General features: G+C 62.5%; 49 protein-coding genes and 1 pseudogene (2 of these 50 cut by a window edge). 28 read left to right on the forward strand and 22 right to left on the reverse strand.

The window, feature by feature from the left end; genetic code table 11:
• A protein-coding gene (locus F0Q04_RS04865; protein WP_182344769.1) for an FAD-linked oxidase C-terminal domain-containing protein crosses the window boundary here: on the reverse strand, window positions 1-641 show its start. Its footprint begins 865 nt before the window's first position; only the first 641 of its 1,506 coding nucleotides appear in the window; it begins with the start codon at window positions 639-641; its stop codon lies beyond the left edge, outside the window.
• A 76-nt stretch (window positions 642-717) separates the two neighbouring features.
• Entirely contained in the window at window positions 718-1,563 is an 846-nt protein-coding gene (gene purU, locus F0Q04_RS04870) for a formyltetrahydrofolate deformylase (RefSeq protein WP_116926151.1), read from the reverse strand.
• Between the two features lie 634 nt (window positions 1,564-2,197).
• Between purU and F0Q04_RS04875 the strand changes: the two genes are divergently transcribed.
• A complete protein-coding gene (locus tag F0Q04_RS04875; protein WP_116926152.1) occupies window positions 2,198-4,663 on the forward strand; it encodes an adenosylcobalamin-dependent ribonucleoside-diphosphate reductase in 2,466 nt (821 codons plus the stop codon).
• 111 nt (window positions 4,664-4,774) lie between these two features.
• Here the strand turns inward: F0Q04_RS04875 and F0Q04_RS04880 are convergent, their stop codons facing one another.
• Window positions 4,775-5,980: an MFS transporter gene (locus tag F0Q04_RS04880; RefSeq protein ID WP_116926153.1), complete on the reverse strand. Its 1,206-nt coding sequence runs from the start codon at window positions 5,978-5,980 to the stop codon at window positions 4,775-4,777.
• A 105-nt stretch (window positions 5,981-6,085) separates the two neighbouring features.
• On the opposite strand from F0Q04_RS04880, the gene F0Q04_RS04885 reads away from it, so the two are divergent.
• Entirely contained in the window at window positions 6,086-6,859 is a 774-nt protein-coding gene (locus F0Q04_RS04885; protein ID WP_116926211.1) for an AraC family transcriptional regulator, read from the forward strand.
• On the opposite strand, the gene F0Q04_RS04890 is transcribed toward F0Q04_RS04885, so the two are convergent.
• The 5 genes from F0Q04_RS04890 to F0Q04_RS04910 form a co-directional block, all read right to left on the reverse strand.
• The gene (locus F0Q04_RS04890) at window positions 6,860-7,249 is read right to left on the reverse strand and encodes a carboxymuconolactone decarboxylase family protein (protein WP_116926154.1); all 390 of its coding nucleotides are present in this window, start codon (window positions 7,247-7,249) and stop codon (window positions 6,860-6,862) included.
• The gene (locus tag F0Q04_RS04895; protein ID WP_182344771.1) at window positions 7,242-7,664 is read right to left on the reverse strand and encodes a MerR family transcriptional regulator; all 423 of its coding nucleotides are present in this window, start codon (window positions 7,662-7,664) and stop codon (window positions 7,242-7,244) included. Before F0Q04_RS04895 ends, F0Q04_RS04890 begins: the two co-directional genes overlap by 8 nt.
• Window positions 7,665-7,787: 123 nt before the next feature.
• Window positions 7,788-8,093 carry a DUF3567 domain-containing protein gene (locus tag F0Q04_RS04900; RefSeq protein ID WP_021027590.1) on the reverse strand — a complete coding sequence of 102 codons (306 nt, stop codon included), beginning with the start codon at window positions 8,091-8,093 and terminating at the stop codon, window positions 7,788-7,790.
• Window positions 8,094-8,276: 183 nt separating this feature from the next.
• On the reverse strand, window positions 8,277-9,539 hold the full coding sequence (locus F0Q04_RS04905; protein WP_182344773.1) for a DUF3108 domain-containing protein: 1,263 nt from the start codon (window positions 9,537-9,539) through the stop codon (window positions 8,277-8,279).
• A 48-nt stretch (window positions 9,540-9,587) separates the two neighbouring features.
• Window positions 9,588-10,400 (reverse strand): IclR family transcriptional regulator, encoded by an 813-nt coding sequence (locus F0Q04_RS04910; protein ID WP_116926157.1) that lies wholly within the window; start codon window positions 10,398-10,400, stop codon window positions 9,588-9,590.
• A 159-nt stretch (window positions 10,401-10,559) separates the two neighbouring features.
• Between F0Q04_RS04910 and F0Q04_RS04915 the strand changes: the two genes are divergently transcribed.
• Window positions 10,560-11,609, forward strand: a complete 1,050-nt coding sequence (locus F0Q04_RS04915) for a fumarylacetoacetate hydrolase family protein (RefSeq protein WP_182344775.1) — start codon at window positions 10,560-10,562, stop codon at window positions 11,607-11,609.
• Window positions 11,610-11,689: 80 nt separating this feature from the next.
• On the opposite strand, the gene F0Q04_RS04920 is transcribed toward F0Q04_RS04915, so the two are convergent.
• Window positions 11,690-12,136 carry a MarR family winged helix-turn-helix transcriptional regulator gene (locus F0Q04_RS04920; RefSeq protein WP_021025643.1) on the reverse strand — a complete coding sequence of 149 codons (447 nt, stop codon included), beginning with the start codon at window positions 12,134-12,136 and terminating at the stop codon, window positions 11,690-11,692.
• Between the two features lie 194 nt (window positions 12,137-12,330).
• Here F0Q04_RS04920 and hmgA point away from each other — a divergent pair, with 194 nt between their 5' ends.
• The 4 genes from hmgA to F0Q04_RS04940 all read left to right on the forward strand — a co-directional run bounded on the left by hmgA (window position 12,331) and on the right by F0Q04_RS04940 (window position 16,981).
• Window positions 12,331-13,641: a homogentisate 1,2-dioxygenase gene (hmgA, locus tag F0Q04_RS04925; RefSeq protein WP_116926159.1), complete on the forward strand. Its 1,311-nt coding sequence runs from the start codon at window positions 12,331-12,333 to the stop codon at window positions 13,639-13,641.
• Window positions 13,642-13,670: 29 nt separating this feature from the next.
• Window positions 13,671-14,990 carry a fumarylacetoacetase gene (gene fahA / locus F0Q04_RS04930; protein ID WP_182344777.1) on the forward strand — a complete coding sequence of 440 codons (1,320 nt, stop codon included), beginning with the start codon at window positions 13,671-13,673 and terminating at the stop codon, window positions 14,988-14,990.
• A gap of 107 nt (window positions 14,991-15,097) precedes the next feature.
• Window positions 15,098-16,069 carry a Bug family tripartite tricarboxylate transporter substrate binding protein gene (locus F0Q04_RS04935; RefSeq protein WP_182344779.1) on the forward strand — a complete coding sequence of 324 codons (972 nt, stop codon included), beginning with the start codon at window positions 15,098-15,100 and terminating at the stop codon, window positions 16,067-16,069.
• A gap of 210 nt (window positions 16,070-16,279) precedes the next feature.
• Window positions 16,280-16,981 carry a haloacid dehalogenase type II gene (locus F0Q04_RS04940; RefSeq protein WP_116926162.1) on the forward strand — a complete coding sequence of 234 codons (702 nt, stop codon included), beginning with the start codon at window positions 16,280-16,282 and terminating at the stop codon, window positions 16,979-16,981.
• A 516-nt stretch (window positions 16,982-17,497) separates the two neighbouring features.
• Here the strand turns inward: F0Q04_RS04940 and F0Q04_RS04945 are convergent.
• A complete protein-coding gene (locus tag F0Q04_RS04945; RefSeq protein ID WP_021028679.1) occupies window positions 17,498-18,703 on the reverse strand; it encodes a M20 aminoacylase family protein in 1,206 nt (401 codons plus the stop codon).
• A gap of 264 nt (window positions 18,704-18,967) precedes the next feature.
• Between F0Q04_RS04945 and F0Q04_RS04950 the strand changes: the two genes are divergently transcribed.
• Both F0Q04_RS04950 and F0Q04_RS04955 read left to right on the forward strand, forming a co-directional pair.
• Window positions 18,968-21,061 (forward strand): molybdopterin-containing oxidoreductase family protein, encoded by a 2,094-nt coding sequence (locus tag F0Q04_RS04950; RefSeq protein WP_182344782.1) that lies wholly within the window; start codon window positions 18,968-18,970, stop codon window positions 21,059-21,061.
• Entirely contained in the window at window positions 21,058-22,167 is a 1,110-nt protein-coding gene (locus tag F0Q04_RS04955) for a M14 family metallopeptidase (RefSeq protein ID WP_182344784.1), read from the forward strand. Before F0Q04_RS04950 ends, F0Q04_RS04955 begins: the two co-directional genes overlap by 4 nt.
• Here F0Q04_RS04955 and F0Q04_RS04960 read toward each other — a convergent pair.
• Window positions 22,148-22,732: a hypothetical protein gene (locus F0Q04_RS04960; RefSeq protein ID WP_182344785.1), complete on the reverse strand. Its 585-nt coding sequence runs from the start codon at window positions 22,730-22,732 to the stop codon at window positions 22,148-22,150. The two genes, F0Q04_RS04955 and F0Q04_RS04960, sit on opposite strands and share 20 nt — an antisense overlap.
• 126 nt (window positions 22,733-22,858) lie before the next feature.
• On the opposite strand from F0Q04_RS04960, the gene F0Q04_RS04965 reads away from it, so the two are divergent.
• Together F0Q04_RS04965 and F0Q04_RS04970 are read left to right on the forward strand one after the other, a co-directional pair.
• Window positions 22,859-24,124: a class I SAM-dependent methyltransferase gene (locus tag F0Q04_RS04965; RefSeq protein ID WP_182344786.1), complete on the forward strand. Its 1,266-nt coding sequence runs from the start codon at window positions 22,859-22,861 to the stop codon at window positions 24,122-24,124.
• A gap of 10 nt (window positions 24,125-24,134) precedes the next feature.
• Window positions 24,135-24,470 (forward strand): DUF1840 domain-containing protein, encoded by a 336-nt coding sequence (locus tag F0Q04_RS04970; RefSeq protein WP_116926167.1) that lies wholly within the window; start codon window positions 24,135-24,137, stop codon window positions 24,468-24,470.
• 75 nt (window positions 24,471-24,545) lie between these two features.
• On the opposite strand, the gene F0Q04_RS04975 is transcribed toward F0Q04_RS04970, so the two are convergent.
• The 3 genes from F0Q04_RS04975 to F0Q04_RS04985 form a co-directional block, all read right to left on the reverse strand.
• Window positions 24,546-25,523 carry a tripartite tricarboxylate transporter substrate-binding protein gene (locus F0Q04_RS04975; protein ID WP_409935211.1) on the reverse strand — a complete coding sequence of 326 codons (978 nt, stop codon included), beginning with the start codon at window positions 25,521-25,523 and terminating at the stop codon, window positions 24,546-24,548.
• Between the two features lie 344 nt (window positions 25,524-25,867).
• Window positions 25,868-26,752, reverse strand: coding sequence for a response regulator (locus tag F0Q04_RS04980; protein ID WP_116926169.1), 885 nt, complete (start codon window positions 26,750-26,752; stop codon window positions 25,868-25,870).
• A 2-nt stretch (window positions 26,753-26,754) separates the two neighbouring features.
• Window positions 26,755-30,165, reverse strand: coding sequence for an ATP-binding protein (locus tag F0Q04_RS04985; RefSeq protein ID WP_182344787.1), 3,411 nt, complete (start codon window positions 30,163-30,165; stop codon window positions 26,755-26,757).
• 315 nt (window positions 30,166-30,480) lie between these two features.
• Here F0Q04_RS04985 and urtA point away from each other — a divergent pair, with 315 nt between their 5' ends.
• From urtA to F0Q04_RS05065, 16 genes and pseudogenes are all read left to right on the forward strand, one after another.
• Window positions 30,481-31,728: an urea ABC transporter substrate-binding protein gene (gene urtA / locus F0Q04_RS04990; protein WP_021028658.1), complete on the forward strand. Its 1,248-nt coding sequence runs from the start codon at window positions 30,481-30,483 to the stop codon at window positions 31,726-31,728.
• Between the two features lie 80 nt (window positions 31,729-31,808).
• Entirely contained in the window at window positions 31,809-32,723 is a 915-nt protein-coding gene (gene urtB, locus F0Q04_RS04995) for an urea ABC transporter permease subunit UrtB (protein WP_182344788.1), read from the forward strand.
• 23 nt (window positions 32,724-32,746) lie between these two features.
• On the forward strand, window positions 32,747-33,940 hold the full coding sequence (urtC, locus tag F0Q04_RS05000) for an urea ABC transporter permease subunit UrtC (protein ID WP_027011320.1): 1,194 nt from the start codon (window positions 32,747-32,749) through the stop codon (window positions 33,938-33,940).
• Window positions 33,941-33,954: 14 nt separating this feature from the next.
• Window positions 33,955-34,698 carry an urea ABC transporter ATP-binding protein UrtD gene (gene urtD / locus F0Q04_RS05005; RefSeq protein ID WP_021028661.1) on the forward strand — a complete coding sequence of 248 codons (744 nt, stop codon included), beginning with the start codon at window positions 33,955-33,957 and terminating at the stop codon, window positions 34,696-34,698.
• A 10-nt stretch (window positions 34,699-34,708) separates the two neighbouring features.
• Window positions 34,709-35,398 (forward strand): urea ABC transporter ATP-binding subunit UrtE, encoded by a 690-nt coding sequence (gene urtE, locus F0Q04_RS05010; protein WP_116926172.1) that lies wholly within the window; start codon window positions 34,709-34,711, stop codon window positions 35,396-35,398.
• 62 nt (window positions 35,399-35,460) lie between these two features.
• The gene (gene fmdA / locus F0Q04_RS05015) at window positions 35,461-36,684 is read left to right on the forward strand and encodes a formamidase (protein ID WP_182344789.1); all 1,224 of its coding nucleotides are present in this window, start codon (window positions 35,461-35,463) and stop codon (window positions 36,682-36,684) included.
• A 62-nt stretch (window positions 36,685-36,746) separates the two neighbouring features.
• Window positions 36,747-37,115: an FmdB family zinc ribbon protein gene (locus tag F0Q04_RS05020; protein WP_182344791.1), complete on the forward strand. Its 369-nt coding sequence runs from the start codon at window positions 36,747-36,749 to the stop codon at window positions 37,113-37,115.
• Window positions 37,116-37,206: 91 nt separating this feature from the next.
• Entirely contained in the window at window positions 37,207-38,325 is a 1,119-nt protein-coding gene (locus tag F0Q04_RS05025; protein WP_182344793.1) for a Fic family protein, read from the forward strand.
• Window positions 38,326-38,335: 10 nt separating this feature from the next.
• Window positions 38,336-38,419 (forward strand): annotated as a pseudogene (locus tag F0Q04_RS05030) (ABC transporter ATP-binding protein); the annotation flags it as partial.
• A gap of 1,068 nt (window positions 38,420-39,487) precedes the next feature.
• Window positions 39,488-43,096: a DUF6531 domain-containing protein gene (locus F0Q04_RS05035; protein WP_182344795.1), complete on the forward strand. Its 3,609-nt coding sequence runs from the start codon at window positions 39,488-39,490 to the stop codon at window positions 43,094-43,096.
• A gap of 19 nt (window positions 43,097-43,115) precedes the next feature.
• The gene (locus tag F0Q04_RS05040) at window positions 43,116-43,550 is read left to right on the forward strand and encodes a hypothetical protein (RefSeq protein WP_182344797.1); all 435 of its coding nucleotides are present in this window, start codon (window positions 43,116-43,118) and stop codon (window positions 43,548-43,550) included.
• Window positions 43,551-43,563: 13 nt separating this feature from the next.
• Window positions 43,564-44,550 (forward strand): RHS repeat-associated core domain-containing protein, encoded by a 987-nt coding sequence (locus F0Q04_RS05045; protein WP_182344799.1) that lies wholly within the window; start codon window positions 43,564-43,566, stop codon window positions 44,548-44,550.
• Window positions 44,550-44,948 carry a hypothetical protein gene (locus F0Q04_RS05050; RefSeq protein WP_182344801.1) on the forward strand — a complete coding sequence of 133 codons (399 nt, stop codon included), beginning with the start codon at window positions 44,550-44,552 and terminating at the stop codon, window positions 44,946-44,948. Before F0Q04_RS05045 ends, F0Q04_RS05050 begins: the two co-directional genes overlap by 1 nt.
• A gap of 15 nt (window positions 44,949-44,963) precedes the next feature.
• Complete coding sequence (locus tag F0Q04_RS05055) at window positions 44,964-45,278, forward strand: DUF2750 domain-containing protein (RefSeq protein WP_232539503.1); 315 nt, start codon at window positions 44,964-44,966, stop codon at window positions 45,276-45,278.
• Window positions 45,279-45,400: 122 nt separating this feature from the next.
• Window positions 45,401-45,757: a hypothetical protein gene (locus tag F0Q04_RS05060; RefSeq protein WP_133248154.1), complete on the forward strand. Its 357-nt coding sequence runs from the start codon at window positions 45,401-45,403 to the stop codon at window positions 45,755-45,757.
• 104 nt (window positions 45,758-45,861) lie between these two features.
• Window positions 45,862-46,221 carry a hypothetical protein gene (locus F0Q04_RS05065; protein WP_182344803.1) on the forward strand — a complete coding sequence of 120 codons (360 nt, stop codon included), beginning with the start codon at window positions 45,862-45,864 and terminating at the stop codon, window positions 46,219-46,221.
• Window positions 46,222-46,821: 600 nt separating this feature from the next.
• Here the strand turns inward: F0Q04_RS05065 and F0Q04_RS05070 are convergent.
• From F0Q04_RS05070 to F0Q04_RS05100, 8 genes are all read right to left on the reverse strand, one after another.
• The gene (locus tag F0Q04_RS05070; RefSeq protein WP_182344804.1) at window positions 46,822-48,081 is read right to left on the reverse strand and encodes a phenylacetate--CoA ligase family protein; all 1,260 of its coding nucleotides are present in this window, start codon (window positions 48,079-48,081) and stop codon (window positions 46,822-46,824) included.
• Window positions 48,082-48,185: 104 nt separating this feature from the next.
• Complete coding sequence (locus tag F0Q04_RS05075; protein ID WP_021028666.1) at window positions 48,186-49,025, reverse strand: ABC transporter ATP-binding protein; 840 nt, start codon at window positions 49,023-49,025, stop codon at window positions 48,186-48,188.
• Between the two features lie 130 nt (window positions 49,026-49,155).
• Entirely contained in the window at window positions 49,156-50,469 is a 1,314-nt protein-coding gene (locus F0Q04_RS05080) for an ABC transporter substrate-binding protein (RefSeq protein ID WP_021028667.1), read from the reverse strand.
• Window positions 50,470-50,546: 77 nt separating this feature from the next.
• A complete protein-coding gene (locus F0Q04_RS05085; protein ID WP_116926183.1) occupies window positions 50,547-51,611 on the reverse strand; it encodes a branched-chain amino acid ABC transporter permease in 1,065 nt (354 codons plus the stop codon).
• A gap of 15 nt (window positions 51,612-51,626) precedes the next feature.
• Window positions 51,627-51,758, reverse strand: coding sequence for a hypothetical protein (locus F0Q04_RS24160; RefSeq protein WP_260718758.1), 132 nt, complete (start codon window positions 51,756-51,758; stop codon window positions 51,627-51,629).
• Window positions 51,755-52,684 (reverse strand): branched-chain amino acid ABC transporter permease, encoded by a 930-nt coding sequence (locus F0Q04_RS05090; protein WP_021028670.1) that lies wholly within the window; start codon window positions 52,682-52,684, stop codon window positions 51,755-51,757. Before F0Q04_RS05090 ends, F0Q04_RS24160 begins: the two co-directional genes overlap by 4 nt.
• 22 nt (window positions 52,685-52,706) lie before the next feature.
• Window positions 52,707-53,489 carry an ABC transporter ATP-binding protein gene (locus F0Q04_RS05095; protein ID WP_021028671.1) on the reverse strand — a complete coding sequence of 261 codons (783 nt, stop codon included), beginning with the start codon at window positions 53,487-53,489 and terminating at the stop codon, window positions 52,707-52,709.
• A 25-nt stretch (window positions 53,490-53,514) separates the two neighbouring features.
• A complete protein-coding gene (locus F0Q04_RS05100; RefSeq protein WP_116926184.1) occupies window positions 53,515-55,461 on the reverse strand; it encodes an AMP-dependent synthetase/ligase in 1,947 nt (648 codons plus the stop codon).
• 186 nt (window positions 55,462-55,647) lie between these two features.
• Here F0Q04_RS05100 and F0Q04_RS05105 point away from each other — a divergent pair, with 186 nt between their 5' ends.
• Window positions 55,648-56,262: the 5' portion of an alpha/beta hydrolase family protein gene (locus F0Q04_RS05105; protein WP_182344807.1), read on the forward strand. Its footprint extends 354 nt past the window's final position; only the first 615 of its 969 coding nucleotides appear in the window; the start codon lies at window positions 55,648-55,650; its stop codon lies beyond the right edge, outside the window.

The following is a 56,262-nucleotide window of genomic DNA, read 5'->3' on the forward strand; positions in this document are numbered from 1 at the left end:
CCGATCACCGCGGCCAGCAGGTCGTAACCCGGCACATCCAGCGCCTGGCTGCCAAACTCGATGGGCTCGCCCTCGACGGTGAAGCCCTTGATCTGCAGCACGTTGTGCACCGTGAGCCCGTATTTGAGGCAGTGCACACCGCCGGAGTTCTCGGCAATATTGCCGCCAATGGTGCAGGCAATCTGGCTCGATGGATCAGGCGCGTAATAGAGGCCGTAGGGTGCCGCAGCATCGCTGATGGCCAGGTTGCGCACGCCGCATTGCACCACCGCCGTGCAGGCGGCCGGGTCGATGTGCAGGATCTGGTTGAAGCGCGCCATCGACAGGGTCACGCCCAGCGCAATCGGCAGTGCACTGCCGGACAGGCCGGTGCCTGCGCCGCGCGCCACCACGGGCACCTGCAGCGCATGGCAGGCGTGCAGCACCGCCTGCACCTGGGCATAGGTCTCGGGCAGCGCTACTACCAGCGGGCGCTGGCGGTAGGCCGTCAGGCCATCGCATTCATAGGGTGTGGTGTCCTCGTCGTGCCACAGCAGGCAGTCGTCGGGCAGCAGCTTGCGCAGGGCGGCCACGACTTCGCGCTGGCGTTCTGCGCGCTCGGTCAAGGCCGCTGGGGGGGTGGAGAGGTCAACCTGGCTCATGCCCACACTGTAGCAAGTTGCGGGCAGCGTGCCGGTCACCGGGGCAACCGCCTGCCGGCAGCGCCCCGGGGGGGCATCAGCGAAAGATGACCGTCTTGTGGCCGTTCATCAGCACGCGGTACTCGCTGTGCCACTTCACTGCGCGGGCCAGCACCTGGCTCTCGGTGTCCTGGCCGCGGGCGGTCAGGTCTTCGACGGTGTCGGTGTGGTAGGCGCGGGCCACATCCTGCTCGATGATCGGGCCTTCGTCGAGGTCGGCCGTCACATAGTGGGCGGTGGCGCCAATCAGCTTCACGCCCCGGTCATGGGCCTGGTAGTAGGGCTTGGCACCCTTGAAGCTGGGCAGGAAGCTGTGGTGGATATTGATCGCACGGCCCGACAGCTTGCTGCACAGGTCGTTGGAGAGCACCTGCATGTAGCGCGCCAGCACGACCAGCTCGGCGCCTTCGGCCTCGATGATCTCGAACTGCTTGGCCTCGGCCTGGGCCTTGGTCGCCGCCGTCACCGGGATGTGGTGGAAGGGGATGTTGTAGCTGGCCGCCAGCTGGTAGAAATCGCGGTGGTTGCTGACGATGGCGCGGATGTCGATCGGCAGCAGGCCTTCCTTCCAGCGGAACAGCAGGTCGTTCAAGCAATGGCCCTGGCGGCTGACCATGATGACGGTCTTGATTTTTTCATCGGCCGCATGCAGGCGCCAGTGCATCTCAAAAGGCTTTGCAAAGGCATCCAGGTCTTCGCGCAGCTGGCTGGCAGCGCCGGTGCTGGCAAAGCGCACGCGCATGAAAAACAGGCCAGTGGCCGGGTCGTTGAACTGGGCGGCTTCTTCAATATTGCTGCCGTGCTCCAGCAGGAATCCGGATACCGCGTGGACCAGCCCCCGGCGATCAGGGCACGAGAGAGTGAGGATGTAAGCGTTGGTCATAACCTGCCATTGTCGCAGCGTTGGCCCGGGATTCTCGGTAAAACCCTCGCCCAATGGGATGGATGCGGATCGCCCGAGCCCGCATTCAGACCATGGCAGGGATTTTTGCCGAGGATCCCTTGGGGAGTTCCCCAGTCGGGATTTGGTTTTATACCCTGGTAAAACGAGGTTCCGACTTTGTAAATAAACGTCAAGATTATAAATTTATTGTTCTGTCATCCTGTGGTCATCTGGGCAAGCAGCTGACCCGGAAAACTGCAGAAAATCAAAGACATCGACCAGAACCCGTGCGGCTTTGAAGAGGATGGTGGATAAGCGCTTCCTCGCTTTCCAGGCGTTGGCAGCACGGCATTTCCGCAATCAGTCCAAGCGGGTATGCAGCCACACCACAAGGGTGGTTTCGTGGTTTTCATGTTCGGCAATTGGGGGTAGATTGGCAGTTGGTCTCCAACCCCAAGTGAGTTTGGATTGGCCTATCGATTTCACCAAACTGCCGCCCTGACCGTGGGCATGCCCGAGCGCCATGTCCCGCTGCATGGGGCCGGGGTGCGGGTCGTCTGGCGCCAGTGCTGCCCCAGGGGCGGCCATCGCCGTGATCTGCGGGCACACGACCGATTTTTTGAGGATTTAACAGATGAAACGCGACACCATCACCCCGTCTCCCCAGGCCCTGGCTGCCCAGGCACCCCAGGCCATCAGCCTGGATGTGCTCAAGGAGAAGTACTTCAAGGGTGATGAGTCCAGCATCGAAGACCTGTACAGCCGCGTCGCACGCGCGCTCGCGGCGGTGGAAAAGCCCGAGCTGCAGGCCGAATGGGAAGCCAGGTTCTACGCCAACCTGCATGCCGGCGCCATTGGCGCGGGCCGCATCATGTCGGCCGCCGGTACCGACATCCAGGCCACCTTGATCAACTGCTTTGTGCAGCCGGTGGGCGACTGTATCCAGGGCTTTGACGACGAAGGCTACCCCGGCATTTACGAGGCGCTGCGCGAAGCGGCGGAGACCATGCGGCGCGGCGGCGGTGTGGGCTATGACTTCTCGCGCATCCGCCCCCGGGGCGCCGAGGTCAAGGGTACGGCCTCGATGGCCTCGGGCCCTTGCAGCTATATCAATGTGTTTGACCAGAGCTGCTCGACGGTGGAATCGGCCGGCGCACGCCGGGGCGCGCAAATGGGCGTGCTGCGCATCGACCACCCCGATGTGATGGAGTTCATCACCGCCAAGCGCACGCCGGGCCGCTGGAACAACTTCAATGTGTCGGTGGGTGTGCCCGATGCCTTCATGCAGGCGGTGGTGGACGATGCCGACTGGCAGCTGGTGCACAGCGGCAAGCCCAATGCCAAGCTGCGCGCCGAAGGCGCGGTGCTGCGGGATGACGGCCAGTGGGTCTACAAGACGGTGCGTGCCCGGGCGATGTGGGACACGATCATGACCTCGACCTATGATTTTGCCGAGCCGGGCATTTTGTTCCTCGACCACATCAACGACGACAACAACCTGCGCTACTGCGAGCGCATTGCCGCCACCAACCCCTGCGGCGAGCAGCCGCTGCCGTCCTACGGCTGCTGCGACCTGGGCCCCATCATCCTGACCCGCTTTGTGCGCAACCCCTTTGGCTTTGGCGGCCTGCCGAGCTTTGATTTCGACAGCTTCGAGCAGGTCGTGGCCACCCAGGTGCGTGCGCTGGACAATGTGCTGGATGCCACCTTCTGGCCGCTTGAGCAGCAGCGCGAGGAGTCGGCCGCCAAGCGCCGCATTGGTGTGGGCTTTACCGGTATGGGCAATACCTTGACGATGCTGACCCTGCGCTACTCCGACCAGGAAGGCCGTGACATGGCCAAACGCATTGCCGAATGCATGCGCGATGCCTCCTACCGCGCCTCGGTCGGCCTGGCCAAAGAGAAGGGTGCCTTCCCCAAGTTCGATGCCAAGGGCTATCTGGCCAAGGGCACCTTTGCCAGCCGCCTGCCCCAGGACATCCAGGACGACATCCAAAAACACGGCATCCGCAACAGCCACCTGCTGTCGATTGCGCCCACCGGCACCGTCTCGCTGGCCTTTGCCGACAATGCCTCCAATGGCATCGAGCCAGCCTTCTCCTGGACCTACACGCGCAACAAGCGCGAGGCCGATGGAAGCAAGAGCCAGTACCAGGTCGAGGACCACAGCTGGCGCCTGTACCGCGAGCTGGGCGGTGATGTGGAGCAGCTGCCTGCCTACTTTGTCTCGGCGCTGGAGATGTCGGCCACCGAGCACCTGGCGATGATGGAAACCGTGCAGCCCTATGTGGATACCGCCATCTCCAAGACGGTGAACATCCCTGCCGACTATCCCTACGAGGACTTCAAGAACCTGTACCTGCAGGCCTGGCGCGCCAATCTGAAGGGCCTGGCCACCTACCGCCCCAACAGCATTCTGGGTGCGGTGCTGGAGACCACGCCGGCCGCCAAGCCCGAGGCCCCAGCCGCCGAGAAGGCCCCGGCAGCGGCGGTCGTGGACCCGATGAAGCTGGTGATCGAGCGCCGCCCCGAGGGCGAGCTCAGCGCCGTGGCCGACAAGGTCGAGTACTGGACGCAGGAAGGCCAGCAGCGCCTCTACATCATCGTCTCCTTCCTGCCGGTGCCCAGCGCCGACGGCAAGAGCATGGTGGACCGCGCGGTGGAGTTCTTCATGCCGGTGGGCCAGAGCGGCGAGTCGCAGCAGTGGATTACCTCCAGCATGCGCCTGCTGTCGCTGGCCGCGCGCGGTGGTTTCCTCGAGCGTGCGTTGGCCGACATGCGCAAGGTCGCCTGGGACCGGGGCCCCGTGCGCCTGGGTACCTACCAGCGCGCCGATGGCACCCATGTGCCGATGTGGCATGACTCGGAAGTGTCCGCCATCGCCTACGCGGTGCAGCAAATCCTGGAGCGCCGCCGCCAGCAGAACCTGCCAGGTATCAGCCACTCCACCCTGACCCCGGCCGTGCCCGCCCCCGTGGTGAGCCAGGCGATGCAGACCATGGCTGGGAAAAAGTGCAACGAATGCGGCGCCCATGCGGTGATCCGCAAAGATGGCTGCGAGTACTGCACCTCCTGTGGTGCAGTGGGTGCCTGCGGCTAAGCCTGAAGCAGGGGCTGAACCTGGCGCCTTGCCCCCTAACGAAGAACGCCCGTGTCGCAAGACCGGGCGTTGGTGTTTTCAGGCTGCTTTGAACAGGTTCTCAGACGGGCATCAGCGCTGCGGCACCTTGGGCAGGAAGATGGCGACCATGCCCAAGAGCGGCAGGTAGGCGGCCATCGCGTAGACCTGTTCGATACCGCTGCGGTCGGCGATAACGCCCAGCACGGCGGCGCCCAGGCCGCCCATGCCAAAGGCCAGGCCAAAGAACAGGCCCGAGACCATGCCGATCTTGCCGGGAATCAGCTCCTGCGCGTAGACCAGGATGGCCGAGAACGCGGAAGACAGCACCAGGCCGATGATGATGGTGAGCACCACCGTCCAGGCCAGGCTGGCGTGAGGCAGGATCAGCGCGAACGGCGCCACACCCAGGATCGAGGCCCAGATCACGGGCTTGCGGCCGATGCGGTCGCCAATCGGGCCGCCCACCACCGTGCCCACGGCGGAGGCCAGCAAAAAGACAAACAGCAGCAGCTGCGCGTTTTGCACGCCCACGCCAAAGTGCGCCATCAGGTAGAAGGTGTAGTAGCTCGAGAGGCTGGCGATGTAGAAGTATTTGGAGAAGATCAGTACCAGCAGTACGCCCACGGCGCCCAGCACCTGCGAGCGCGGCAGGCCATTGGCCACCGGGGTGCGCGCGCCTTTGGCCGCGCGGTGCTGCACGGCGTACCAGCGGCTCACCCAGGCCAGCAGCGCAATGCCGCCGAGCGCCGCCAGGCCAAACCAGGCAATGCTGCGCTGGCCAAAAGGCACGATCACCGCTGCGGCCAGCAGCGGGCCTAGCGCCGTGCCGGTGTTGCCACCCACCTGGAACAGCGACTGCGCCATGCCATGCTTGCCGCCCGAAGCCATGCGGGCCACGCGCGAGGATTCGGGGTGGAAGATCGACGAGCCCGTGCCTACCAGGGCGGCGGCTACCAGCACCGTGCTGTAGTTGGGCGCAAAGGCCAGCAGCAGCAGACCGCCCAAGGTAAAGCACATGCCCAGCGGCAGCGAATAGGGCGTGCTGCGCTTGTCGGTGTAGAGGCCCACCAGCGGCTGCAGCAGCGAGGCGGTGACCTGGTAGACCAGGGTGATAAAGCCGATCTGGCTGAAGCTGAGCTGGAAGTTGCCTTGCAAGATGGGGTAGAGCGCCAGGATCAGCGACTGCATCATGTCGTTGACCATGTGGGCGGTGCTGATGGCACCTAGCACGCCAAAGGCGGTGCGGGGCGGGGCAGCTTGGCGCTGGGCGGGATGGGCGGCGAGGGAGGAGTTCATGGCGGCATGGGCCTGTGCGGTTCAAGACAAAGCCGCCATGCTAGGGCCGGGCCATTTGCCTGTCTTGCGCATTTTGGGCTAAAGTCTTCGCAAAACGGACATTTGATGCCTTACTACTTCCAGACGCTGGAGGAGATGGAGCGCAGCCCTGTGCCCATCGCCTGCCATGCCACCGATTACGCGCCGGGCAGCAGCACCGGCACGCACCGCCACCCTTTCCACCACCAGCTCATCCATGCGGTGCATGGCGTGATGCTGGTCGCCTCCGACGGCGGCCAGTGGATCGTGCCGCCCACGCGTGGCATCTGGATGCCGGCGGGTACCGAGCACCAGGTGCGCCATATCGGCGAGGTGCGCATGCGCAGCCTGTTTGTGCGCCCCCATGCCGCGCCCGGTCTGGCCGAACAGGCGCAGGTCGTGGGCATCTCGCCGCTGCTGCGCGAGCTGATTCGCGCGGCGATGCAGATCGACATCCCTTACGCGCCCGATTCACGCGATGGCCGCTTGATGCGGCTGCTGCTCGACGAGCTGCAGGCGCTGCCGGTGCTGCCGATGCACCTGCCCAGCCCGGCCGACCCGCGGCTGCAGCGCATCTGCGGGCATATCCAGCGCAAGCCCGACGATCAGGCCACCTTGGCTGATTGGGCGCGTTTTTTCGAGGTGGACCCCAAGACCTTGCAGCGCCTCTTTCTGCGCGACACCGGCATGGGCTTTGCCCGCTGGCGCCAGCAGGCGCGGCTGCTGCAGGCGCTGGAGCGGCTGGCACAGGGCCAGAAGGTGATCGATGTGGCGCTGGCGCTGGGCTATGACAGCCCGGGCGCCTTTGCCACCATGTTCAAGCGCCAGTTCGGCCAGACGCCGTCGGGGTTCTTCCGCTGATCAGGCGCCAGGTGCAGGATGCTGCGCAAACACCTCCTTGGCCACAAACAGGCCATTGAGCGCGGCCGGAAACCCGGCATAGACGGCCATCTGCATGATGATCTCCACCACCTCCTGCTGGCTGCAACCCACATTCAGTGCCGCCTGGATATGCACCTTCAGCTGCGGTGCCGCATGGCCCATCGCGGTGAGGGCGGCCACCGTGGCTATCTCGCGGCTTTTGAGGTCCAGCCCCGGGCGGCTGTAGATGTCGCCAAAGGGGAATTCGATCAGGTAATCCGCAAAGTCAGGCGCGATACCGGCCAGGCTGGCCACCACCTGTTCGCCGGCATGGCCATCTATCTCGCGCAGCTTGTCCAGGCCACGTTGGTAGCGGGAGGTTTCAGCCATGGTTCGGGTCCTTCTTTGGAGCGGCGTTTTTGCGGGGCGGCGCAGAGTCCGCGCTTTCCAGCGCCTGGTAGTGGGCAATCTTGTCTTGCAGCGCCTGGGCGGCTTGCTGCATCGCGGTGATTTCGGCCTGCACCTCGGCCAGGTGCGTTTGCAGCATGGCGCGCCGCGCTGGCACGGTGGCATCGCCGGTGCTGCGCAACTGGGCGAACAGGCGCATCTTCTGGATGGGCATGCGGGTGGTGCGCAGGCGGGTCAGAAAGGCGAGCCAGGCCAGGTCTGCTGCGGCATAGCGGCGTTGGCCGCCGGCTGCACGCGCTACGGCGGCAATCAGGCCAATGCGTTCGTAATAGCGCAAGGTGTGGGCGCTCAGCCCGGTGCGTTGCGATGCTTCTTCAATGCTGAGGGGTGGTTCCATGCAGGCATTGTCGAAGTTAGAGCGCACTCTAAGTCAAGCGTCGCCGCCGCTTTTGGGCAAAAAAAACTGTTTGCGCCTGGAGGGTACGCAAACAGCGGGGATGGGGGGCGAGAGGTGCGGCGTTTAGTGCACGATCACCGGTTGCTGGGCCAGGCCGGTATAGCGGTCCAGTGTGGCCTCGACTTCTTCTTCCGTCGGCGCATTGGCTTGCCAGGCCTGGATTTGCTGGTGGAACATTTCTGCCCAGGCACCATCGAGGTACAGCTCCTTGCCGCTGCGCTTGTCCACAATCTCAAAACCCTGACGCTGCAGATGGCGCAGCGGCTCGGTAACGGTGGGGTTGGTGACGGAAGCACCATCGTTGGACAGGGGCAGCTCTGGCGTCAGGTGCAACACCACAAAAGAGTCCGAGTCGTAAATCATTTGCATGATGTTCCTCCTTGTGAAGTGCAGGTGGTGGCAGTTTGCGGATTTGCAAGTCTGCGTCCACATGTCCGTTGTAGCAGGTTTTGATGGCATTCCTGGCAATTGGCGCCCTTTTTACGGCCAAACGTCGCAAATCAGGGACGTATCGCGCAGGCTTTGTCGTACAAAGCCGCGCAGCGCGGCGGTTCAAGGCGGGCTGTCCACCGTTGCCGCCTGCAGTTGCAGATCGGCAAAATCGCCATTGGACTGGGACAGGCGGATGCGCACCGGCAGGTACTGCAGCGACGGGGCCAGCCACAGGTGGGCCGTTTGGTCCTGGCCCTTGCGCGGCTGGCGCGTCAGGCGCAAGCTGGGGGTGGGCCCGGCGGGCAGATCCAGCGTTTCGGGGCCGTCGACGACAAAGGTCCAGACCTCGGCGCTGCGCGCGCTGGTCACGTTGATCGCCACCGTGCTGCCCGGCGCATAGCGCTCGGGGTTGGCCGCCACCATGCTCGAGAGCTGCAAAAAGATCGACAGCCGGTCTTGTACGCCAGCGCTCACGGCCTGGGGCTCGTCGCCGTCGCTGTAGCGGATACGGGCTGCCGGGGCATCGAGCTCGGCGCTGCGCTCTTTGCGCGCCTTGTCGACAAAACGCTGGGGCGCCAGGCCATGGGGCGTAATCAGCCCGCTGCTGGTCTGGCTGCGGCTGCCCATCAAAAAGGCCGACACCTCCTGCTCGGCCTGGTAGCGCTGGCCATCGGACTTGAACGTCAGCTGCGCCTTGGCCGAATACTGGAAGCCCTTGGCCGAGCCCTTGGCCTGGAACTGTAGCCGCGCCGAGGGCGGCAGCTTGATCGCTGGCAGCGGGCCGGCATAGCCGGGGCTGCCAATGCCTATCGCGGGCGCGGGTTCGCTGGCGCTAGCACTGGGCGCCTCCGTCTCGGCCTTGGCCTCCGAGGTGGATGGGCTGGCATCGCCCTGGTCTGCAACGGCATGGAGCGGCTGCAGATCGGCCGCAGAGCCGGGGATGGGCTCCGGCATGGGCGCGGGGCTCGCTTCGCCGGATGCGAGCAGTTGGTCCAGAGCCGAAGGGGCAGCGGGTGCCGCGTCGGCTTCTGTGGTGGGCGCTGCCTCCGAGGTGGCTGGTTTTTCGGTGGACGCTTCCCGGAACTTGGGGCCCACACTCGCGCGGCTGGCGGGCGCCTGTTCTGGCGGCGCTTTTTGGACCTGGGGCCGGGGGGCGGCAGGCGCCGCTTGCGCCACGCTGGGCCTGGAGGCCGGCGTGGGTGCAGGCGGCACGGCAGCCGGGGGCGGTGGGGCTATTTGGCGCACCTCAAAGCGCAGCTCCTTGGGGGTGCTGCCGGTGATGCGCGCCTTTCTCAGCGCCTCCTGCACCCCGGGCCAGGCCAGCAGCAGCCCATGGGCGGCCAGCACGGCAAAAGTCAGCAGGATGAGGGGGCGTTGGCGCATGAGACGCCCAGTGTAGTGCCTGCTGCGCAGGCCCACAGGGCAGCTGGATTAGGTTGGCTGCAGGGCCTGACCGCCTGGTTCAGTGCCGCTGTAACCCAGCGCGTGCGAGAGCTGGGCGGCGATGGTCTGCAGGCCCTGGGCGATCGCGCCTTGGGGGGCGGGGTCGAATGTGGCCTGCGTGCCCAGGCTGGTGATGCCCAGCACCAACTGGCCGCGCGCATCGAAGACAGGCGCACACAGTGCGACCACGCTGGGCAGCAGGGTGTCGACCACGCAGGCGGTGCCCTGGCTGCGCACCTGGGCGAACAGCTGGTGCGCGGCGGCGGCGGTCTGGGGCAGGTCGCTGCGCCCGGCCAGGCGCGCCTGGGCCAGCTCGCGCTCCAGGGCGGCTTCGGTCCGTGCGGCGGGCAGCCAGGCGCCAAAGCAGCGCCCGGTAGCCGATGAGAGCAGCGGCATCACATCGCCCAGGCGCAGGTGGCCGGTGGTGCCGTGGGGCGGCTCCTCCCAGTGCACGATGGTGGCGCCATGGTTGCCCCAGACGGCCAGCGCCACCGTGTGGCCCAGGCGGTCGAGCCAATCGGGCATGCGCTCGCGCGCCAGCCGCACCGCATCGCTGCGGCGCAGTGCCGCCAGCCCCAGCTGCAAGGCCATCGGGCCCAGGTCGTAGCGCGAGGTGGCCGCCTCCTGCTTGACCAGGCCGCTGCGCTGGTAGCTCACCAGATAACGGTGGGCCTTGGCTGCCGGCATCGCAGCGGCCTGCGCCAGGTCTTTGAGTGCCAGCGGCCCACGGGCCTCCACCAGCGCCTGCAACAGCGCAAATCCCACCTCGACTGACTGAATGCCTGCACGATCCTTGTCCATGGCGGTAGTTTAAGGTATTCTAAAAAAAAGGAATGCATTTTACTAATCGTAATTTGGCGGCATAAAGCATGGCCATCGGCATGTGCAAGGGCTGCGCCAAGCACCCAGCCCGGGGGCAATCTGGCACGATAGAGGCATGTTTGACTGTGAGACACCGGTATGAAGCTTGCAAGCTATAAAGACGGATCGCGCGACGGCCAGCTGGTCGTCGTCTCGCGCGACCTGCGCACGGCCCATTACGCCTCCGGAATTGCGCACCGCCTCCAGCAGGTGCTCGACGACTGGTATTTCTACGCCCCCCAGCTGCAGGATCTGTACGACACGCTCAATGCTGACCGCGCGCGCCACAGTTTTGATTTCAACCCCGCCCAGTGCATGGCACCGCTGCCGCGCGCCTACCAGTGGCTCTGCGGCGCCGCCTACCTGAGCCATGTGGCCTTGCTGCGCCAGGCGCCGGGCGAGGATTTGCCCGCTGCGCTGAAGACCGATCCCTTGGTCCACCAAGGCGCGGGCGACGCCTTCATCGGCCCCTGCGACGACATCGTCGTGGCCAGCGAGGCCATGGGCATTGATTTCTCGGCCGAGCTGGCCGTCATCACCGGCGATGTGAAGCAAGACAGCAGCCCCGAAGATGCGCTCGACAGCGTGCGCCTGCTGATGCTGGCCAACCCGGTGAGCCTGCGCCAGCTGCAGGCGGCCGAGCAGGACAAGGGCGCGGGCCTGGTGCAGAGCAAGCCAGTGACGGCCTTCAGCCCGGTGGCCATCACCCCCGATGAACTGGGCGACGCCTGGCGCGGCGGCAAGGTGCACCTGGCCTTGCAGACCAGCTGGAACGGCCGCAAGGTCGGCATGTGCGATGCGGGCCCGGAGATGGATTTTCACTTTGGCCAGCTGATCGCCCATGCCGCCAAGACGCGCCACCTGCGCGCCGGCACCGTGCTGGGCAGCGGCACCGTCAGCAACAGCGGCGCCGAAAAGCACGGCCGCATGGACTGGCCCAAGGGCTACGGCTGCATTGCCGAAAAGCGCAGCATGGAAGTGCTGCAAAAAAGCAAGAGCACCACCGGCTTCATGCAGTTTGGCGACACGGTGCGCATCGAGATGAAGGGCAAGGACGGCCACAGCCTGTTTGGCGCGATTGACCAGAACGTGGCCTCGCTCTACCAGACGCAGGCCGATGCCGTGGCCGAGCCGGAGGCCGCTGCATGACGGCCAGGCTGCATGCATGCCTGCGGCGGACGCAGCCGCTGCGGCGCCGTGCATGCAGCCCTGCGGGCCGCAGGGCGGCGCTACTCGGGCAGGCTGGTCTGGCGCGCGTGCTGCAGCAGGCGGTCGAGCAGCACACTGAGCTGCTCGCGCTCGTCGATCGTCAGCGCCGAGAGAATCTCTTCATTGCGGCGGGCGATGACCACCATCACTTTTTCCCAGCATTCGCAGCCCTTGGGCGTGAGGCTGAGCACCACGCCGCGTCCATCGACTTCGCTGGCTTGCTTGAGCACCAGGCCCTGCTCGACCAGTGCCTGGGTGGAGCGGCTGGCCTGGGCCTTGTTCAGGTTGGCGCGCATCGCCAGGTCATTGACCGACAGGGGATGGAACGCGCCAATGGCTGCCAGGCAGCGGGCCTCGCTGATAGGAATGCCCACCTCTTCCTCGTACACCATCTGGGTGGTGCGGTCGGTGACTTTGGCCAGTGCATGCAGGCGGTGGGTATAGGTACGGTCCAGCGGCGTGTTCAACGCGTCTCCTTGGTTTTGTATCAATGCTGGCTGGGAAAACAGCTACCGCGACTATGTCACGGAGCCCCGCTTTGCGGAAGCGCCCAGGGCACGCCCACGTCCAGTATTTTCCCTAGGGATTCCTAGTGATCGCTTCACCGCCAGGTCTGCACGGCCGGCACACCCGCCCCAACAACGACTGAAAGGAGACATGCATGCGCAGTTTGAACGCCGAGCCCCGGCACTATATGACAGGTTTTGCCAACGAATGGGCGACCGAGGCCGAGCCGGGCGCGCTGCCTGTGGGGCGCAATTCGCCACAGGTCGCGCCGCTGGGCCTGTATGCCGAGCAGCTGTCGGGCACGGCCTTTACTGCGCCGCGCCACAGCAACCGCCGCAGCTGGCTCTACCGCATCCGCCCCGGCGCCATGCATGAGCCCTTTGCGCCGCTGGCCCTGCCGCGCTGGCAAAGCCATGTCACTGGCGGCTTTGACGAGGTGCCCACGCCGCCCAACCAGCTGCGTTGGGATCCGCTGCCACTGCCCGATGCGCCCTGCGATTTTCTGCAGGGCATCGTCAGCATGGCCGGCAATGCCGCCTGCGGCATCCATCTGTATGCGGCCAACCGCAGCATGGAGGGGCGCTACTTCTACAACGCCGATGGCGAGCTGCTGATCGTGCCCCAGCAAGGGCGGCTGCAGATTGCCACCGAGCTGGGAACCTTGGAGGTGGAGCCGCAAGAGATCTGCGTGGTTCCCCGGGGGGTGCGTTTTGCCGTCACCCTGCTCGACGGTACGGCGCGCGGCTATATCTGCGAGAACTACGGCGAGCTGCTCAAGCTGCCCGACCTGGGCGTGATCGGCTCCAACGGCCTGGCCAACCCGCGTGATTTCCAGACGCCGGTCGCCGCCTACGAGGACAAGGAGGGCGACTTCGAGCTGGTGGCCAAGCTGCGCGGCCACTTCTGGTCGGCGCACATCGGCCACTCGCCCCTCGATGTGGTGGCCTGGCATGGCAACTACGCGCCCTACAAATACGATTTGCGCCGCTTCAACACGATCGGCTCGATCAGCTACGACCACCCCGATCCGTCGATCTTTCTGGTGCTGCAATCGCCCACCGCGCTGCCCGGCGTGGATGCGCTGGACTTTGTCATCTTCCCGCCGCGCGTGCTGGTGGCGCAGGACACCTTCCGTCCGCCCTGGTTCCACCGCAATTTCGCCAGCGAGTTCATGGGCCTGATCGAGGGCGCCTACGACGCCAAGGCCGAGGGCTTTGTGCCCGGCGGCGCCTCCTTGCACAACTGCATGAGCGGCCACGGGCCCGATGCCGATACCTTCGACAAAGCCAGCCAGGCCGACACGCACAAGCCGCACTACATCGACAACACGATGGCCTTTATGTTCGAGACCCCGGCCGTTATCCAGCCCACCGCCTACGCGCTGGAGACGGTGCAGCTGCAGCATGAGTACTACCGCTGCTGGCAAGGGCTGCAAAAGCATTTCAAGCCCCAGCGCAAAGCCTGAGGCGATTCCCCCACTTGGAGACATCAAGCATGACCCTGCTCAACGAAACCCATGACCCCGCGCTGCAAAGCTGGGTTCCTAGCGCCCAGGCCGCTGGCAGCGATTTTCCGCTGCAGAACCTGCCCTTTGCCAGCTTTCGCCGCCAAGGCAGCCAAGAGGCCTGGCGCGGCGGCGTCGCCATTGGCGACCAGATTGTCGACCTGCAGGCGCTGGCCGCCAGCGGCAGTCTGACGGGTGATGCGCAGCGCGCCGCCGAGGCGGGTGCGCAGGCTTCGCTCAACGCCTTGATGGCGCTGGGCCCCCAGGCCTGGAGCGCACTGCGCCTGGCGCTGTCGCGCGGCCTGCGCGTGGGCGCGGCCGAGCAGGCGCAGTGGCAGGGCTTCCTGGTGCCGCAAGCGCAGGCCGAGTACAACCTGCCCGCGCGGATTGGCGACTACACCGACTTCTACACCTCCATCCACCACGCGACCAATATCGGCAAGCAGTTCCGCCCGGACAACCCCTTGCTGCCCAACTACCAGTGGGTGCCCATTGGCTACCATGGCCGCTCGTCGAGCATCGTGGTCTCGGGCACGCCGTTCAAGCGCCCGGTGGGCCAGACCAAGGCGCCCGATGCCGCGGTGCCGACGGTCAAGGCCAGCGCGCGCATGGACATCGAGCTGGAAATGGGCATCTTCATGGGCCAAGCCAATGCGCTGGGCGAGCCCGTCAGCATCGGCGAGGCCGAGGACCATGTGTTTGGCCTGTGCCTGCTCAATGACTGGTCGGCGCGCGACATCCAGCCCTGGGAATACCAACCGCTGGGCCCGTTTCTGTCGAAGAACTTTGCCTCGACCCTCTCGCCCTGGGTGGTGACCCTGGAGGCGCTGGCCCCCTACCGCGTCGCCTTTGCGCGCCCCGAAGGCGATCCGCAGCCGCTGCCCTATATGGACAGCGCCCACAACCGCGATGCCGGCGCTTTCGACATCGCGCTGGCCGTGGACCTGCAGACGTCCAAGATGCGCGCCGCCGGCCAGCCAGCGGTGCAGATCACCCAGTCCAACTACCGCCATGCCTACTGGACCGTGGCGCAGCTGGTCGCCCACCACACCGTCAACGGCTGCAACCTGCAGCCCGGTGACCTGCTGGGCACCGGCACCTTGTCCGGCCCGAGCCTGGACCAGGCCGCCGCGCTGATCGAGCTGACCGTGGGCGGCAAGCAGCCGCTGACCCTCCCCAATGGCGAGACCCGCACCTGGCTGGAAGACGGCGACGCCGTGATGCTGCGCGGCTGGTGCGAACGGCCCGGTGCTGCCCGCATCGGATTTGGCCCTTGCGAAGGCCAGATGCTGCCGGCGCGTACGCTGTAAGCGACAGGTGAGGGGCTGGGGGCAGGTGGACAATGCCATCAGGCCCCGGCGGCGCCCGTAGCCCCGCGCAGCTGAGACAACAAAGATTACTGACAGGAGACAACACCATGCCCACCCCTTTTTCCCTGCGCCAGCTACTGGCTGCCGCCGCGCTGGCCTTGCCCGCTCTTGGCCATGCCGCCTACCCCGAGCGTCCCATTGAATGGGTCGTGCCCTATGCGGCAGGCGGCGGCTCCGATGTGGTCGCCCGCGTGGTGGCCGAGCCAATGGCCAAGGCCCTGGGCCAGTCGATCATCATCCTCAATAAGCCTGGCGCGGCCACCAACATTGGTGCCGATTACGCCGCCCGTGCCAAGCCCGATGGTTACACCTTGCTGACGGGCGACACCGGCACCTTGGCGGCCAATGCCTACCTGTACCAAAAGCTCAGTTACAGCGCTGAGAAGGACTTTGCGGCGGTGGGCATGCTGGTGCGCTTTCCGCTGATCCTCGTCGTCAACCCCAAGCTGCCGATCAAGAACCTGGCCGAATTCACTGCCTGGGCCAAGGCGCAGCAGGGTGGCGTCAGCTATGCAACGCCCGGCGCCGGCTCGCCCCACCACCTGGCGACCGAGATTTTCAAGGAGCAGGTCAAGCTGAGCCTGGTGCATGTGCCTTACAAGGGCGCGGCGCCTGCGGTGCAGGATGTCCTGGGCGGCCAGGTGCCCTTCATGTTTGTCGACTCGGTCGCCGGCTTCCAGAACATCCAGGCGGGCAAGCTGCGCGCCATCGGCATTGCGACGCCGCAGCGCTCCAAGGTGTTTCCGGACGTGCCTACCCTCGACGAGCAGGGTGTCAAGGGCTTTGAGGCCTATGCCTGGCAGGGCCTGGTCGTCCCCAAGGCTACGCCTGAGGACCGGGTGAACCGCTTGAGCGAGCAGCTTCAGGCCACGTTGAAGGACCCGGCCGTCGTCAAGCGCCTCGAAGACATGGGACTGGAAGTGACGCCGACGAGCCGCAGCGAGATGGACAAATTCCTCGTGTCCGAGCGTAACAAACTCGGCCCCGTGATAAAAACCAACAATATTCAATTAGATTAGTTAAAAATTGTCGAATTGCGTTAAAATCGAAGCGCCAGTTGGTTAACCATTCGGGTTAAAAAAGTTAAGTCACCAAGCGCGATGTCCTAGACATCGCGCTTTTTTTGTGCCTGCGCTCTCAAAGAACCCTCGGCTGACACCTTCGCGATAGGGCGCCTGCCCGTGCTGGCGCATGTTCGGCCGTGTTTTTTCTTTGTTGGAAACCCACCCATGGCTGTAGCGCACCCCCAGATTCTGGCGTTTGACGTATTTGGCACCGTGGTGGACTGGCACGGCAGCATCGCGCGCGAAATGGCCGCCCGCTACCCCCAGGTGGATGGCGATGCCTTTGCACTGGCCTGGCGCAAGGGCTACCAGCCCGCGATGGACCTGGTGCGCCAGGGCCAGCTGGGCTGGACGCGCATGGATGCGCTGCACCGCCGCATTCTGGACGGCATCCTGCCGCAGTTTGGGCTGGGCGACATGCCCGAGGCCGAGCGTGCCGACCTGAACCGGGTCTGGCACCGGCTGGCGCCCTGGCCGGATGCCGTTGCCGGCCTGCAGCGGCTCAAAAGCCGCTTTGTCATTACGCCGCTGTCCAACGGCAATATTGCCTTGCTCACCCACATGGCCAAAAACGCCGGGCTGCCTTGGGATTGCGTGTTGTCGGCCGAAGTGTTTCAGGCTTACAAGCCCGATCCCCGGGCTTATCTGGGTGTGGCGGATGTTTTTGGGGTGGAGGCTGCTTCCGTGATGCTGGTCGCTGCGCATCACAGTGATTTGGCGGCGGCGCGTCAGTGTGGGTTGCAGACGGCTTATGTTGAACGGCCGCTGGAGTATGGAGCCAACCAGCCCAAAGATGTGACCCCCCAACCCGACAACACCTACCACTGTCGTGATTTGTTGGATCTGGCGGATCAGTTGGGGTGTTGAGTTCTTGTGCTGTTTTGGAGTTTGGACTGTTAATCGTGCGGGGGCGCCGATATAGGGCCTGATCCTTCGTTGCGCAGGCTTGCCGTACAGACGTACTGTCTGCGCCTGCGACGCCTCGTCTCAAGCCCTATCTCGGCGTTGGGGTGGTGGGGTTGGGCGTTGCGCTTGCTTCTTGAGCCCGCTCCGGCGGACTGTTTCATTTCATCTGATGCTTGGGCTGGCGCTGTTCTGAGTTTTTGAGTTTTGGGCTGTTAGTCCTGCGGAGGCGCCGATATAGGGCCTGATCCTTCGTTGCGCAGGCTTGCCGTACAGGCGTACTGTCTGCGCCTGCGACGCCTCGTCTCAAGCCCTATCTCGGCGTTGGGGTGGTGGCGTGGGCGCTGCGCTTGCTTCTTGGGCCCGCTCCGGCATACCGGGGCGGGTGTGCAGATTTTGGAGTTGGCTGTTGCACATGGGGTGTCGAATGCAAAAAGCGCCCGGGGTGTCCTCGGGCGCTTTTTGCTTGCTTTGCTTCGCTTATTTCTTCGCTTGGGCCAGCCACTTGGTGGCCAGCTCTACCCAGTAGGTGGCGCCCAGGGGGATCAGGTCGTCGTTGAAGTCGTAGCTGGGGTTGTGCAGGGTGCAGGGGCCGCCGCCGTGGCCGATGGCGCGGTGGTCGCCTTCGCCGTTGGCGATAAAGCAGTAGGCGCCGGGCTTGGCTTGCAGCATGAAGGAGAAGTCTTCGGCGCCCATCGTGGGCTCTTGCGCTTTCACCTTATCGGCGCCGATGATGTCGACCATCACCTGGCGGGCGAACTCGGCTTCGGGAGCGCTGTTGACGGTGGCGGGGTAGTTGCGGTTGAAGTGGAACTCGCACTGGGCGTTGTTCATCGCGCAGCAGCCTTCGGCCACCTGGCGCATGCGTGACTCGATCAGGTCCAGCACTTCGGTGCGGAAGGTGCGCACCGTGCCTTGCAGCTCCACGCGGTCGGGGATGACGTTGTTGGCTTCACCGCCGTGGATCATGGTCACGGAGATCACGCCGGTATCGAGCGGCTTCTTGTTGCGGGTGATGATGGTCTGGAAGGCGGTCACAATCTGGCAGGCGATGGGCACGGGGTCGTTGCCCATGTGCGGCATCGCGCCGTGGCCGCCCTTGCCGGTGATGGTGATCTTGAAGTCGTTGCTGGAGGCCATCACCGGGCCGGGGCTCACGGCCATATTGCCGGCAGCCATGCCGGGCCAGTTGTGCATGCCAAACACCGCCTGCATCGGGAATTTCTCGAACAGGCCGTCCTTGATCATCTCGCGCGCGCCGCCACCGCCTTCTTCGGCGGGCTGGAAGATCAGGTAGACCGTGCCGTCAAAATCGCGGAACTTGGAGAAATGCTTGGCAGCGGCCAGCAGCATGGCGGTGTGGCCGTCATGGCCGCAGGCGTGCATCTTGCCGGCATGGCGGCTGGCGTGGTCAAAGGTGTTGGACTCCTGCATCGGCAGCGCATCGATATCGGCGCGCAGGCCCACGGCCTGGCCGCTGGCGCCGCCGTCCTTGCCGTGCACGATGCCGACCACGCCGGTGGTTCCCAGGCCGCGGTGGATCGGAATGCCCCATTCCGTCAGCTTGGCTGCCACCAGATCGGCCGTGCGCACCTCTTCAAAGCACAGCTCCGGGTGGGCGTGGATGTCTTTGCGGATCTGGGCGATGCTGGCCGCTTCGGCCACGATGGAATCAATCAGCTTCATGGAAAATCCTGTTGGCTACATGGGGGTGTATCTGTCTGGCGGCGCCTGGGGGGCCAAGGTGTTGGCGGGCGGCGTGCCAAGCCCTCTATGGTGCAGCAAAGCCGGGCGCCCCTGCGCTGAAATGTCTTGGGAATAACCCTGGGCCTGGGCCTGGGCCCCGCTCAAAAACGTGCTGCACGCGACCCCAGCCCCTGCCATCTGGCGCTACCATGTGCAGCACAACTCTCCCCCCGATTTTGCGCCCTTCTGGGCGCCGCCACTGCCATGACCACTTCCGCTGCCACCACTACCGTTTTGGGGGCCTGCCCCCATGACTGCCCCGACACCTGCTCGCTGGTCACCACGGTGGTCGATGGCGTGGCCACCAAGGTCAGCGGCAACCCCGCGCATGGGCATACCGGCGGCGTGCTCTGCGCCAAGGTGAGCAAATACACCGAGCGCAGCTACCATGCCGACCGGGTGCTGCAGCCGATGAAGCGGGTGGGGCCCAAGGGCAGCGGCCAGTTCCAGCCGGTGGGCTGGGACGAGGCGCTGGCCGATATCAGCGAACGGCTGCACCGCATTGCGCAAACCGATCCGCAGGCCATCCTGCCCTACAGCTATGCCGGCACCATGGGCCTGGTGCAGGGCGAGAGCATGGACCGGCGCTTTTTCCACCAGCTGGGCGCCTCGCTGCTGGACCGCACCATCTGCGCCAGCGCGGGGTCCGAGGCCTTGCTGCACACCTATGGCGGCAAGCTGGGCATGCGGGTGCAGTTCTTTGCCGAGAGCCGGCTGATCCTGATTTGGGGCAGCAACAGCATTGGCAGCAACCTGCATTTCTGGCGCTATGCGATGGAGGCCAAGCGCCATGGCGCCAAGCTGGTCTGCATCGATCCGCGCAAGAGCGAGACCGCCGACAAATGCCATGAGCACCTGCAGCTGCTGCCCGGCACCGACGCGGCGCTGGCGCTGGCACTGATGCATGAGCTGATCACCCACGACTGGCTGGACCACGACTACATCGCCCAGCACACGCTGGGCTGGGATGCGCTGAAGGAGCGTGCCTTGCAGTGGCCACCCGAGCGTGCCGCCCAGGTCTGCGGCATTGATGCCGCGCAGATCCGCAGCCTGGCGCGCGACTACGGCACGACCGAGCTGGCGGCCATTCGCCTCAACTACGGCATGCAGCGCACGCGCGGCGGCGGCAATGCCGTGCGCGCGGTCGCCTGCCTGCCAGCGCTCGTGGGCGCCTGGCGCCACCGCGCAGGCGGCCTGCTGCTGTCGAGCTCCTCGTCAGCCCCGGCACGCCGGGGGGCGCTGCAGATGCCGGCGCTCTTGGGCGCGCGCCAGCCCCGCACCATCAACATGAGCACGATTGGCGATGCGTTGCTCAAGCCCGCCAGTGCTGAGTTCGGCCCGCAGATTGCAGCGCTCCTCTGCTACAACAGCAACCCGGTAGCCGTCGCCCCCGATTCGGCCAAGGTGGTCCAGGGCTTTGCGCGTGAGGACCTGTTCACCGTGGTGCTGGAGCACTTCATGACCGACACGGCCGACTATGCCGACTATGTGCTGCCCGCCACCAGCCAGCTCGAGCACTGGGACATCCACACCAGCTACGGCCACACCGATGTGCTGCTCAACCGCCCGGCCATTGCGCCGCTGGGCCAGGCGCGCAGCAATGCCCAGATCTTCCGCGACCTGGCAGCCCAAATGGCGCGCTACGACAGCGCCTTTGCCGCGCCGCATTTTGCCGACAGCGACGAGGAGCTGTGCCGCCAGGCGGTCGATCCCACGCGCATCCCGTTCGAGCAGCTGCTGGACCAGGGCTTTGTCGCGCAGGACCTGCCCGACGCCCCTTTTGCCGAGGGCGGCTTTGCGACGCCCTCGGGCAAGTGCGAGTTCCACAGCGCGGCGCTGGAGGCCATGGGCATCAACCCCTTGCCCGACTACCTGCCCAACCATGAGCTGCCCACGGCCAGCCACCCGCTGGCGATGATCTCGCCGCCGGCGCGCAATTTTCTCAACTCCACCTTCGTCAACGTGCGCCAGCTGCGCAGTGCCGAAGTGCGCCCGATGCTGGAGATGCACCCCAGCGATGCGCAAAGCCGAGAGATTGCCGATAGCGATCTGGTGCGCGTGTTTAACAACCGGGGCGAGCATGTCTGCCATGCCAACATCAACGGCCGCGCCCGGCCCGGCGTCGTGGTGGGGCTGGGCATCTGGTGGCGCAAGGATGGGCCCAATGGCACCAACGTCAATGAGCTGACCCACCAGCAACTGACCGATATCGGACGCGCACCGTCCTTTTATGACTGTGCGGTGCAGGTCGAGCGCATGGTCAATGCCGACATCAGCCATGAAGGAATCGCCGCATGAGCGCCGTAGAACAAGCCTTTTCAGCCAGCTATGCTGCAGCACGCCAGCAGTTTCTCGAGGCTGCCGCCTCGGCCGGAATGGCGCTGCAGTCTCAGTCCCATCCGTTGACCGGGGTAGAGGGCGAAGCGCTGGCCATGGATGTGGCCCGCGATGGCCCGGCCGATGCCGACCAGCTGCTGATCCTCAGCAGTGCCTGCCATGGCATCGAAGGCTATTGCGGCAGCGGCGTGCAGGTCTATGCGCTGCGCGATGCCGAGTGGCTGGACAAGGCGCGCAGTGCCGGCGTGGCCGTGCTCTATGTGCATGCGCTCAATCCCCATGGCTTTTCCTACGGCCGGCGTGTGACGCAGGAGAACGTCGACCTGAACCGCAACTTTGTCGATTTCTCCCAGCCGCTGCCGGGCAACCCGGCCTATGACCAGCTGCACGACGTGATCGTGCCGGCCCAGTGGCCGCCCACGGCCCAGGTGCAGCAGGCGATGCAGGACTTTATCGACGCACATGGCCTCAAGGCCTGGCAGGCCGCTGTGGCCCAGGGCCAGTACCGCCATCCGCAGGGCGTGTTCTTTGGCGGCCAGGCCCCCACCTGGAGCAACCAGACCCTGCGCCAGGTGCTGCGCCAGCACGGCCAAGCGGCACGCCAGATTGCCTGGATCGATGTGCACACCGGCCTGGGCCCTAATGGCTATGGCGAGCGTATCTTTACCGGCCCGCCCGGCGATGCGGTCATGCTGGCGCGGGCGCGCCGCTGGTGGGATGGCGCCGGCGCCACGCCAGTTACCTCGATCGATGACGGCAGCTCCTCGTCGCCGCCGCTGACCGGCTTGCTGTGGAACAGCGTGGCGCAGGAATGCCCGCAGGCGGCCTTTACCGGCATGGCCCTGGAGTACGGCGTGCTGCCGGTGCATGCCACCTTGGATGCCTTGCGTGCCGACCACTGGCTGCACCAGCACCCCGAGGCGCCGGCAGACCAGCAAGCCGCTATCCACCAGCAGATGCGCGAAGCGTTCTACGACGAGAGCGTGGCCTGGAAGGGGCAGATCATCAGCCAGGCGCGGCAGGCGCTGTTCCAGACCGTCGATGGGCTCAGCCGCGAGGCGCGCTGATCTCCAGCTGAGCGTCCTGCACCGCGACCTGCTGGCAGCCCCAGTGGTGCAGGCATTCGCGCAGCAAGACCAACAGCGCCGCCTGCGCCGGCGCCAGCTGCAGGCCGCTGCGGCTGCCGCCCATCATCTGGTGGGCATAGCGGTTGAACAGCTGCTCGATGGCGTCGGTCGTCTGCAGGGCAGCTTGCGGCTCGGGCAGCTGCGCCGCGAGGGCTGCCATGTCCGGCGCGCGGCACAGCAAAGCCAGCTGGGGCCCCGGCGCTGGCCAGCTGCGGGTCAGCGGCATGATCTGGTCCTCGACCAGCTCAATCACCTGCTCCACCTGGCCGGCGCCCACGGGTGGGCGGCTCAGGTACTGTGTTGCCAATTGGCCATAGCCCAGTGGCAGATCGTGTCGGATAGGTGACGCGTTTTGCGGCGCCAGGCGCCAGACATGGCAGGCATCCGGGTCGGCTTGCAGCACCACCCATTCCTGGTCTGGAAAGCGCGCTTGCAGCGCGGCCAAACCCTGCAAAATCGCGGGGTTTGAAGGGATGGTCGGGTCGGAGGGCAGGGATGTGGACATGGTCGCTGGGCAATGCTAAGCGCGCTTGATCGGCGCTGCTCGCTGTATCTTTTATACATATGCTGTCAGTAGGTGTGTCAGACAAATGCCATTGACGGCGCGAAGCGGCGCCACACAATAAGTGCCATGAATATCCTGCAGTCCAAGCTCGAAGAGAAGCTGGCGGGTTTGCCAGTGTCGGTTGCCATCTCCATGCCCCAGGGCGGATGGATCGGTCCACCGGACCAGGCGCAAGTGCGTATCCGCTGCCACAATGCGGCGGCGCTGGCCTCGCTGGCGGCGGGCGATGTGGGGGTGGTCGGCGCGGCCATCGTCGAGGGCCATGTCGAGATCGAAGGCACGATGCGCGATGCCATGGCCGCAGCGGTGGCCTTGATGCCCGCCGACCCGGTGGCCGCGCGCTCGACCTGGTGGAGCCGGCTGCTGGCGCGCTCCCGCTCGGCAGCGCTCCATACCTTGACCAAGGATTCCGAGCAGATCCAGTTCCACTACGACGTCTCGGACGACTTCTACGGCCTGTGGCTGGACCCGCGCCGCGTCTACTCCTGCGCCTACTATGCCGAGCCCGGCTACAGCCTGGCGCAGGCGCAGGAGGCCAAGCTCGATCTGATCTGCCGCAAGCTGCGGCTGCAGCCCGGCGAACGTTTTCTGGATGTGGGCGCCGGCTGGGGCGGTCTGCTCTTGTGGGCAGCCGAGCACTACGGCATCGAGGGCACGGGCATCACCTTGTCGAAGAACCAGCATGCCTATGTCAACCGGCTGATCGAACAAAAAGGCCTGCAGGGCCGGGTCCGGATGCTGCTGACCGACTACCGCCAACTGCAGGTGGACCAGCCCTTTGACAAGATCGCTTCGGTGGGCATGTTCGAGCATGTGGGCCGCGCGCATATGCAGGAGTACTTCAGCGTGCTCAAGCGCCTGATCAAGCCCGGCGGTTTGCTGATGAACCACGGCATCACCGCTGGCGGCACCGACAACGAACAGCTGGGCGCGGGCATGGGCGATTTCATCGAGAAATACATCTTCCCTGGCGGCGAGCTGATCCATGTCAGCGCCGTGCTCGAAGAGATGGCCCATGCCGGCTGGGAGATGGTGGACACCGACAACCTGCGCCCCCATTACGCCAAGACCTTGTGGGCCTGGTCCGATGCGCTGGAGGCGCAGCTCGATGAGGCGCTGGCCATCCTCTCGCACAAGGGCAACCCCGCGCAGGCGGCCAAGACCTTGCGCGCCTACCGCCTCTACCTGGCCGGTTGCGCCACCGGTTTTGAGCACAGCTGGGTGGCGCTGCACCAGATGCTGGCTGTCATGCCCGATAGATCGATGACGACAGGGACCATGCCTGGTGCACAATCACAATACCCGTTCACCCGGGACTATATGTATCGATAAGGAGCGCACCGTGCTATTCAAATTCAAATCGCAGGCCACTGCAGACATGATCATGCTCGAGCCCGATGCCCGCAAGGTGCTGCAGATCATCGGCAAGGACGCCTCGCCACGCGGCATCATCACCACCGACCAGATTCCGCAGGCCATTGCGGCGCTGCAGGCCGCCGTGGCGGCTGAAGACGAGCGCGCGCAGGCGGCCAAAACCCAGGATCTGGACCAGGACCCCGAAGACGCCGATGGCCAGGATGTGAAGGCAAGCGTCGGCCTCAAGCAGCGGGCGGTGCCCTTTATCGAGATGCTGCGCCGCAGCGCGGCTGAGCAGGCCGATGTGGTCTGGGGCGGTTGATACGCACAGTAGCAACGCGCCGCGTCCAACGAAAAAAAGACTGCCGAGGCAGTCTTTTTGCATGGAGGCTGAAGATCAGTCGGCGAAGGTGCCAGCAGCCTTGATGATAGGCGTCCACTTGGCGATCTCGGCCTGCACAAAGGCCTTGTGGCCTTCGGGTGTGATGCGCTGGTCGGTAGCGACCACGGCGCTCAGGTTCTCGGACTTCTTGATGAACTCGGGGTCCTTCAGGGCCACCTTCAGCGCGTCGTTGACCTTCTTCAGGATGTCGGCCGGCGTGCCCTTGGGCGCGTACAGGCCGTGCCAGATCGTCACTTCAAAGCCCTTGAGGCCTTCTTCCTGCAAGGTCGGCAGGTCCTTGAGCGATGGCGTGGTCAGGCGCTTGGAAGTCGTCACCGCATAGGCCTTGACCTTCTTGCCCTCGATCTGGCCGGTGGTGTTGGTGGTCTGGTCGCACAGCACATCGACCTGGTTTCCCATCAGGTCGGCAATGGCCGGTGCGGCGCCCTTGTACGGCACGGCGGTCAGCGGGATCTTCAAGGTGCTTTGCAGCAGCAGGCCGCACAGGTGCGAGGCAGAACCGATACCGGCATTGGCCAGGTTGACCTTGTCCTTTTCCTTGTTCAGGTAGGCGGCCAGTTCCTTGTAGTTGTTCGGCGCCAGGGTGGGCTTGCCGATCAGCGTCATCGGCACGTCGTTGATGATGCCCAGGTATTCGAAGTCCTTGGTCACATCGAAGGACAGCTTGCGGTAGAGGATGGGGGCCGTGGCCACGCCGATGTGGTTGAGCAGCAGGGTGTAGCCGTCTGGTTTGGCACGTGCGGCCTTGGCCATGCCGATGGTGCTGCCTGCGCCGTCGGCATTGTCGATGACCACGGTCACGCCATTGAGGGGCTTGCGCAGCGCCTCGGCCAGGTCGCGTGCCACGCGGTCGGTCGGGCCGCCAGCGGTGAACGGCACGACGATGGTGATGGGCTTGTTGGGGTAGGAGGCGTCAGCATAGGCGCCGGTGGCGGTAGCGGCCGCCAGGGCCAGTGCAGTCCATTGCATCATCTTGTTCATAACGGCTTGTCTCTCTTGAGGGGAAAAAGACTGCCATCCTAACGAGAACAGACTGGGGTTTTTTCTAAGGTAAACCCTTGTTTTTCCTGAGTGTTTCGAGTTTTTGACAAAGGTTTTTTTTGCGAACTTAAAGCCAAATGGCCGCCCGGCTCAACCACGGTTTGTGATAGATGCTATCAATATTGATAGTTGAAATGTCGTAAGCCTTGGGCGAAATGTCGTGCGACCAGAGGCAGTGATGGACATTTATTTGCGCTGGCGCAAGCCGTTTGGCCCGCAACCAGGGGCTTCCAAGCCAAGCAATATCCGTAGCCTTCCTATGGCTTTCACCCCGCTTACGCGCTCAGCGACCCGCTGACGATGGCTGCCGCCGCCGCGCGGGTCTCCACGCCCAGCTTTTCAAACACATGCTCCAGGTGCTTGTTGACGGTGCGCGGGCTCATGCCCAGGATCTGCGCAATGTCGCGGTTGGTCTTGCCCTTGGCCAGCCAGCCCAGTACCTCCGTCTCGCGCGGCGTCAGCGCTGCATCCTGCAGGCGCTGGGTGCTGGCGCGCAGGCCCTCATGGCCCAGGCGCAGCACCAGCATGCGCTCGCCAATGCCCACCTCGCCCACCGACTGGGCCAGCAGGCTGCCGCTGCCCAGCGGGTGCTGGGCGGCGGTTTCCCAGGCTGACTGCAACCAGGCCGTTGCCGCTGCCGCGCTGGCGCCAAAGGCCTGTTCCAGCCACAGCGCTGCTTGCGGCGAGCGCCAGGCCAGGCGCCCCTGGCGGTCGAGCACCACCACGCCCATGCCGGCCACATCGACCGCGGCCTGGGCCATGCGGCCCACATGGGCGTTGTGCATATGGCGGGCCAGGCGCGCGAGCACCTCGGGCAGCTTTAGCGGTTTGACGACATAGTCCACGCCGCCGCAGGCAAAGCCTTCGACGATATGGTCGGTCTCCGACAGCCCGGTCATGAAAATGACCGGCACATGGGCCCAGGCCGGGTGGGCCTTGATCTTGCGGCACAGCGAAAAGCCGCTCTCGCCGGGCATCACGCAGTCGAGCAGTACGGCGTCCGGCGTGGCGATCTCCAGGCGCTCCAGCGCCTCGGCTGCATTGCGGGCGACCAGCACGGTGTAGTCCTGCTGACTGAGCGCGTCGCAGAGAAATCCCAGGGTCTCGACGGCATCGTCCACGACGAGAACAACACCGGCATGGGGCGTGAAAGTGGGCATGGTCAGTGGTCCGCAGGCCCTGCAGGCCCGAGGCTCTCCAGAATGAGGGGAAAGTCAAAACGCTGGGCAGCGGCATCGAGGGCCTGCAGCGTGCCGCGCGATTGGGGGTGGCTGGCCTGGGCGTCCGCCAGCAGTTTGCGCAGGCCGGCGCCATCGCCAAAGCGCGCCAGGCGCGTGATGTCCGACTGCAGATCCGGCGGCAGGGGCGGCTCCTGCGGCGCCGGTGGCGGCGCTGCGGGGGCCGTGGTCGCAGAGCCAGCCGAGCCAGCCGAGCCAGCGGCCATGTCTTCTATCCATTCGAGCTTCAGCAGCCAGGCCAGCGTGTCCATCAGCTCGGACTCCAACACCGGTTTGCCGACAAAGGCCTGGCAGCCGGCGCGCTCGAGCTGCTCGGGCTGGTTCTCGAACAGGTCGGCCGAGACAATGACGATGGGCAGGTGCATGGCGCTGTACTGCTGGCGCACCAGCGCAGCGGTCTGCCAGCCGCTCAGGTCGTCCATGCTCAGGTCCAGCAACAGGGCGTCGGGTGGCGTGTCGCGGATGACCTCCAGGCATTCCTGGCCGCTGGCCGCCTCCAGCACGGTAAAGCCCAGCGGGATCAGCACGCCGGCGATCAGCTGGCGGTGGATGGGCTGGTCATCGACCAGCAGCAGGGTTCTGCGCGGGCCCAGGTAGCCGCCGATAAAGGGGCGGGCCTGGGGCTGGCCGGCCAGTGCGCGCGGCGGGTTGTGCACCTCGCTCAGGTACAGGCGCACCGAGAACGTGCTGCCCTGGCCGGGCGTGCTTTGCAGGCTCAGCTCCCCGCCCATCAGCAAGGTCAGCATGCGGGTGATGGTCAGGCCCAGGCCGGTGCCGGTGCTGGCGGCGCGGCGCCCGGCACTGCCCCGCTCAAAGGGCATGAAGATGCGCTCATGGTCCTGCGGCGCGATGCCGATGCCCGTGTCGCGGATGTCAAAGCGCACCACATCGCTGTGGCAGTCCACCTGCAGGCGGATGCTGCCACTGTCGGTAAAGCGGATGGCATTGCCCAGCAGGTTGATCAGAATCTGGCGCAGGCGCTTGGCATCCGCCCGCACCCAGGCGGGAATGCGGCCTTGCGTCTGCAGCTCGAACTGCAGGCCCTTGGCCTGGGCCTGCGGCCGCACCATGCGGTTGACCGCTTCGAGAAACTCGGGGAACTGCAGCGGCGCCGGGTCCAGCCGCAGGCGCCCGGCCTCGATGCGTGCCAGGTCCAGCAACTCGTCGATCAGCGAATGCATGTGCTGGCCGCTGTGCAGCATGGTGCTGATGTTTTCGTGCGCGGGGCCGGGCAGGTCGCTGCGCCGCAGCAGCAGCTGGGCATAGCCCAGGATGCTGGTCAGCGGCGTGCGCAGCTCATGGGCCATGCCGGCCACATAGCGTGACTTGGCCTGGTTGGCCGCCTCGGCATGCTCCTTGGCGGCCTGCAGCTGGGCATCGGTGCGCTGGTGGGCCTCGATCTCCTGCATCAGCATCTGCGTCTGGCGCTCGGACTCCTCGCGCGCCATGCGCCGGCTGTCCTTGGCCAGCACCAGCCACCAGGCGTAGAGCGCGCACAGCAGCGCCAGCAGCGAGAACGCGCGCACAAAGGCCCAGCGCAAATCCGTCTGCCCGGGCGAGAGGCTTTGCTGCATATAGACCACGAACAAGGCCAGCGCCATGGGGCTGGTCAGCAGCAGCACCGTGCCCGCATAGGACGCGAGCCGAAAGTTGATGCTGCGCTGGATGCGCTGGGGCAGCAGGCTCTCGTAGAGGCTGCGCCACTGCACCTGGGCCCGCGCCGTGCTGGGCTTGCAGCGGTCGTGGCAGCGCGAATCGAGCGAGCAGCACAGCGAGCAGATCGGCGCGCCATAGGCGGGGCAGCCGGCCATGTCGGCGCGCTCGAACTGGTTCTGGCAGACAGCGCACTGCAGCTGCGCAGCCTCGAACTGCTCGGGCTGGCGGGCGATATACCAGCGCCCGCCGGTGGCCCAGGCCAGCAGCGGCGATACCAAAAGCGCAATGGCCAGCGCAATATAGGGCGCAAAGGCGCTGGCCAGCTCGCCCAGCAGGCCACTATAGGCAATGCCGGCGGCCAGCGCGGCAATGCCCATGGCGCCCAGGCCGACCGGGTTGAGGTCGTGCAGGTAGGCGCGGCGGAACTCGGTGCCCGTCGGGCTCAGGCCCAGCGGCTTGTTGATGACCAGATCGGCCACCAGCGCGCCAACCCAGGCGACTGCGATATTGCTGTAGATGCCCAGCACCTTCTCCAGCGCACTGAACACGCCCAGGGTCATGATCAGCATCGCAATCATCACGTTGAAGACCAGCCACACGACGCGGCCGGGGTGGCTGCGGGTGAGGCGCGAGAACACATTCGACCAGGCGAGCGACCCGGCATAGGCATTGGTCACATTGATCTTGATCTGCGCCATGATGACGAAGACCAGCGTAATCCAGAGGGCGACGCCCGGGTCCTGCACGATCTTGCCAAAGGCGGTGAGGTAGAGGTGGGTGGGGTCCGAGGCCTCGGCCACGGTCGAGCCAAACTGCAGCGCCACATAGGCCAGGTAGGCGCCGCCCAACATGCGCGCCGCACCCAGCAGAATCCAGCCGGGCCCGCCCATCAGCACACAAAACCACCAGCGGCCCCGGTTGGAGGCCGTCTTGCGCGGCATGAAGCGCAGGTAATCGACCTGCTCGCCCACCTGCACGATCAGCGCGAAGATCACCGTGCTGGCCGAGCCGAAATACAGCCAGTTGAAATCGGCGCTGCCCGAGGTCAGGCCCGACAGGCCCGGCAGCTCCTGCACAAACTGCGGCTGCTGGAAGGCCAGCCACAGGTAGGGGGTCAGCAGCATCACGGCCCACAGCGGCTGGGTCCAGGCCTGCAGCTTGGAGATGAAGGTGACGCCATAGAGCACCATCGGGATCACCACCAGCGCGCACAGCACATAGCAGACCACCAGCGGCCAGCCCAGCGCCATCTGCACCGCCAGCGCCATGATGGCCGCCTCCAGCGCAAAGAAGATAAAGGTGAAGGTGGCGTAGACCAGCGAGGTGATGGTCGAGCCCAGGTAGCCAAAGCCGGCGCCCCGGGTGAGCAGGTCCATGTCCAGCCCATAGCGCGCCGCGCAGACCGAGATGGGCCAGGCTGTCAGAAAAATGACGATGCCCATCACCGCAATGGCCCAGGCGGCGCTGCTAAAGCCATAGGCCAAGGTGATGGTCGCGCCAATGGCCTCCAGCGCCAGAAAGGACAGCCCGCCCATCGCCGTGTTCAGCAGCTGCCACTCGCTCCAGCGCCGGGCCTTTTGCGGCGTATAGCGCAGTGCGTAGTCCTCCATGGTCTCGTCGGCCACCCAGGCGTTGTATTCGCGGCGGATCGGGAAGATCTTTTGGGACGGTTTGGTCATCACAGGCAGCGCACAGGCGCTGGGGGCAAGGGATCCGCAGACCAAGCAATATTCAGGCCACGGCAAGGCTGGTGCGGCCGGCGAGGTGTGGCCGGCCAAGTGCAGCCGGCCAGGTGTGGTCGCCGAGACGTGGCCGGTGAGGTGCGGCCGGTGAGGTGCACCCCAAGGTGTGTTGGGCGAGCAAGCTTAGCCTGCGGTGGCTACGCAGGGGCTACGTCAAATGACGTATGGGTGTTTGGCGGCCGCACTTTTAGAGTGGCTACAGGTTTCAACCCGTTACCAGTTCAGCCCGCTGAACCACTTGAGGAGAAAAGCATGTCTCAGGATTTCCATCAGTCGCTTCGCCGCCGCCGTCTCTTGCAAGGCCTGGGTGCCATCAGTGTGGCGGGTCTGCCCATGCTGGCCCGCGCCCAGACCCCGCCGACCGCCCAGGTCAACACCACCAAGCTGGCGGTGACCGACACCGAGGTGGTGGTCGGGCAGCTGCACTCGTCGACCGGCACGATGGCGATCTCCGAGACCGGCTCCATCCAGGCCGAGCAACTGGCCATTGACCAGATCAACGCGATGGGCGGTGTGCTGGGCCGCAAGATCCGCGTGATCAAGGAAGACGGCGCCTCCGACTGGCCCACCTTTGCTGAAAAGGCCAAGAAGCTGCTCATCAGCGACCATGTGGCCACCGTGTTTGGCTGCTGGACCTCGGCCTCGCGCAAGGCCGTGCTGCCGGTCTTCGAGAAGGAAAACGGCCTGCTCTACTACCCCACCTTCTACGAAGGCCTGGAGCAGAGCAAGAACGTCATCTACACCGGCCAGGAAGCGACCCAGCAGATTCTGTACAGCCTCGACTGGGCCAAGAAGGAAAAGAACGCCTCCAAGGTGTTCCTGGTGGGCTCGGACTACATCTGGCCACGTACCTCGATGAAGATTGCGCGCAAGCACATCGAGACCTTCCAGAAAGGCAAGGTCGTCGGCGAGGAGTACTACCCGCTCAGCAACACCAACTTCAACTCGCTGATCAACAAGATCAAGGTGGCCAAGCCCGATCTGATCTTTGCCGCTGTCGTGGGCGGCTCCAACGTGGCCTTCTACAAGCAGCTCAAGGCCGCAGGCATCACCGGTGACAAGCAGTTCCTGGTGACCCTGTCGGTGACCGAGGACGAAATGCTGGGCATTGGCGGCGAGAACTTTGCCGGCTTCTACTCGAGCATGAAGTACTTCCAGACGCTGGACAACCCCAACAACAAGAAGTTTGTCGAGGCCTTCAAGGCCAAGTACGGCCCCAAGTCGGTCATCGGCGATGTGACCCAGGCCGGTTACCTGGGCCCCTGGTTGTGGAAGGCCGCTGTCGAGAAGGCCGGCAGCTTCGATGTCGACAAGGTCGTGGCCGCCTCGCCGGGCATCGAGCTCAACACTGCCCCGGAAGGCTACGTGAAGATCGACGCCAACCACCACCTCTGGAGCAAGTCGCGCATTGCGCAGGGCCTGCCGGACGGGACCTTCAAGGTGGTGTCCGAGTCGCCCGAGTTGATCAAACCTGATCCGTTCCCTAAAGGCTACCAATAACGCTGCCCCTCCGGCGCGGGCCATAGGCAAACACCCTCTGGCCCGCGCTGCCGCCGACCACCACCCGACAAGAGAGCGCCATGACTTTTTCTGAAATGATGAATATCGGGCTGATGCAGGGCTTTGCAGGCCTCAGCCTGTTTGCGGTACTGCTGCTGATGGGCCTGGGCCTGGCGATTATTTTTGGCCAGATGGGTGTCATCAACATGGCGCATGGCGAGTTCATGACCATCGGTGCCTACACCGTGTTCATGGCCTCCACCTTGGTGGAAGCCCATGCCCCGGCCTGGATGCCCTACTACTTTCCCTTGTCGATCGTGGCGGCCTTTGTGTTTGCGTTTGTGCTGGGCTGGCTGGCCGAGTGGGCGTTGATACGGCATCTGTACAAGCGCCCGCTCGATACCCTGCTGGCCACCTGGGGCCTGAGCCTGGGGCTGCAGCAGGTGTTCCGCACGGTGATCGGCCCCAAAGAGGTGAGCCCCACCTTGCCTGACTGGCTGATGGGTTCCTGGTCGCCCAGTGAGGGGCTGGACATTCCGATCAACGGCATGTTTGTGCTGGCGCTGGCGCTGCTGGTCACAGCCGGCGTGCTGATCGCGCTCTACCGCAGCCGCTGGGGCCTGCGGGTGCGCGCCACGGTCAGCAACCGCGTGATGGCCAACGCCATCGGCATCAATACCAAGAAGACCGACCGCCTCACCTTTGCCATTGGCTGCGGGGTGGCGGGCATTGCCGGGGCGGCCTTCACCACCATCGGCTCGACCGGGCCCACCTCCGGCTCGCTCTACATCGTGGATTCGTTCCTGGTCGTCACCTTTGGCGGCGCCGCCAGCCTGCTGGGCACTGTGGCATCGGCCTTTGGCATTGCCCAGGTGCAGTCGATCACGGAGTTCTTCCTGAGTGGCTCCATGGCCAAGGTGCTGACCTTGTCCTTCATCGTCGTGGTCTTGATGCTGCGGCCCCAAGGTCTGTTTGCCAGCAAGGTGCGCCGCTAAAGCCGGTGCAAAGGATGACAACCATGAAAGATATGCGTGTGTGGCTGGAGCGAACCGGCCTGGGCCATGTGGCCATCCTGGCCGTCGTGCTGCTGGCGCTGCTGCCGCTGGGGCTGGACATCTTCCGCCTGAACCTGGTGGGCAAGTACCTGTGCTACGCCTTTGTGGCCGTGGGCCTGGTGATGCTCTGGGGCTGGGGCGGTGTGCTGAGCCTGGGGCAGGGCGTGTTCTTTGGCTTGGGCGGCTACGCGATGGCCATGTTCCTCAAGCTCGAAGCCTCGGACAAGGTCAGCACCGCGATCCAGTCCACGCCGGGCATCCCCGACTTCATGGACTGGAACCAGCTCACCGCGCTGCCGCTGTGGTGGACGCCGTTCGAGTACCTGCCGTTTGCGTTGTTTGCGGTGGTGGCAGTGCCCGCACTGCTGGCCTTCATCATCGGCTTTGCGATGTTCCGCCGCCGCGTGGGCGATGTCTACTTTGCCATCATCACCCAGGCGGTGGCGCTGATCCTGACGGTGCTGATCATCGGCCAGCAGGGCTACACCGGCGGCGTCAACGGCATGACCGATCTGCGCACCATGCTGGGCTGGGACATCCGCACCGACAGCGCCAAGTACATCCTCTACTACGTCTGCTGCGGCCTGCTGCTGCTGTCGGTGGTGGCCTGCCTCTGGATCCAGAAAAGCAAGCTGGGCACCTTGCTGCTGGCGATGCGCGACAAGGAAGACCGCGTGCGCTTCTCGGGCTACGACGTGTCGATGTTCAAGGTCTTTGTGTTCTGCCTGGCCGCTGCGATATCGGGCATTGGTGGCGCGATGTTTGCGCTGCAGGTGGGCTTTATGTCGCCATCGATCGTGGGCATTGTGCCTTCCATCGAGATGGTGATTTTTGCCGCCGTCGGTGGCCGCATGAGCCTGGTGGGGGCCGTCTACGGCGCGCTGCTGGTCAACTTTGGCAAGACCTATTTCTCCGAGACCTTCCCCGATCTCTGGATGTTCTGCATGGCAGGCCTGTTCATCGTCGTGACCATGTTCTTCCCCAATGGTCTGGCGGGCCTGTATGCCAGCAAGGTCAAGCCGCTGCTGGCCCGGCGCGCAGCCAAACCCGCCAGTACACCGAGCCACGGCGCAGGCCCTGCCAGCACCAAGCCCGCAACCACCAGCAGCAAGGCGCAGGAGCCCGTCGCCGGCAAGCCTGCGGCCGAAGGCGTCTGAACCAGGAGCACGCAATGAGCAATACCGATTTCGCACTGGCGGTGGAGGGCTTGACGGTCTCCTTTGACGGCTTCAAGGCCATCGAGGACCTGACCCTCTATGTCGACAAGAACGAGCTGCGCGTGATCATCGGCCCCAACGGCGCGGGCAAGACCACCTTGCTCGACCTGATCTGCGGCAAGACCAAGGCCAGCAGCGGCAGCATCAAGTTCCAGAACCAGGAGCTGACGGGCATGGACGAGTACCTGCGTGTGCGCAAGGGCATAGGCCGCAAGTTCCAGACGCCCTCGATCTACGAGAACCTCTCGGTCTTCAAGAACCTGGAGGTGTCCTACCCTGAGGGACGCTCGGTGTTTGGCGCGCTGCGCTTTCAGTGCACGCCCGCTGTGCAGCAGCGCGTGCAGGCGGTGGCCCAGGAGATTGGCCTGGACCATGTGCTGGAGATGGAATCGGGCCTGCTGTCGCACGGGCAAAAGCAGTGGCTGGAGATTGGCATGCTGCTGATGCAGGAGCCCGAGCTGCTGATGCTGGACGAACCGATTGCCGGCATGAGCGCGCGCGAGCGCGAGTTGACGGCCGATCTGCTCAAGCGCATCTGCGTGGGCCGCTCGGTGATCGTGATCGAGCACGACATGGAGTTTGTGGCCCGCATTGCGCACAAGGTCACCGTCATGCACCAGGGCAAGATTCTGGCCGAGGGCTCGATGGAGGCCGTGCAGTCCGACCCCAAAGTCATCGATGTCTACCTGGGCCACTGAGGAGCCGCATATGCTGAAAGTCAACGATATCCACGTGGCCTACGGACAGAGCGAGGCGCTGCACGGCATCTCCTTCGAAGGCCGGCCCAACGAAACCCTGGCCATCATGGGCCGCAACGGCATGGGCAAGACCACCTTGTTCAAGGCGCTGATGGGTGTGCTGCCGCTCAAGAGCGGGGCGGTGCAGGTGGCGGGGCAGGATGTGTCGCGCGACGAGAGCTATCTGCGCGTGGCCAAGGGCATTGCCTATGTGCCCCAGGGCCGCATGATTTTCCCGACCCTGAGCGTCGAGGAGAACATCGAGACCGGTCTGGAAAATTCCCGCGACCGCAAGATCCCCGACGAGATCTATGCACTCTTCCCGGTGCTGTGGGATATGCGCCGGCGCAAGGGCGGCAACCTCTCGGGCGGGCAGCAGCAGCAGCTGGCCATTGCGCGTGCGCTGGTCACCAACCCCAAGGTGCTGCTGCTCGACGAGCCCACCGAGGGCATCCAGCCGTCCATCATCAAGGACATCGCCAAGGCGCTCAATGAGATCCGCAAGATGCGCGAGATCACCATCGTGGTCTCCGAGCAGGTGCTGCATTTTGCGATGGATGTGGCCGACCGTCTGTTCGTGATCGAGGGCGGCCGCATCGTGCACGAGACCGACCGCGCCAACACCAACGAGGCCCACATCAAGTCGTACCTGTCGGTTTGACACCGCTTGCGCGGGCCGCCCGCGCGTTTCTTGTTCCATTGACTGCATCACAGGAGTTGCACATGCCCGAAACCCTGATCAAGGTTGATCTGTCCCAACCGGCCCCTTCCAACGAGAAGGTGCACAACCGCTGGCACCCCGATATTCCGATGGCCTGCTGGGTCAACCCCGGCGATGACTTTGTGCTGGAGACCTACGACTGGACGGGGGGCTTCATTAAGAACAACGACAGCGCCGACGATGTGCGCGATGTGGACCTGACCACGGTGCACTACCTCTCGGGCCCGGTCGGTGTCAAAGGCGCCGAGCCCGGTGACCTCTTGGTCGTGGACCTGCTCGACATCGGTGCCAAGGACGAGAGCCAGTGGGGCTTCAACGGCTTTTTCTCGCAGAAGAACGGCGGCGGGTTCCTGACCGACCACTTCCCGTCGGCGCAGAAGTCGATCTGGGATTTCCAGGGCATGTTCACCACCTCGCGCCATATCCCTGGCGTGCGCTATGCCGGTTTGATCCACCCGGGCCTGATCGGCACCTTGCCCGACCCCAAGATGCTCGAGACCTGGAATGCGCGCGAGCAGGCGCTGATCGACACCAACCCGGACGGCAACCTGGCCAACCCGCCCTTCATGGCGACGGCGCACATGGGCCAGCTCAAGGGCGAGGCGCGCGACAAGGCCGCTGCCACCGGTGCGCGCACCGTGCCCCCGCGCGAGCATGGCGGCAACTGCGATATCAAGGACCTCTCGCGCGGCTCCAAGATCTTCTTCCCGGTCTATGTCGATGGCGCCGGCCTGTCGGTGGGCGATCTGCACTTCAGCCAGGGCGATGGCGAAATCACCTTCTGCGGCGCCATCGAGATGGCCGGCTGGGTGCACATGAAGGTCTCCATCATCAAGGGCGGCATGGCCAAGTACGGCATCAAGAACCCCATCTTCAAGCCCAGCCCCATCGTGCCGACCTACAACGACTATGTGATCTTTGAAGGCATCAGCGTCGACGAATCGGGCAAGCAGTACTACCTGGATGTGAACGTGGCCTACAAGCAGGCCTGTCTCAACGCCATCGAGTACCTGAAGAAGTTTGGTTACTCGGGCGCGCAGGCCTATTCCATCCTCGGCACCGCCCCCGTGCAGGGCCATATCAGCGGCGTGGTGGACGTGCCCAATGCCTGCGCCACCCTGTGGCTGCCCACGCAGATCTTTGAGTTCGACATCAACCCCAATGCCGCCGGCCCGGTCAAGTACCTGGATGGCAGCATCGATATGCCGATCTCGTACGACAAGTAAGACGCTGGCTTGCGCGGGCCGCTGTGCCGGCCCGCTTTTATCTTTGAGTGCAGGAGACTTTGATGCCAACTTATGACTACGTCTGCCAGCGCTGCGGCCAATTCGACGCGCTGCGCCGCCTGTCCGACCGCAACCTGGCCTGCGTCTGCCCGCAATGTGGCGCGGCCTCCGAGCGCGTCATCACCCAGGCCCCGCGCCTGGCCTGCACCTCCCCCCAGCAGCGCCGCGCCGCCGAGGTCAACGAACGCGCCCGTCATGCGCCGCGCATGTCGCGTGATAATGACCCTGCTGCGGGCAACTATGGGCGGCTGCGGCATCCCAGTGGGTGTGGTTGCTGCAGTGGGGGCACTAAAACTGGCGCGGCTGCTGCAGCGGCGCAGCCGGCGCTCAAAAGCCAGGTGGGGAATCGGCCTTGGATGATCAGCCACTGAGGGGCTGGGATCAGAGATGCGTCAGCGCACAGCCAGGCCAGTTTTGGAGACGCCATAGACATTTGCGGCGTTTAGGCCTATTATTCACCGCATGTTTAGCGGTGAATATATCTGGAAATCCCCGCACTGGCCTCAGTGGCAGTTCGATAGCGATGCCCTGGCTGCTCCGCTGGCGCAGGTCAGCCAGGCACAAGGCATGCTGCTGGGCCGCTTGGCGGATGTCGGCATGGGCCTGCGGGACCAGGCGAGCCTGGCTGCGCTGACGCAGGATGTGCTCAAGACCTCCGAGATCGAAGGGGAGTTGCTCAATGTGGCATCCGTGCGCTCTTCCATCGCCCGGCGGTTGGGGCTGGATATTGGGGCGCTTGCACCGGTAGACCGCCATGTGGAAGGGGTGGTGGAGATGGTGCTCGACGCGACGGCAAACCACCAGCAAGCCGTCACCGAGCAGCGCATCTATGGCTGGCATGCCGCCTTGTTCCCGACCGGCTATTCGGGCATGAGCAAGATAGCGGTGGGCACGTGGCGCGATGACGCAGCGGGCCCTATGCAGGTAGTATCCGGCCCGATCGGCCGCCAGAAAGTGCATTACGAAGCGCCTCCGGCGCCCCAAGTACCAGCGGAGATGGCCAAGCTGCTGGCCTGGATCAATGACCCGGCGCCTTCCACCCTTCCGGCATTGCTCAAATCCGGTTTGGGCCATCTGTGGTTTGTGACCATCCACCCATTTGATGACGGCAATGGTCGTATGGCGCGGGCCATTGGTGATCTGCTGTTGGCGCGTGCGGATGGCAGTGCGCAACGCTTTTACAGCCTGTCTGCCCAGATACAGCGGGAGCGCAAGGCCTATTACGAGGTGTTGCAGCGCACGCAAAAAGGCGGCATGGATGTGACGCCATGGCTGCTGTGGTTTTTGCAGACCTTGCACCAGGCGGTCCTGCAAGCGAACGAGGGCTTGGAGGTCGTCCTGTACAAGGCGCAGTTTTGGCGCCATTGGGCGATGACGCCGATGAATGAGCGCCATATCAAGGTGCTGAACCGCTTGCTCGATGGCTTTGACGGAAAGCTCACCACCGGAAAATGGGCGGCCATTGCCAAGTGTTCCAGCGACACGGCACTGCGGGATATCAACGAGCTGTTGGCGCTGGGGGTATTGGACAAAGAGGCGGCTGGTGGGCGTAGCACAAGCTATTTGCTGAGCGCGGTGTAGCGCCATCACGCTGCTCCCGGTGCTGTGGGACATGCGCCGACGCAAGGGCGGCAGTCTCTCGGGCGGGCAGCAGCAGCTGGCGATTGCCCGCGCCGCAGCGCCAGCCCGCTTTTATCTGCAGGAGAGACCCATCTATGCCCACCTATGACTATGCCTGCCAGCAATGCGGTGAGTTCGACTAGCTGCGTCGCCTGTCTGACCGCAACCTAGCCTGCGCCTGCCCGCACTGCGGCGCCGCCGCCGAGCGCGTCATCACCCAGGCCCCGCGCCTGGCCTGCACATCGCCGCAGCAGCGTCGCACCGCCGAGGTCAACGAACGCGGCCGCGATGCGCCGCGCATGTCGCGTGACAACGACCCTGCTGCGGGCAACTATGGGCGGCCGCGGCATCCCAGTGGGTGTGGTTGTTGCAGTGGGGGGCGCTAAAGGCAGTAGCGCTGCGGCTGCGGCGCAGCCGGAGCTCAAAAGCCAGGTGGGGAACCGGCATTGGATGATCAGCCATTGAACACTTTTACTGGGCTAATCGCAAACAGGGGGCGATATACGCGGAGCGATACATCAACGAATCAAGTTTTTTGTAACCCATTTTTTCTGGAGGCAGAACTGAGCTACTGAGGTGCCCAATGCCACTTAGCAATGCACTTACAGCTGCAAACCAATTTGTAACTTTATTCTGATAGTTTATCTGAATAACTATATTGAATATTGCGCAATATGGTTGCTGTCACAGGGCGCTGCGGGGCGCATTGCGTGGTGAGCAAGATGACTTATTGTTAATATGAAGTTATCAAGTTGGATAAAAAAATTCTATATTATTTTGATTAATTGATGTGGCACCTAAATTTGCATTGAGTTGCAGTTTTTCTAATTCATTCGTGCGGTGAAATAAATGAAAATTCAAGAAATGTTTGTTTGCGTTTACTTCGATGCGTGTCGCGTGGGAGCGCACTCCCGCTTGCAACTTAAGTCCATAGCTGTCTCGTAGACGGACATCAATCTGACACTTCTCCTAAGTAAATAGTGGTTAACGATTGCTAGAGACTGATAGTTTTTGGCAAAAATCGAACTGCTTCTTTACACCAAACACGAGTGCGCCAACCGTATATCCCACTCCCAAGCGAGTGGGAGTGGTTATGGTCTTGGCTGCCTCAAGAGGAGAAACTATGTCAGGGATATTTGATCGGGGCTCTCAAAGGATAATTAAAAAAACACCTGGGTATCGCCAAAAAAAAGTTGGTCACTCAGTCATTTATGCTGTAGCATTAATGGTTGTTCAGGGCGCCTATGCCCAATCGGACGAATCAAGCCTTCCTAGTATTCCTGATTTTTTCGAAGAAAAAGCTGCATCATTAGGTGGGTCTGTATCGCACTCTCCCAATGAGATGATAAGTACTTTTACCGGGAAATTAAGTTATACAGTTACCGACTTGGTAATTCCTGGAAATGGTGGAATGGATCTTGCCATCCAACGTAGCTATAATAGTATCGATGATCCCTTCGCCACTACTTCCACATGGGCTGACTTTGAATACAGCCCTGTTGGGCTGGGATGGACCATGCATATGGGGCGCGTGCTGCGAGGGTCCAATAAAGCTTTGTGTTCTTCTTCATGGACAGTCGCTTCGGCCAATCCCGTATTCGAAAAGTCAGATGGAAGCCGGCAAATATTCTACGAGCAAGCGTTTGATGGCGATTTAACTTGGATGACCAAAGATTTTTGGCGTGCCAAGTGTATTGACGGCGTTTTTATTGTCCAGTCTCCTGATGATCATAGCTTTCGGATGACTAAAAAAGGGAATTCATTTGGGGCAGTGAGCAGCAAGCAAACGGCTTACTATCCTGAAAGAATCACCGATAGAAATGGCAACTGGTTCAACATCAGTTATCAATTTCTGGACAATGGCGTCATGGCAATGACCAAGGTCGCAACAAGTGACGGGCGTGGCTTGGATTTTAATTATGTCGATTCCAAGCTTTCAAAGGTGGTTGATGCGGGCAACTCGCGTGAGTGGGAATACACCGTCACTCCAGGCGCAGGGTCTCGCAATTACTTAACAGCCGTAAAAAGACCAGATGGTCATTCCTGGAATTACAGCTATGAAGCCACTCCTGGTGTGGGATCACTCAGCAAGGTGGGTTATCCGAGTGGTGGGACTATTGACTATCGCTACGGTCATGTTGACTTCTTGGCTGGGACACCGCGTAGTCGCCAAAGCACTGTAGTGGTAGGGAAAACTGCCAATGCTGGCCCAGAAGAGAGTCAGTCCGGAAATTGGAATTACGTTTATGGAGTCGCTACTAACGAGCTGCCCGTGAGTCGTGTTGGCAACTCAATAACACATTCGTACAGCATGCCTCCGGATGACAGAAGTCAGGTTAATATTACCCAGATTACAGATCCAGCTGGAAAAGTTGTAGAACATTATCATGCAGGCTACCACTCTGTACGTCAGGCTCCCACATCTGTTGGTATCTACCTTGGGCGTACCAGTGACCATGAAAACGTATTACTGGCCTATCAGGACTTTATAATTTCTAGTCAAATAGATGTTGTAGCCCAAAACTATACAAGCAACAGCTTCAATCCGGTTGCGCGCGTTCCCCGGATTGAGAACTACAATCGTATTGGTGAGCGCTTTACGCTAACGAATTCTGATTTCGATGGTTATGGAAATGCGCGTAAGGTGGTAGAGATGGCGACAAATGTCGCAGACCGGACTTATATCCGAGAAACCGCACTGAAACACCATGTTGATACGGATAAGTGGATAATAAATCGCGTTGCAAGTGCTGTTGTGGTCAGTGAGGGGGAGCAGCATGAAACCAAACGCCAGTTTGATGCGAATGGGAATGTGGTGTTGGAGAGTATCGCTGGGGTCGTGAGCTCAGCAACATACCATCCAACAGGCGATATCGCGACTAAGGTTAATGCGCTAGGGCAGGTAGAAAGCTTTTCTGATTATCACCGGGGTATTCCCAGAAAAGAAACATATGCTGATGGCTCCACTGTCGGTAGATCTGTCAATGATGCTGGTAATGTAATTGCTGAAACAGATGCCCGTGGAAATATCACAAGGTTCACACACGATTTGCTGAATCGTGTCACTTCGGTTGCAAAGCCAAGTGGGGCAGTAATATCCGTGGCTTGGACTCCAAATACCCGTGTTGTGGAAAGAGGTGATATGACTGAGGCCACCTCCTTCGATGGGTTCGGTCGTACCCTCCGTCGGGAGGCAAGTGCTCCAGGACAGGTACCTGTCTGGGTTAACTACAGTCACAACGTGATGGGTGAGCTCATCCATCAATCCTATCCCAACAGTACGATGGGGACGGGCTATGTCTACGATGGGTTAAGCAGGGTTGTCGCTACTCTCAATGGTAATCCGGTAGGCACGACAAATGCCCAACATATCAACTACACCAGCTATGGCAATCTATATGTGGTGAACCAAGATTCCACGGGGCGTGCATCGATCGACTATTACAGGGCTTACTCTGATCCTGATAAGCGTGAACGAGTTAGGCTCGCGTCAGGTGAAACGGTAAATGGAAGTTTGTTCGCGCTTGCCGATGTGCGCCAGACCAGGAATATTCTTGGGCAGCTAACGACGGTGAGCATGGATGGGAAAACCCGCGGCTATGGTTATGACATTCGATATTTCCTGACTTCAAAAACTGATCCTGAAATAGGCACAACAACTTTTGAGAGGGATGCTATTGGGAACCTGATAAGCCAGAGGATCGGAGCAGGCCCAGCAACCATATACGCTTACGACAGTCGCAATCGGCTGACAGATATCAGCTATCCCAGCTCGGAAGATGCGGCGGTGCCAAATGCCCCTGCAGTGAAGAATACCTATGATGCCAACGGCAATCTGGTTGTCTCACTAAGCGGCGATATTTCGCGCAGCTTCAGCTATGACGAAAACAACAAGATCACCAAAGAAAGCCTGAGCGTCGGTGCAAGCACCCAAACATTGGGTTATGCCTACGACAGCAATGAAGCGCTGGCGTCTATCACCTACCCATCAGGCAATCAGGTCAGCTACGAGCCTGATGCATTTGGGCGAGCACGTGCAGTACTGCCTTATATACATAGTGTGGACTACCACCCGAATGGAATGCCCAGCCAAATCAGCTATGCCAATGGCGTGGTCTCCACTATGGGCATCAATAGCCGGCAGTGGCCCTCAGATTTGACATATGGCCAAGGCTCCAGCCGATTTGTGAATAGCACCTATGTCTATGATCCCGTAGGGAACATGGTCAACATCAACGAACTGGCCGATGGCGTGTACGCAAGGGCATTCGCATACGACAAGCTGGACCGCCTTATCACGGAGGCAACGACCACAGTTAACCGTCAGTACGGGTACGACAGGACCGGCAATCTAACGTATTTGCGTACACCTACGGGTCTCAACACCTACACCTACGACACTGCAACAGGACTGCTCACAGGGGTAGCAGGTGGTTTCTCTCGAAGCTTTGAATACGACCAGGCGGGTAATGTGAGTGCCAACGGATACAACACCTTTGGTCACGATCGTGCCAACAACCTGCGCTGCACCGATTGTGGGACCGCAGTGCAAAAGCTGCATGACTACGACGGCTCCAACATGCGGGCTCAGACTGTAGCTGCGCAGGGCACCACCCAGTATTTGCATGACTCGCAAGGCCTGCTCATGCAGACCATGGATTCGAGTCTGCGCAAAGAGCTTATCTATCTGGGGCGGCGCCAAGTGGCGGAACGCAGCATCGAGTTGAACTAAACCACCAAGGATCTACGCCATGAATAACTCGCATACATCGCGGCCTATGTGCTCTCCCACCTACACACGCTTTGGAAACCTGGTCTTGTTGCTGTCCTTGAGCCTGTTTGCTGGTGCTGTCCACGCCCAGGCCGTGGTAGTTCCTGCTGGCAGCGGCATAACGATCGAGCTACCAGACAACAAGCCCTCTGCTCCTTTGCAAACCAGCGATCTGAAGGCGACTCCTGAATCGATTCCCTTGCCGGTATGGGCAACACCGCGTGGCATGGAGACAGCCAAAACCGCAGTCAACGCAGGGCAGCTGAAATATGAGGCCTGCAAGCTCCAGGGCATCCCAAAACTGGTCGGTAGCACGGTAAGTACCCCTGAGACCTGCACCACCAGAGCCGTCACCCAAGAAGAGGCGCGGCAGCTGACAGACGACAACCAAGTGCTTTGCACGCAAGACAACTGAATGGAGGAGAACCATGGAACAGCACTTGAAGCAATCGTCCCCGTTCGGTTTATTCCTCCGGTTGATCTCCACCTTCTGGCAGACAAGGACCACACGGCGCAAACCTAGTGTGTGGTTGAGAGCGATGTTAACCGTCGCCATTAGCAGCATGCTTTTAGCCACAGGGGGATTGGCCACCGCCAAGGAGACCGTCACCTACATCCATAGTGACATCAGCGGCAGCCCGCTTGCCGCAACCGATGCTGCCGGCAATGTGCTCTGGAAGGAATCATATTTCGCCTACGGCCAAAAGACGGAGTGGCAGCCGGAGAGCGAAGCGCAGACCCAGTGGTTTCACGGCAAGGAGCAAGATGCCGACACCACCATGCAGTATTTTGGAGCGCGCTACTACGATCCTGGGATTGGGCGGTTTCTTGGCATAGACCCGGTTGATTACCAAGATGGGAATCTGCACAGCTTCAACCGTTATGCGTATGGGAACAATAATCCCACTAAATATCTAGATCCAGATGGGCGCATTGCCTTTCTAATCCCCTTTGCGCTGACTGCAACGGCGCATGCTGCTAGAACAGTAGCTTTGAGGTTTGCCGTCACTGCAACTGTGAATGCCTCAAGGGTTGGCATCGTAGCTGGTGAGATTGCGGCAGGGGATGCGTTAGGTGGTGCGGCTTTGGCGGGGGGCGCCGTTTTGGCAGGCGCTACAGCAGTAAAAAGCGTGGTGCAGGAAACCGCAAAAGTCGGGACTTTGATTGCGACTCATGGTAAAACTATGGGCGGTAAAGAATTTGATAGGTTGACAAAGAGGATAAGAGCGGAGGGAATCCTCGAACCTTTGACAGTTACTTCTCACGAAGGTAGATTTTATATCCTTGATGGACATCATCGTGCTTTAGCTGCCCCCCGAGCTGGTATTATTGATGTTCCGATTACTCGTGTAGAACTGCCGCATGGGGCATATAAAACTCCAGCAGATTTGGATTTTACACCCGGAGGTTACTGATGACTACGGTTGGTTCGATTAAAGCAGAAATAATTTCAAGTCGAAATATTTTGATGGCAGGACGTACTAATGAGCATATTTTGCCTTGTCTGGAAAATGTGATTGCGGCAGTTGATTTGATAAATGTTTCAAGTACTAAGCACATCTTGGTGCACTGTGTAAAGGAAGCGATAGATCAAATTAAAGGCTCGGAATACATAAGTGCTGGGAGGATTTTAAATTTGATCCACAATCTGCCTCTGACTGAGGAAGGCGAGAAGCGTTGGGATGTAGACTATTTTTTTTCAATTGAATTGGCCGCATTTTTGGATGACTTTGATAATGTGAAAAATGCAGGACACATTGCGCTTTATGTCTGTGGTCAAATTGCAAGCCGGTACATGGTCTTGGATAGCTAAAGCATATCCAAGACCATGACAATAATATTCAAGCAGCTCGAGTCTGTTCTCGCGCTGCCTGATAAGAAGCGTTTTGATCACTTTGTCAAAGTTGTTGCCGATAGGCAAGAAGTCTGGGGTCTTTATCAAGGTGGATGGGCTCTTGCCGCTACAAATGATGGTGTTACGGTATTTCCACTTTGGCCAGCCAAAGACTATGCGCAGTTATGTGCAGTCTGTGAATGGGAGGGTTATGAGCCACGTCTTATTACGCTTGCAGAGTTGATGGATGATTTATTCCCTAAACTAAAAAAAGATGGGGTATTGCCTGGGGTTTTTTTTCAAGCCTGAGGGTAAAGGGATGACTCCAAGTGTAGATGATTTTAATATGGCGCTTGTTAGTGAATTGCAGAAGTATTGAATTCAGTCTTCATGTTTAAAATCATGGCACTTGTCATTTGTTTGATGGAAGTATGCACGAATCAGATTTTTTTGAGGACATAGCGGTATCAATGGACTCTTGGGTCAAGGCAGCGGGAGATGCCTTGACGAAACCTGAAACTGACTTGGTATGGGTGGAGGAGCAAGAGCCCTACCAAAATCTGCAACGAGCTCTTGCCGCAGCAGGAGTCGATGGGGACGATGTCAAAAAGGTATTTGCAGAGTGTCTGAGAGGTTTTGCTGTCTCCATTTTGACTTCCATCGATGGAGGAACTGCCTTGGCTGAGAAGGGCCGCGTGCATCTAGTGGATGAGGACGGCAATAACTTAGGTGAAAGTCTGCACGATGGCTTTGTGGGCTATCTGCTTGAATCCGGTCGTTTGAGATAGCGGGCAAAACGGTATTGGCACATACGGCTCTGGGCATCGATTTTGTTAGTTTCATAAATAGAGTTTGGCCGTCTGTGTGGTCTCTCCGACGGCGAGGAGGAAAAATGACATTGGCTGATGCAAAACATGTGCTCGGGTTGTTGGCGCAAGGATTGGACCCCAAAACTGGGCATCTGCTGCCTGAGGACAACCCCGTTCATAGCCCCGATGTCATTCGGGCGCTGAATATGGCGGTCATGGCGCTGGACAAGACCGTTGAAAAGCCGTTGCGGCCCAAGATGGAGGGCGCAAGCAAGGCTGGGCAGTCCTGGTCGCCGGAAGAGGATGAGCAACTGCTTTCAGCTTTTGATGCGGGATCGGATGTGTCAGCGCTGGCAAAGGCACATGAGCGAACTCGTGGTGGTATCACATCACGTCTGCTTCGGCATGGCAGGTTGCAAGCAGATCGTAGGGAAGACGCATAGGCGCAAGCAGCGTTTGGAGCGCACTGCACGACTGAGAACTGCTTAAACACCGACTCTGTTTCTGTGGCCGCCAGAAGCGCAGACATCCAGATAGCGGCTTTGAGCTTGGTCAAGCGGGCGACCGTCGTTGCGCAATTGCGAGAGCGGCTTGGTGTTGATGCGGAGCATCCCCCACCTTGGGATAGCCGTTCCGCGCCTGAGGGGGTGTCCTCGAGCCGATGGCTGAGAGCTCATTTCTCAGTATGTTGGCCCCGCGCGCTGCATCATGTTCCTGCCGAATGCGGCAGCAATTTGGCAGTGGCACTGGACTTCTAGGTGTGCGATGATGAAACGCGCTATTTGCCCTGCTGCAACGAACACGACATTTTGATCGGTTGGGGCATTGTCGCGCCATGGGTTGCGAGTCTGGCGCATGCCTAGCGTAGCGTGATGTCTAGGCGCGAATCAGCACAGCAGCGGCCTCCCAGGCAGTCCATGCGGCGATTAAAAGTGCTATTCACCGCATATATTGCGGTTAATAAATCAAACAAAGCATCGAATGGGGCGAGAGGCAGTCACCTCAATGGCTTCTGCTCCCCCACCCAATGCCTGACAGCCCACTCAGTCATAACTCCGCGCATCCTCAATCACCTTGCCATCATTGGGCAACTCGCCCGGGCGCAGCAGCGCGATATCGGCGCGCAGCTTGGTGACTTCGCGCACGGCGTCGGCAATCTGTTCGGCCAGGCCCGCGCCCAGCTCGGTGGTTTCCACCTGCAGGCTCATCTGGTCCTGGGCCATGGCGCCGCTGACGACCAGACGGGCCTTTTGCACCTGGGGGAAGCGCTTGACGACCTCGGCGATCTGGCCGGGGTGTACAAACATGCCGCGCACCTTGGTGGTTTGGTCGGCGCGGCCCATCCAGCCCTTGATGCGGGTGTTGGTGCGGCCGCTGGGGCATTGGCCGGGGAGGATGGCCGAGAGGTCGCCGGTGCCAAAGCGGATCAGCGGGTAGTCGGTGTTGAGCGTGGTGACGACCAGCTCGCCGACCTCGCCTTCGGCCACCGGGTCGCCGGTGCCGGGGCGCACGATCTCGACAATCACGTTCTCGTCCAGTACCAGGCCTTCACGGGCCTCGGTCTCGTAGGCGATCAGGCCCAGGTCGGCGGTGGCATAGCACTGGTAGGCGGCCACACCACGGGCGCTGAACCAGTCGCGCAGCGAGGGTGGGCAGGCTTCGCCGGAGACCAGGGCCTTGGTCAGCGAGGCAATGCGCTGGCCCTGGGCCTCGGCTTTTTCCAGGATGATCTTCAAAAAGCTGGGCGTGCCGATGTAGCCATGGGGGTGCAGATCGGCCATGGCCTGCACCTGCTGCTCGGTCTGGCCGGTGCCGGCGGGGAAGACGGTGGCGCCCAAGGCCTGGGCGCCCGATTCCATCATCGAGCCGGCGGGCACAAAGTGGTAGCTGAAGCTGTTGTGCACCAGCTCGCCGGCACGAAAGCCGGCCGCATAGATGGCGCGGGCCATGCGCCAGTAGTCACTGCGCTGGCCTTCGGGTTCATAGATGGGGCCGGGGCTGGCAAACATGCGCGGCATGGCGCTGCCAAACGGCGCGGTGTTGAAGCCGCCAAAGATGGCGCGGCCCGGGTGCTGGGCGCGCTCGGCCTTCTGGCGCTCGAGCAGCTCATGCTTGCGGGTGACGGGCAGCTGCGCCAGCGCGGCGCGGCTGTTGATGCTGGCGGCATCGACGCCTTGCAGGATGCTGGCAAAGGCGGGGGAGTGTTGCTGGGCGTGCCGAATCTGGGCGGGCAGGCGGGCCATCAGATCGGCTTCGCGGGCAGCGGGGGCGCGGGACTCCAGATCGTCGTAGTGCGGGCTCATGCGGTTTCTCCGGGACGGGTAATCGGTATTTTTTTGGGGCGAATCTGCCGCAGACGCCGGCATCTGGGCATCGGCCGGCGCGGTAATCGGATCGTTGCAGGGGCTTAGGCCAGCCAGCGTTTTCTGCGCTTGTAGCTCTTGACGTCCTTGAAGCTCTTGCGCTCGCCGCCTCCCATGCCCAGGTAGAACTCCTTGACGTCCTCGTTGTTGGCGAGGTCCTTGGCGGCGCCGTCCATCATGATGCGGCCGCTCTCCATGATGTAGCCGTAGTCGGCGTACTTCAGCGCCATGTTGGTGTTCTGCTCGGCCAGCACGAAGGTGACCTTTTCCTTCTGGTTCAGGTCCTGCACGATGTTGAAGACTTCTTCAACGATCTGCGGCGCCAGGCCCATCGAGGGCTCATCGAGCAGCACCAGACGCGGGTTGCTCATCAGCGCGCGGCCAATGGCGCACATCTGCTGCTCGCCGCCCGAGGTGTAGGCCGCCTGGCTGGTTCGGCGCGTCTTGAGGCGGGGGAAATAGTTGTAGACCTTGTCCAGGTTGGCGGCAATCTCGCCCTTGCTGGTGCGGGTGTAGCTGCCGGTCAGCAGGTTCTCTTCGATGGTCAGGTGGGCAAAGCAGTGGCGCCCCTCCATCACCTGCACGACGCCGCGCTTGACCAGGTCCGACGGGGTCAGCGCCTCGATGCGTTCGCCTTCGAGCTCGATGCTGCCCTTGGTGACCTCGCCGCGCTCGCCCTTGAGCAGGTTGGAGATGGCGCGCAAGGTGGTGGTCTTGCCGGCGCCATTGCCGCCCAGGATGGCCACGATCGATTCGCGCGGCACCGACAGCGAGACGCCTTTGAGCACCAGGATCACATGGTTGTAGATCACCTCGATGCCGTTGACGACCAAAAGCGGCGCTGCTGCGGATGGGGTGGAAGCTGTTTGCGGGGAATCGGTCATGCCGTCACCTGATCTCTCAACAAAATGGATGGCGGGCGGCCCCGGGGGAGCGGGCGCCTTCCGCAAGGGAAGCGCGCCAGGGGCCAGCCACGAGAGGCCCCGGGCCACCAGGCCCAGGGACCACGCAGCCTTAGCTGCAGGAACGCGGCGTCACGTTCTTTTCCTTGGCGTACTTGTCGGCGTATTCCTTGACCAGCGGGTCGATCAAGGTCTTGTCCGATTGGTACCAGTCCGAGGTGACGTTGAACTTGCTGCCGTCCCAGGTGGCGATACGGGCCCAGTCGGCGCCCAGGTGGTTGTCACAGCTGGTCTTGAAGGGGCGGATGATCTTGCCAAAGCCCAGCTCGTTCAGGCGCTCCTGGGTCATGTTCATGTTCTCCAGGCCCCAGCGCACCTGCTCGGAGGTCATGACCTTGCCCTTGCCGTACTTCTCTTGCGCAGTGCGGATGGCTTCGACCTGCAGCATCGCGATCACCATGCCGCGCGTGTGTGCCAGCTGGCCCAGCTCCTTGGGATCGGACGCGGTGCCCTGGCCCTTGTCGTACAGCGAGGCCTTCACGTCGTCATGCACCTTGTCGCGCTCGGCGGTGTTGTGGATGGTGACGGTGTTGTAGCCCTTGGCGCCGGCACCGATGTCCTTGACATCATGGTCGGAGCCGCCCCACCAGATGGCGTACATCTTCTCGCGTGGGTAGCCGGTGGCCTGGGCTTCGCGCACGGCAGTCGGCGTCATCACGCCGGCCGACCACAGCAGCACATAGTCGGGGCGGTTCTGGCGGATCTGCAGCCAGGTGGATTTCTGCTCCACGCCGGGGGCAGTGACGGGCAGCAGCATCAGGTCAAAGCCTTCCTTGGCCGCACGCTTTTGCAGCAGCGGGATGGGTTCCTTGCCATAAGGCGAGTCGTGGTAGACCAGCGCGATCTTCTTGCCCTTGAGGCTGCCCTTTTCCTTCTTCAGGATGTCCTGCACGATGGAATCGGCAGCGGTCCAGTAGTTGCCCAGCAGCGGGAAGTTCCACTCGAACACCTTGCCATCGGCCGATTGCGACAGGCCATAGCCGGGGGTGATGACGGGCATCTTGTCGCCCGCGGCCTTGTCGGTCACGGCAAAGGTGATGCCGGTCGATTGCGTGTCAAAGCCGGAAGCGCCGCCGTCGCGGCCCTTGAGGCGCTCATAGCATTCCACGCCCTTGGCGGTGTCGTAGGCGGTTTCGCACTCTTCGAACTTGATCTTCACGCCGTTGATGCCGCCCTTGGCATTGACGAGCTTGAGGTAGTCCTGCTTGCCGTCACCCCATGGGATGCCCAGCGGCGCGAACTGGCCGGTGCGGTAGACCAGCAGCGGAACGAATTGCTCCTGGGCTTGCGCGGCCGGGGCAGCCATCATGGCCCCCATACCCAGGGCTGCCGTAGCAGCGGCGATCACAGCTTTCTTGAAAGACATGGTTCTATCTCCTTAGGGTTGTTGGGGCGGGTGACCCCCACTTGCGAACACTCTGCGTTGCTCTCGGTAAAAAACACTCAATGCGGGAACGGCCACAGACGCAGCTTCTGGCGGGCCGTGGCCCACAGCTTGGCCAATCCATGGGGTTCGACAATCAGGAAAAACACGATCAGCGCGCCAAACACCATATGTTCCAGGTAGGTGGCGGTCGCCGTCGAGATCGGCAGCCCCAGCCAATGCGGCACCTGGGTCAGAAAGATCGGCAGCAGCACAAAGAAGGCCGCGCCAAAGATGCTGCCCACGATGGAGCCCAGGCCGCCGATGATGATCATGAACAGCAGCTGGAAGGACCGGTCCAGGCTGAAGGCCGCAGGCTCCCATGCGCCCAGGTGCACAAAGCCCCAGAGCGCGCCGGCAATGCCGACGATGAAGCTGCTGACCGCGAAGGCCGAGAGCTTGGCATACATGGGGCGGATGCCGATCACGCTGGCGGCCACATCCATGTCGCGCATGGCCATCCACTCGCGGCCCACGGCGCTGCGCACCAGGTTCTTGGCCATCAGGCCCAGCACGCAGAGGATGACCAGGCAGAACAGGTACTTCTGCACCGGCGTCTCGATCGGCATGCCGAACACTGACAGCTTGCCGGCGCTGACCGAGCCGGACGAGGAGTAGTTGCTGACCCAGGCGGCGCGGCTGGTGAGCCAGTCCATGAAGAACTGGGCCGCCAGGGTGGCCACCGCGAGGTACAGACCGCGAATGCGCAGGCTGGGCAGGCCAAACAGCACGCCAACCAGCATGGACACCAGGCCGCCACCGATCAGCGACAGGATCAGCGGCATGCCTTCAAAGCGCACATGAAAGTTGTAGGCCGCATAGGCGCCAGCTGCCATGAAGGCGCCAGTACCCAGTGAGATCTGCCCGCAGTAGCCCACCAGGATGTTGAGCCCGATGGCGCCCAGCGACATGATCAGAAAGGGGATCAGCACTGCCTTGAAGGTGTAGTCGCTGAAGCCAAAGGGCACCAGCACAAAGGCCACCAGCAGGAAGGCCAGCATGGCCCACTTGTCCTGCAGCACCGGGAAGATCTGCTGGTCGGCCGCGTAGCTGGTCTTGAACTGGCCATTTTCACGATAAAACATAGGTCAGTTCTCCAATTACACGCGGTCGATAATTTTGTACACATGGGCGCAGCCTGCGGCTGCCTGCTGCAGCAGCTTGCTGCAGCCACCGCATTCGCACAGCGAATGCGGTGCCGATTTCGCAAAATTCTTGTAGATGTATTTCATACACGATCAATAATTTTGTCCCCGAAGAGACCTTGAGGGCGAAACAGCAGGAAGCACAGCGCCAGGCCGTAGGCAAACCAGGTCTCGATACCGCCGCCCACATAGGGGCCCAGGTAGACCTCGGAGAGCTTCTCGCCCACGCCGATGATCAGGCCGCCGACGATGGCGCCAGGCACCGAGGTGAGGCCGCCCAGAATCACGACTGGCAAGGCTTTGAGCGCCACCAGCGACAGCGAATACTGCACGCCCAGCTTGGAGCCCCAGATGATGCCCACCACCAGCGCCACGCAGCCGGCCACCGACCAGACGATGACCCAGATGCGCGAGAGTGGAATGCCGATGGACTGGGCCGCCTGGTGGTCGTCGGCCACGGCGCGCAGCGCCCGGCCGGTCTTGGTCTTTTGGAAGAAGACGCTCAGCACCAGCACCAGCACGGCGGCAATGCCGGCGGCATACAGGTCTTCCTGGCTGATCAGCACGCCGCCCTGGAACATGTTTTCCAGGACGAACATGGGGTCCTTGGGCATGCCCACATTGATGCTGTAGACGGCCGAGCCAAAGATCATCGGGCCCAGGCCGTCGAGGAAGTAGGCAATGCCCAGCGTGGCCATCAGCAGCGCGATGGGCTCCTGGTTGACGAGGTAGCGCAGCGCAAAGCGCTCGATCGCCCAGGCCACGCCGACCATGATGACCATCGCCACAACAAGCGCCAGCGCGATGCTGAGCACGCCGGGCTCCATGCCCAGCCATTTTGGAATCCATTCGGAAAAGCGTGCCATCGCCAGCGCGGCAAACAGCACCATTGCCCCCATGGCGAAGTTGAAGACGCCTGAGGCCTTGAAGATCAGCACAAAGCCCAGCGCGATGAGCGCGTAGAGCATGCCCACCATCAGGCCACCAAACAAAGTTTCAAGAAAAAATGCCATTGCGGTCCCCTGGGGTGTGTTCTCAGTGGCCTGCGCCCAGATAGGCGCGGATCACATCTTCGTTATTGCGGACTTCTTCGGGTGTGCCGTCGCCGATCTTCTTGCCGTAATCCAGCACCACCACCCGGTCGGAGATATCCATCACCACGCCCATGTCGTGCTCGATCAGCACGATGGTGGTGCCGAACTCGTCGTTCACATCGAGGATGAAGCGGCACATGTCCTGCTTTTCCTCGACGTTCATGCCGGCCATCGGCTCGTCGAGCAGCAGCACCTTGGGCTCCATCGCCAGCGCGCGGCCCAGGTCGACCCGCTTTTGCAGGCCGTAGGGCAGCTGGCCCACGGGTGTCTTGCGAAAGGCCTGGATCTCCAGAAAGTCGATGATGTGCTCGACAAACTCGCGCTGCTGGATCTCCTCGCGCTGGGCCGGGCCCAGGCGCAGCGCCTGCAGCAGCAGGTTGCTTTTGATCTGCAGGTTGCGGCCGGTCATGATGTTGTCGATCACGCTCATGCCCTTGAACAGCGCCAGGTTCTGGAAGGTGCGGGCCACGCCCATCTCGGCGACCTGGCGGCTGTTCATGTGCGCAAAGGTCTGGCCGCGAAAGCTGATCGCGCCTTCCGAAGGCGTGTAGACGCCGTTGATGCAGTTGAGCATGGAGCTCTTGCCGGCGCCGTTGGGGCCGATGATGGAGCGGATCTCATGCTCCTTGACGTTGAAGGAGATATCCGTCAGCGCCTTGACGCCGCCAAAGCGCAGGCTGATGTTCTTGATGTCAAGAATGACGTCACCGATTTTTTTGCTCATGGGTGGCTTTCTCTTGGCTGGGCGCTCAGGCAACCGACTTCAGCGGCGCGAAGGTCTTGCTGTCGGCGATCTTCAAGGTGGCGCTGACGCTGCCGCTGCGGCCGTCCTCGAACTTCACCTGGGTCTCGATGAACTGCTCGCTGCGCCCCGCGTAGAGCGCATCGACGAGCACGCCGTACTTGTCGGCGATAAAGCCACGGCGGACCTTGTTGGTACGGGTCAGCTCGCCGTCGTCGGCATCGAGCTCCTTGTGCAGAATCAAAAAGCGCGTCACCTGGCTGCCCGCCAGCATCGCATCAGTGGCCAGGTCGGCATTGACCTTCTCGACACAGTTCTGGATCAGCGTGTAGACCTGCGGCTTCTGCGCCAGGTCGGTGTAGCCGGCGTAGGGCAGGTTCTGGCGTTCGGCCCAGTTGCCCACGGCCTCGAAGTCGATATTGATCATCGCGCAGACCTTCTCGCGCCCATCACCCAGGGCCACAGCCTCCTTGATGAAGGGGAAGAACTTGAGCTTGTTCTCGACATACTTGGGGGCAAACATCGCGCCGTCGTTGCTGCCGCCTTTGAGGCGCCCGACATCCTTGACGCGGTCGATGATCTTGAGCTGGCCGCTCTTGTCCAGAAAGCCGGCATCGCTGGTGTGGTACCAGCCGTCTTCGCTCAGCACCTCGGCCGTTGCCTTGGGGTTCTTGTAGTACTCTTTGAGCAAGCCCGGCGACTTGACCAGGATCTCGCCGTTGTCGGCCATCTTGATCTCGACGCCGCGAATCGGGTTGCCCACGGTATCGGCAAACACCTGGTTGTCCGGCTGGATGCAGACGAACACGGCGGTCTCGGTCGAGCCGTAGAGCTGCTTCAAGTTGATGCCGATGGAGCGGAAAAAGCTGAACAGGTCGGGGCCAATCGCTTCACCGGCCGTATAGGCCACGCGCACGCGGCTAAAGCCCATGTTGTTGCGCAGCGGGCCAAACACCATCAGGTCGCCCAACTTGTAGCTGATCTTGTCGAGCAGGCTCACCGGTTGGCCGTCGCGCAGCGCCGGGCCCACGCGCTTGGCCACCGCCATGAAGTGCTGAAACATCTTGCGCTTGATGAGGCCGGCGTCTTCCATGCGGATCATCACGCTGGTCAGAATGCCTTCGAACACGCGCGGCGGCGCAAAGTAGTAGGTGGGGCCGACTTCCTTGAGGTCGATCTGCACGGTGGCATTGGATTCGGGGCAGTTCACCACATAGCCGCAGGCCAGCCATTGCGAGTAGCTGAAGATGTTCTGGCCGATCCAGGCCGGGGGCAGGTAGGCCAGCACTTCCTCGCCATGGCCGAGCTTTTCAAACTCGGCGCCGGCCGAGGCGCTCTCCAGCAGCGAGCGGTGGGTGTGCACCACGCCCTTGGGGTTGCCGGTGGTGCCCGAGGTGAAGAACATCGCCGCCACATCGCCGTTGTGGGTGGCCTCGACCTGCTGCTGGAACCAGCCGGGGTTGGCCGCCACAAAGGTCTCGCCGCTGGCGATCAGGCTGTCGAGCGAGGCCAGGCCGGGCTCTTCGTAGTTGCGCAGGCCGCGCGGGTCGTCGTAGTAGAGATGGCTGATCTGCGGGCATTGCTCGCGCAGCTCCAGCAGCTTGTCGACCTGCTCCTGGTCTTCGACCAGGCAAAAGCGCACCTCGGCATTGTTGAGCGGGAAAACGCATTCGGCCGCCACCGCATCCTGGTACAGCGGCACAGGAATGGCGCCAATCGACTGGGCCGCCAGCATGCTGGCATACAGGCGCGGGCGGTTGGCGCCCATCAGCACCAGGTGCTCGCCGCGCGCCAGGCCCGCTTGCGACAGACCAGCTGCTATTTTGGCCACCATCACGGCCAGCTCGGACCAGCTATAGCTTTGCCAAATGCCGTATTCCTTTTCACGCAATGCGGCGGCCTCGGGCCGCTGGGCCGCGTGCTGCAGCAATAGCTTGGGAAATGTCGTTGACATGGTTGTCTCCTATGCCGTTTTTTGTAGATCGCAAGTGCCATGCCTTGCGTCCTGTTGAAACCGAATGTAGGTTCAGCTTTGACGTTGTTTTGTCTTTATGACGACAATCTGCGGGAAAACGCTGTAGGTACTTTCCTGCGGCTGGCAAATATTCCAGCGCTTGGGCTGGAGACAGGGAGGAAGTGGATGAAGCGTTGTCGATCTGCGCTGTTGGCGGCACTGTTGGCCAGCATCGCCATGCTGGCGCAAGGCGCGGGCCTGCACCGGTTCACGGTCGCGGGCGAGCCGCCGCTGCAGGCCTTGCTCTGGACGCCTTGCGCCCAGCCGCCGGCGTTGTTGAAACGCGGGCCTTTTGAGGTGATGGCCACCGAAGATTGCCCGGTGGCTGCCAGCGGCAAGCTGCCCTGGGTGGTTATCTCGCATGGCTATGGCGGCAGTGCGCTCAGCCACTGGAACATGGCCGCCGCTTTGGCCGATGGCGGCATCGCCGTGCTGAGCCTGAACCACAGCCTGGACTCTGCGCTGAACCTGGCGCAAGGCGGCAGTTTTGCGGCGCTGGAGGCCCGGCCCGCCGATGTGCGCCGCGCGATCGATGGCGTGCTGGCAGACAGCCGCTGGCGCGCCGTGCTGGATGCGCAGCGCATCGGCTTTTTGGGCTTTTCACGCGGGGCCTATACCGGCCTGGTGCTCGCCGGTGCTAGGCCGGATTTTGCGCAGTTGGCGGGCCATTGCCCCGAGCCGCCATCGCCCCTGTGCCAGGCGATCGCGCAAGGACAGATCCCTGCGCTGAAGCCCCAGCCG

The sequence above is a fragment of the Comamonas koreensis genome (assembly GCF_014076495.1).
In the GTDB taxonomy this organism is placed as follows: domain Bacteria; phylum Pseudomonadota; class Gammaproteobacteria; order Burkholderiales; family Burkholderiaceae_C; genus Comamonas; species Comamonas squillarum.

What these genes read in the sequence shown, in the direction of transcription:
- purU (WP_116926151.1), bottom strand. Translation starts at nt 1,563, where the DNA reads ATGACCAACGCTTACATCCTCACTCTCTCGTGCCCTGATCGCCGGGGG.
- F0Q04_RS04875 (WP_116926152.1), top strand. Translation starts at nt 2,198, where the DNA reads ATGAAACGCGACACCATCACCCCGTCTCCCCAGGCCCTGGCTGCCCAG.
- F0Q04_RS04880 (WP_116926153.1), bottom strand. Translation starts at nt 5,980, where the DNA reads ATGAACTCCTCCCTCGCCGCCCATCCCGCCCAGCGCCAAGCTGCCCCG.
- F0Q04_RS04885 (WP_116926211.1), top strand. Translation starts at nt 6,086, where the DNA reads ATGCCTTACTACTTCCAGACGCTGGAGGAGATGGAGCGCAGCCCTGTG.
- F0Q04_RS04890 (WP_116926154.1), bottom strand. Translation starts at nt 7,249, where the DNA reads ATGGCTGAAACCTCCCGCTACCAACGTGGCCTGGACAAGCTGCGCGAG.
- F0Q04_RS04895 (WP_182344771.1), bottom strand. Translation starts at nt 7,664, where the DNA reads ATGGAACCACCCCTCAGCATTGAAGAAGCATCGCAACGCACCGGGCTG.
- F0Q04_RS04900 (WP_021027590.1), bottom strand. Translation starts at nt 8,093, where the DNA reads ATGCAAATGATTTACGACTCGGACTCTTTTGTGGTGTTGCACCTGACG.
- F0Q04_RS04905 (WP_182344773.1), bottom strand. Translation starts at nt 9,539, where the DNA reads ATGCGCCAACGCCCCCTCATCCTGCTGACTTTTGCCGTGCTGGCCGCC.
- F0Q04_RS04910 (WP_116926157.1), bottom strand. Translation starts at nt 10,400, where the DNA reads ATGGACAAGGATCGTGCAGGCATTCAGTCAGTCGAGGTGGGATTTGCG.
- F0Q04_RS04915 (WP_182344775.1), top strand. Translation starts at nt 10,560, where the DNA reads ATGAAGCTTGCAAGCTATAAAGACGGATCGCGCGACGGCCAGCTGGTC.
- hmgA (WP_116926159.1), top strand. Translation starts at nt 12,331, where the DNA reads ATGCGCAGTTTGAACGCCGAGCCCCGGCACTATATGACAGGTTTTGCC.
- fahA (WP_182344777.1), top strand. Translation starts at nt 13,671, where the DNA reads ATGACCCTGCTCAACGAAACCCATGACCCCGCGCTGCAAAGCTGGGTT.
- F0Q04_RS04935 (WP_182344779.1), top strand. Translation starts at nt 15,098, where the DNA reads ATGCCCACCCCTTTTTCCCTGCGCCAGCTACTGGCTGCCGCCGCGCTG.
- F0Q04_RS04940 (WP_116926162.1), top strand. Translation starts at nt 16,280, where the DNA reads ATGGCTGTAGCGCACCCCCAGATTCTGGCGTTTGACGTATTTGGCACC.
- F0Q04_RS04945 (WP_021028679.1), bottom strand. Translation starts at nt 18,703, where the DNA reads ATGAAGCTGATTGATTCCATCGTGGCCGAAGCGGCCAGCATCGCCCAG.
- F0Q04_RS04950 (WP_182344782.1), top strand. Translation starts at nt 18,968, where the DNA reads ATGACCACTTCCGCTGCCACCACTACCGTTTTGGGGGCCTGCCCCCAT.
- F0Q04_RS04955 (WP_182344784.1), top strand. Translation starts at nt 21,058, where the DNA reads ATGAGCGCCGTAGAACAAGCCTTTTCAGCCAGCTATGCTGCAGCACGC.
- F0Q04_RS04960 (WP_182344785.1), bottom strand. Translation starts at nt 22,732, where the DNA reads ATGTCCACATCCCTGCCCTCCGACCCGACCATCCCTTCAAACCCCGCG.
- F0Q04_RS04965 (WP_182344786.1), top strand. Translation starts at nt 22,859, where the DNA reads ATGAATATCCTGCAGTCCAAGCTCGAAGAGAAGCTGGCGGGTTTGCCA.
- F0Q04_RS04975 (WP_409935211.1), bottom strand. Translation starts at nt 25,523, where the DNA reads ATGATGCAATGGACTGCACTGGCCCTGGCGGCCGCTACCGCCACCGGC.
- F0Q04_RS04980 (WP_116926169.1), bottom strand. Translation starts at nt 26,752, where the DNA reads ATGCCCACTTTCACGCCCCATGCCGGTGTTGTTCTCGTCGTGGACGAT.
- F0Q04_RS04985 (WP_182344787.1), bottom strand. Translation starts at nt 30,165, where the DNA reads ATGACCAAACCGTCCCAAAAGATCTTCCCGATCCGCCGCGAATACAAC.
- urtA (WP_021028658.1), top strand. Translation starts at nt 30,481, where the DNA reads ATGTCTCAGGATTTCCATCAGTCGCTTCGCCGCCGCCGTCTCTTGCAA.
- urtB (WP_182344788.1), top strand. Translation starts at nt 31,809, where the DNA reads ATGACTTTTTCTGAAATGATGAATATCGGGCTGATGCAGGGCTTTGCA.
- urtC (WP_027011320.1), top strand. Translation starts at nt 32,747, where the DNA reads ATGAAAGATATGCGTGTGTGGCTGGAGCGAACCGGCCTGGGCCATGTG.
- urtD (WP_021028661.1), top strand. Translation starts at nt 33,955, where the DNA reads ATGAGCAATACCGATTTCGCACTGGCGGTGGAGGGCTTGACGGTCTCC.
- urtE (WP_116926172.1), top strand. Translation starts at nt 34,709, where the DNA reads ATGCTGAAAGTCAACGATATCCACGTGGCCTACGGACAGAGCGAGGCG.
- fmdA (WP_182344789.1), top strand. Translation starts at nt 35,461, where the DNA reads ATGCCCGAAACCCTGATCAAGGTTGATCTGTCCCAACCGGCCCCTTCC.
- F0Q04_RS05020 (WP_182344791.1), top strand. Translation starts at nt 36,747, where the DNA reads ATGCCAACTTATGACTACGTCTGCCAGCGCTGCGGCCAATTCGACGCG.
- F0Q04_RS05025 (WP_182344793.1), top strand. Translation starts at nt 37,207, where the DNA reads ATGTTTAGCGGTGAATATATCTGGAAATCCCCGCACTGGCCTCAGTGG.
- F0Q04_RS05035 (WP_182344795.1), top strand. Translation starts at nt 39,488, where the DNA reads ATGTCAGGGATATTTGATCGGGGCTCTCAAAGGATAATTAAAAAAACA.
- F0Q04_RS05040 (WP_182344797.1), top strand. Translation starts at nt 43,116, where the DNA reads ATGAATAACTCGCATACATCGCGGCCTATGTGCTCTCCCACCTACACA.
- F0Q04_RS05045 (WP_182344799.1), top strand. Translation starts at nt 43,564, where the DNA reads ATGGAACAGCACTTGAAGCAATCGTCCCCGTTCGGTTTATTCCTCCGG.
- F0Q04_RS05050 (WP_182344801.1), top strand. Translation starts at nt 44,550, where the DNA reads ATGACTACGGTTGGTTCGATTAAAGCAGAAATAATTTCAAGTCGAAAT.
- F0Q04_RS05055 (WP_232539503.1), top strand. Translation starts at nt 44,964, where the DNA reads ATGACAATAATATTCAAGCAGCTCGAGTCTGTTCTCGCGCTGCCTGAT.
- F0Q04_RS05060 (WP_133248154.1), top strand. Translation starts at nt 45,401, where the DNA reads ATGCACGAATCAGATTTTTTTGAGGACATAGCGGTATCAATGGACTCT.
- F0Q04_RS05065 (WP_182344803.1), top strand. Translation starts at nt 45,862, where the DNA reads ATGACATTGGCTGATGCAAAACATGTGCTCGGGTTGTTGGCGCAAGGA.
- F0Q04_RS05070 (WP_182344804.1), bottom strand. Translation starts at nt 48,081, where the DNA reads ATGAGCCCGCACTACGACGATCTGGAGTCCCGCGCCCCCGCTGCCCGC.
- F0Q04_RS05075 (WP_021028666.1), bottom strand. Translation starts at nt 49,025, where the DNA reads ATGACCGATTCCCCGCAAACAGCTTCCACCCCATCCGCAGCAGCGCCG.
- F0Q04_RS05080 (WP_021028667.1), bottom strand. Translation starts at nt 50,469, where the DNA reads ATGTCTTTCAAGAAAGCTGTGATCGCCGCTGCTACGGCAGCCCTGGGT.
- F0Q04_RS05085 (WP_116926183.1), bottom strand. Translation starts at nt 51,611, where the DNA reads ATGTTTTATCGTGAAAATGGCCAGTTCAAGACCAGCTACGCGGCCGAC.
- F0Q04_RS24160 (WP_260718758.1), bottom strand. Translation starts at nt 51,758, where the DNA reads ATGAAATACATCTACAAGAATTTTGCGAAATCGGCACCGCATTCGCTG.
- F0Q04_RS05090 (WP_021028670.1), bottom strand. Translation starts at nt 52,684, where the DNA reads ATGGCATTTTTTCTTGAAACTTTGTTTGGTGGCCTGATGGTGGGCATG.
- F0Q04_RS05095 (WP_021028671.1), bottom strand. Translation starts at nt 53,489, where the DNA reads ATGAGCAAAAAAATCGGTGACGTCATTCTTGACATCAAGAACATCAGC.
- F0Q04_RS05100 (WP_116926184.1), bottom strand. Translation starts at nt 55,461, where the DNA reads ATGTCAACGACATTTCCCAAGCTATTGCTGCAGCACGCGGCCCAGCGG.